Raw genomic sequence first — 55,868 nt, 5'->3', positions numbered from 1 at the left:
CGGGTGCAGCTGCAGTGGAAGGACGGATGCACCGGGTCGAAGACGCGGATGGTCTCTTCCCAGAACAGGCGCTGCAGCAGCACGTCGATGGTGGTGCCGAGGATCTCTTCCTGCTTCAGCGTCGAGCCCAGGATGACGGCGCGGTTCCAGGTCTCCAGCGCTTCTTCCTGCGACAGCTGCGCCGCTTCGGCCTTGCCGCCGTGGTGGGGCAGCTTCTGCAGCAGCATGCCGCGCGACACCTGGTCGTCGGCCGCCAGCCACAGCTTGGTATCCAGCTGTTCCGAGCGCTGCATATAGTTTTCGATGACGGTGGCCACGTCGTCGCCGTCCAGCGGCACGATGCCCTGGTAAGGCTGCTGGCCCGGCATCTTGTCGGCCGGGTCGAGCGTGATGATGAAGCGGCCCTTGCCGTGCGCGTTCAGCAGCCGCATCACGCCGGCGTCGTCAGGCACTTCCAGGTCCGGGTTCAGCTTGGCCGTGGCGCGCACGCGCAGGTCGGCGTCGCATTCCACCACCAGCAGGCGCACCGGGCCGTCGCCATGGATCTGCATGATGATGGAGCCGTTGAACTTCAGGTTGGCCGACAGCAGCGCCGCAGCGGCCACCATCTCGCCCAGCACGCGCTTGACCGGCGCCGGGTAGGTGTGGCGCGCCTGCACCTCGCGCCAGGTGGCGGAAATGTCGATCAGTTCGCCGCGCACGGAAGCGTTGTCGAAGATGAATTTCTGCAGCGTGTCCTGGCCAGCGGCCAGATCGGGGGGAGTGCTCATTATTTATCCTATTTTCTTGAGTTGCGTCTTGTACTGCAGGCCGCGTTTCACATAACCGTCGGCGGCGCCCAGCAGCTTGGCCGCGTCTTCTGCCGTCAGCGTGCGCACGGCCTTGGCCGGGGCGCCGATGATGAGCTGGTTGTCGGGGAATTCCTTGCCCTCGGTCACCAGCGCGCCGGCGCCCACCAGGCAGCCCTTGCCGATCTTGGCGCCGTTCAGTATCACCGCGCCTATGCCCACCAGCGAGCCGTCGCCCACGGTGCAGCCGTGCAGCATGGCCTGGTGGCCCACGGTGACGTTCTTGCCCAGGGTGAGCGGAAAGCCCATGTCGGTGTGCATCACGGTGTTTTCCTGCACATTGCTGTTCTCGCCGATGGTGATGCGCTCGTTGTCGCCGCGTATGGTGGTGCCGTACCATACCGAGGCGTTGGCGTGCAGCGTGACTTTGCCGATCAGGGTTGCCGTATCGGCAACGAAGGCGGATGCATCGATCTCGGGCGCGTGTTCGCCCAGCTGGTAGATGGTCATGGAAGGCCCAAAGTATATGTTTGTGGAAACGGTGGAATGGCGCTATTTTACGCCTGCCGGGGCCCGGCTCGCTGCCGGCTTTGCGAACGATCGTGCTATTATCAGGGCTTGCGCCCGTCCAAGGCACCCATATTGCGCTCGCCGCGCTACTTTCAAGGCTGCACTCACCATGAAATCTTCCCGATCCGAATTCATCAATGTACGCGGCAACCGCACCCATATCCGCCACTGGGGCAGGGAAGGGGCGCCCAAGATCTTCATGGTGCACGGCTGGATGGACGTTTCCGCCTCGTTCCAGTTCGTGGTGGACGCGCTGCAGGGCGACTGGCACGTGATCGCCCCCGACTGGCGCGGCTTCGGCCTGACCGAGCGCCCGCGCGTGGACACCTACTGGTTCGTGGACTACCTGGGAGACCTGGACGCCATCCTGCGCCACTACCAGCCGGACAGCCCGGTCAACCTGCTGGGCCACAGCATGGGCGGCAATGTGGTGGGCCTGTACGCGGGCGCGCGGCCCGAGCGCATCCGCCGTTTAATCAATCTGGAGGGCTTCGGCATGAAGACCACCACGCCGGACCAGGCGCCGGGCCGCTACGCCAAGTGGATGGACGAGCTGCTGGAGCCGCAGGAAATGCGCGGCTACGCCGACCTGGCGGAAGTGGCCAAGCGGCTGCAGAAGACCAATCCGCGCCTGTCCGACGCGCGCGCCACCTTCCTGGCCGGCCATTGGGCGGGGCAGAACGACAAGGGCGAGTGGGAAATCCTGGGCGACCCGGCGCACAAGCGCATCAACCCGCTGCTGTACCACGTGGAGGAGGTGATGGCCTGCTGGCGCGCGATCACGGCGCCGGTGCTGTGGGTGGAGGCCGAGCACACCAATATGTGGCTGTGGATGGGGCCGAAGGAAGAAGCGCGCGTGGAAATCGACCGCCGCCTGGGCCACCTGGCCAACGTCACCGCGAAGATGATGGACAACGCCGGCCACATGCTGCACCACGACCAGCCGGAACAGCTCGCAGCCATGCTGGAGGAGTTCCTGGCCTGATTGGCGGGTTACGCGTTCCACTCTGCGCCGACGTAGGGCGGGTTAGGCGGAGCCGTAACCCGCCAACGCAGCGTACAATGAGGTTTCCATTATCGTAAACAATACTGTCCGTATGAATGTAGATTTGCATTGCCATTCCAATGTTTCCGACGGCGTGCTGCCGCCGGCCAAGGTCGCCATGGTGGCGCGCCAGGCCGGGGTGGACGTGTGGGCGCTGACCGATCACGATGAGGTGGGCGGCATTCCGGCCGCCCGCGCCGCCGCCGCCGAGCAGGGCATGCGCTTTGTGACGGGCGTGGAAATCTCCATCACCTGGGCCAACGAGACGGTACACATCGTCGGCCTGCAGATCGACGAGAACAACGCCGCCCTGGTGCAGGGCCTGGAAGCGACCCGCTCGGGCCGCGACACCCGCGGCCGCGAAATCGCCGCCCAGCTGGCCAAGGCCGGCATTCCGGACGCCTACGAGGGCGCGCTGAAATACGTATCCAACCCGAACCTGATGTCGCGCACCCACTTCGCGCGCTACATCGTCGAGATCGGCGCCTGCCGCAATACCTCGGAAGTGTTCAAGAAATACCTGTGCGAAGGCAAGCCCGGCTACGTGGAACACCGCTGGGCCACCCTGGAGCAGTCGGTGCAGTGGATACGCGGCGCGGGCGGCATTGCCGTCATCGCCCATCCGGGCCGCTACAAGTTCAGCGACACCGCGCAGGGCGCGCTGTTCGACCAGTTCAAGCAGCTGGGCGGCGCCGCCATCGAGGTGGTGACCGGCAGCCACACGCCGGACCAGTACCCGGAATACGCGCGCCTGGCCAATGGCTACGGCTTCCTGGCCTCGCGCGGCACCGATTTCCATGCGCCCGGCGAAGCGCGGGTGGACTTCAAGCTGCTGCCGCCGCTGCCGGGCAGTGTGACCCCGGTCTGGCACGACTGGTTCTGATTCGAGTTGTAAGCGGACTTGTAATTCCGGCTATCCGGCCATATCTTATGCTCGGATAACTCTGCGGAGCAAAGCAATATGAAACGTATCGTCCTTTTTATCGCCACCAATCTGGCCGTGATGCTGGTGTTGTCGCTGGTGCTGTCGCTGCTGGGCATAGGCCGTCCCACAGCCGGCGGCCAGCTGCAGATGGGCAGCCTGCTGGCGTTTTCGCTGGTGGTGGGCTTCACCGGCTCCATTATTTCGCTGCTGATCAGCAAGCCCATGGCCAAGTGGAGCACCGGCGCGCGCGTGATCGACGCGCCGGCCAACTCCACCGAGCAGTGGCTGGTGGCCACCGTGCGCCAGCTGGCCGAGCGCGCCGGCATCGCCATGCCGGAAGTGGCCGTGTACGACGGCGAACCGAACGCCTTCGCCACCGGCGCCTTCAAGAACTCGGCCCTGGTGGCCGTGTCCACCGGCCTGCTGCAGTCGATGAACCGCGACGAGGTGGAAGCCGTGCTGGGCCATGAAGTGGCCCACATCGCCAACGGCGACATGGTCACGCTGACGCTGATCCAGGGCGTGGTGAATACCTTCGTGGTGTTCCTGGCGCGCGTAGTCGGCTTCTTTGTCGACAATATGCTGCGCGGCAAGGACGACCAGCGCAGCAGCGGCAACGGCATCGGCTATATGGTTACCGTGTTCGTGTGCGAAATCGTGTTCGGCCTGCTGGCCTCCATCATCGTGGCCTGGTTCTCGCGCCAGCGCGAATTCCGCGCCGACGCCGGCTCGGCCAGGCTGCTGGGCAGCAGCGTGCCGATGCAGCACGCGCTGGCCCGCCTGGGCGGCCTGGAGCCGGGTGCGCTGCCGCAGAACATGGCGGCCTCGGGCATTACCGGCGGCGGCGGCTGGTCGGCGCTGTTTTCCACCCACCCGCCGATGGAACAGCGCATCGCGGCCCTGCAGCAGCTGCCGCGCTGAGCCTAGCCCATGAGCCAATATTTCCAGATCCATCCGGTCAACCCGCAGCTGCGCCTGATCAAGCAGGCCGCGCAGATCATCCACGGCGGCGGCATTGTCGCGCTGCCGACGGATTCCTGCTACGCGCTGGTGTGCCATCTGGACGATAAAAGCGCGGTCGAGCGCCTGCGCCGTATCCGCGGCATCGACGAGAAGCACCACCTGACGCTGCTGTGCCGCGACCTGAGCGAGATCGGCGTCTACGCCCGCGTGGACAACAAGCAGTTCCGCCTGCTCAAGGGGGCCACGCCGGGGCCGTTCACCTTTATCCTGGAGGCGACCCGCTGCGTGCCGCGCCGCCTCAGCCATCCTTCGCGCAAGACCATAGGCCTGCGCGTGCCGGAGAACTGCATCGTCGAGATGCTGCTGGCCGAGCTGCAGCAGCCGCTGCTGGGCACCACGCTGATACTGCCGGGCGACGACCAGCCGCTGACCGACCCGGACACCGTGCGCGAGCGCCTGGAAAAGCAGGTCGACCTGATTATCGACGGCGGCGCGTGCAGCTTCGAGCCGACCACGGTGATCGACCTGAGCGGCCCGGAACCGGAGCTGGTGCGCCAGGGCCGGGGTGATCCCGCTGTGCTGGGCCTGTAGGCGCGCCATCCCCCAACCCCCTCACTCGCCAGGCCGGCCAACCCGCTCTGGTAGAATTTACCCATGACCGATTTCAACCAAGTAATACAGACCATTGCCGTCTACGCGATTCCTGTTCTGTTCGCCATCTCTCTGCATGAAGCCGCCCACGGCTACGTGGCGCGCTATTTCGGCGACACCACGGCAGAGCAACAGGGCCGGCTGAGCCTGAATCCCATCCACCATATCGACTGGTTCGGCACCGTGCTGCTGCCCATTATGCTGGCGCTGAGCCCGCTGCACATGGCGTTTGGCTACGCCAAGCCGGTGCCGGTGGACTACAGCCGCCTGCGCAATCCGAAAAAGCAGATGGGTTTCGTTGCCGCCGCCGGCCCGGCCGCCAACTTCGTCATGGGCCTGGGCTGGACCATCGCGCTGCTGCTGATGTACCGCCTGGATGTGAGCGAGCCCTTCCTGATTGAAATGGGCAAGGCCGGCATGCTGACGAATGCCGTCATGTGCGTGTTTAACCTGATCCCGGTGCCGCCTCTGGACGGCGGCCGCATCCTGACCGCACTGCTGCCCGACGCGCTGGCCTACAAATTCGCCCAAATCGAACGCTACGGCCCTTATGTGTTCATCGGCCTGCTGGTGCTGATGTACACCGGCATCCTCAGCCCCGTGCTGGCCGTCATGGTGCAAGCCTGCCACTCGCTGTTCATCACGCTGGTGCAGCCGCTGGCCTTTTTGCTGAATTAATACCATGTATCCCGACCGCGTCGTCTCCGGCATGCGCCCCACTGGGGCCATGCATCTGGGCCACTACCACGGCGCCCTGGCCAACTGGATCAAGATGCAGGCCCAGCAGCCTTGCCTGTTCTTCGTGGCCGACTGGCACGCGCTCACCACCCATTACGACGACCCGGACCTGATCGAGCGCAGCGCCTGGGACATGCTGGTGGACTGGCTGGCGGCCGGGGTGAATCCCTCGCAGGCCACGCTGTTTATCCAGTCGCGCGTGCCCGAGCACGCGGAGCTGCATCTGCTGCTGTCCATGGCCACGCCGCTGGGCTGGCTGGAACGGGTGCCCACGTATAAGGACCAGATCGAGAATCTGGCCACGAAAGACCTGGCAACGTACGGCTTCCTCGGCTATCCGCTGCTGCAGGCGGCCGACGTGCTGATCTATCGCGCGTCCGAGGTGCCGGTGGGCGAGGACCAGTTGCCGCACATTGAAATGATGCGCGAAATTGCGCGCCGTTTTAATCATTTGTACGGCAAAGAAAAGGGTTTCGAGCAGAAGGCGCAGGACGCGGTGAAGAAGCTGGGCAGCAAGCGCGCCAAGCTGTACAACGAGCTGCGCACGCAATTCCAGCAGGACGGCGACGGCGAGGCGCTGGAACAGGCCAAGGCCATGCTGGACGACGCCCACAGCCTGTCGATGATAGACCGCGAGCGCCTGTTCGGCTACCTGGAGGGCAGCCGCAAGCTGATCCTGGTCGAGCCGCAAGCCAGGCTGACCGCGTCGTCCCGCCTGCCGGGACTGGACGGGCGCAAGATGTCCAAGAGCTACGGCAATACCATCGCGCTGCGCGAGGACAAGGACGCCGTCACCAAGAAGGTGCGCACCATGCCGACCGATCCGGCCCGCGTGCGCCGCAGCGACGCGGGCGATCCGGCGCGCTGCCCGGTGTGGCAGTTCCACCAGGTCTATTCGGACAACGCCACCCAGGAATGGGTGGTGAAGGGCTGCCGCTCGGCCGGCATCGGCTGCATCGAGTGCAAGCAGCCGGTGATCGACGCCATCATCAAGGAACAGGAGCCTATGCACGAGCGCGCCCAGCCCTATCTGGACGACCCCACGCTGGTGCGCGCCATCGTGGCGGACGGCAACGACGTGGCCCGCAAGCTGGCTCAGGAAACGATGCGCGATGTGCGCGAAGCAATGGGACTGTCATATACATGAACGACGAAATTTCACCCTGGATCAAACGATTCGCCCCGCTGGTGCCGGGCGGCGAAGTGCTGGACCTGGCCTGCGGCACCGGCCGCCACGCGCGCCATATGGTGGCCCTGGGCCACTCGGTGGTGGCGGTGGACCAGAACGCCGATGCGCTGGCCGCCGTCACCGGCGACGGCATTGTCACCTCCCAGATCGACCTGGAAGCGGACGGCGCGGTCTGGCCATTCGGTCCGGGCCGTTTTGCCGGCATCGTGGTCACAAATTACTTGCATCGGCCGCTCATTGCGGACATGCTGGCCAGCCTGGCGCCGAACGGCGTGCTGCTGTACGAGACGTTTTCGGAGGGGAATGCGCAGTTCGGCAAGCCGTCCAACCCGGATTTCCTGCTGGCGCCGGGCGAATTGCTGGCCTGGGCTGCCAAGCACGCATTGCGCGTGATCGCCTTTGAAGACGGCCTGGTGGAGACGCCAAAACCGGCGCTGGTGCAGCGCATCTGCGCGGTGAAAGCGGAATTCCCGCGTGTTGCGGCACTCTTGCCGCCGTTTTAATCGTATTTTTAATATGCGATACTGCGCCGGGAAGCACCACAGACCCGGCCTATCGTCTACAATCGTTGTTTTAATATCTTACTGTTTTGGTTAACTATGATTAAGGGCAGCATAGTAGCAATTGTCACCCCGATGCACGCAGACGGCAGTCTGGACTATCCGGGTTTGAACAAGCTGATCGATTGGCACATTGCCGAAGGTACGGATGGCATAGTCATCGTGGGCACCACTGGCGAATCGGCCACCGTCAACGTTGATGAGCACTGCGCCCTGGTCAAGGCCACCGTGGAGCACGCCAAGGGCCGTATTCCCATCATCGCCGGCGCCGGCGGCAATTCGACCGCCGAGGCGATCGAACTGACCCGCTACGCCAAGGAAGCGGGCGCGGACGCCGTGCTGCAAGTTGTGCCGTACTACAACCGTCCTACCCAGGAAGGCATGTATCAGCACTTCAAGGCCATCGCCGAAGCAGTGGACATTCCTGTGATCCTGTACAACGTACCGGGCCGCACCGTGGCGGACATGTCGAACGAGACCATCGTGCGCCTGGCCGCCATCAAGAACATCATCGGCGTGAAAGACGCGACCGGCAATATCGGCCGCGGCCTGGACTTGCTGCGCCTGGCGCCGAAGGACTTCGCCGTTTTCTCCGGCGACGACCCCACCGCCGTGGCCCTGATGCTGGCCGGCGGCAAAGGCAATATCTCCGTGACCGCCAACGTGGCGCCGCGCGCCATGCATGAGATGTGCAAGGCCGCCATGGCCGGCGACATCGCCAAAGCCATCGAGATCAACAACAAGGTCTTCCCGCTGCACCAGAAATTGTTCGTCGAGCCCAATCCGGTGCCTGTGAAATGGGCGCTGGCCGAGATGGGCATGATGCCCGCCGGCATACGCCTGCCGCTGGTGCCGCTGGCAGCCGAGTACCATGAGACCGTGCGCGGCGCGCTGCGCGAAGCCGGCCTGATCAACTAAGCCCCGCTCCCGGCGGGACTTTCCTTTCCAGTAAAACATGACTATTCGCAAGACAGCATCCCTTACGGCCATCGCCGCCGTGGCCGTCAGCCTGACCGGCTGCGGCATGATCAGTTCGGTTATCGGCAACGACAAGGTTGATTACAAGTCCGCCAAGAAAGCCAGCACGCTGGACGTGCCGCCTGATTTGACGCAGTTGCAGACCGATAACCGCTATTCTCTGCCGGATAGCAACCGCGGCGTGGCCACGGCGTCCGGCTACCAGGCCCAGCGCGCCGCCGGCGGCACGGGCGTGGCCGCGCCGGTGGGCAGCAGCAACCAGGTGGCCTCGACCGGCACCGACAGCGTTAAAGTCATGCGCGCGGGCAATCAGCGCTGGCTGGTGGTCAAGCAGACGCCTGAGCAGCTGTGGCCGCAGCTGAAGAATTTCTGGGAAGAGTCGGGTTTCACGCTGTCCTTGAACGAGCCCAAGGCTGGCATCCTGGAAACGGAATGGAATGAAAACCGCGCCAAGATCCCGCAGGACTTCGTGCGCAACACCATCGGCAAGGTCTTCGATTCGCTGTATTCGAGCGGCGAGCGTGATAAATACCGCACCCGCCTGGAGCGCCTGCCGGACGGCAGCACCGAGATCTACATCAGCCATCGCGGCGCCGAAGAAGTCATTACCGGCGCCCAGAAGGAAACCACGATGTGGACCGCGCGTCCGAACGACCCCAACCTGGAAGCCCTGTTCGTTGCCAAGCTGATGACCAAGCTGGGCGGCGGCAAGGACGAAGCCGAGTCGCGCACCGCCGTGGACAACGCCATTGTCCAGCCGCAGCACGCCACGCTGAAAGGCGCCGGCGAAACCCGCATGGTGGAAGTGGACGAGGGCTTTGACCGCGCCTGGCGCCGCGTGGGCCTGGCGCTGGACCGCGCCGGCTTCACCGTGGAAGACCGCGACCGCGTGAACGGCATCTACTTCGTCCGCTATGTGGACCAGGATGCCGGCGCAAGCAAGGGCTTCTTCTCCAGGCTGTTCAGCTGGGGCTCGTCCGAGAAGGACAAGGAAGCGCAGCGCTACCGCGTGACCGTCAAAGCCGGCGCAGGCGCCACCAGCGACGTGGCCGTGCTGACCAACGACGGCAAGCCGGAAACCACCGCCACCGGCGAGAAGATCCTGGCGCTGCTGCACGAACAGCTGAAGTAAGCTGGCAGCCATGAAAAAAAACCGGCTTCGGCCGGTTTTTTTGCGTCCACGCATATCGCGGTGGAGGGCGCCGGCAAAAATGCAGGCGAAAAAAAACCGGCCGAGGCCGGTTTTTCTTTTCCAACTGACTGATTACTTCGCTGGAGCAGCAGCAGCGGAAGCAGCCGAAGCAGCAGCCGAAGCGGCAGCAGCAGCAGCGGAGGCAGCCGAAGCGGCAGCAGCAGCAGCGTCAGCGGCAGGAGCAACAGCGGCTGGAGCAGCAGCGTCAGCGGCTGGAGCAGCTGGAGCAGCAGCAGGAGCTGCTACTTCTGGGGTTGCTACTGGAGCAGCAGGAGCTTCTTCTTTTTTCGAGCAAGCAGCCAGAGCAACGGCCAGCAGGGAGGCGATCAGCAGGGATTTTTTCATGGGTTTTCCTTAATTAATTCAAAAAATAAACAACAATGTTGCGATGAATAATTACCGGTAATTATCGCTCATTAGGGCGTCTTCGTAGGCCTTTCGTACCAAATGGTGCCTGCCAGACAACGGAAACTTCCTAACCGAATATTATAGCGATTTTTGGTGCGTCGCAATAGCATAGAAGGCCGAAATCGCAACTATTTTGCGATAACGCAATAAATTGCTTCCTCAGCCATTTGCCTGCATCGCCAGCCATTACCGGCATACCTGTCGAACAGCAGCATTCTACATTGAACGAGGCTAGAGTCCAGTAGTGTCCGCATTCAAACCGGGCAAGGACTCGGCCCACATCTCCGCGTAACGTTCGCCGCAGACCTGGGTGTCAGTTGCTGAATCATACACGGCTTCGCCGCGGAAGTGGTCTGAATGATAACGGCGCACCACATGTAGCTGGTCGGCAATGCAGAAAGAGTCGGTCAGCAGGCGCAGCGCCGGGCTGGAGCGGCGGCATTCAATGGCATGGCTGTAGTCGCGCAGCAGGCGCTGGAAGCGGGGCGCGTTGCGCTCCAGTTCCGCGTTGCTGTGCGCCAGCAGCGTGAGTTTGCCGTGTTTGGACAGGAAATGGCGCAGCAAGGCGTCCATTTCGCTGCTGCCGAGCTGCCAGGAGGCAAAGTCCGGGTCGAACAGCTGCAGGCTCAGGTGGGCGCGGGAAATGCAGACCCGCAATTGCTCCTGGAAGCCCGCGCGGGTATCGAAGGGCTGGATCTGCTTTTCCATGCGCGCTCTCCTGTTTAAGCCAGCTCGAGCCAGCCGTCCGTGTACCACGCGTACAGCGCGTCCGTCACGTCGTCCGACGCGTCGGCCAGGGCTGCGGCGTCCAGCGCGCGGTTGTTGGCCAGGGCCACCAATGCGGCCTTGTCGGCGCGGCCGGCGGCGAAAGACTCGCCGTTGATGAAGACGTGGCTGCCACGGTACAGCATTTGCGACTTGGCCGACAGCACCACGCCGCCTTTCTTGGCGGCGGCCTGCAGGAAGCGCTCGAAGGTGAGCGGCTTGGCCGGGCCGGTGAAGAACACATTGTGCTTGGGTTCGGACAGATATTCGCCCAGGAAGATGGTGATGTCGTCCTCGGTGAAGCGCACTTTGTTCAGCTCCTCGATCACCGTATCGAGCATATGGCGCGGGATTTCGGCCGGCTTGCCGGTCGCTTCCAGGTCCGGATCGGCGTAGCGGCCGGGCAGGTCGATGGAATCCGCCATCCATTGCAGGAAGTTCTCGCCCAGTTCCTGGAAGGCCGGCGAACGGAAGCCGATGGAGTAGGTCTGGCAGTCGCCGATGGCGGTGCCGTCGTGCGCGTAGTGCGGCGGCAGGTAGAGCATGTCGCCCGGCTCCAGCACGAATTCTTCCTCCGACTGGAAGTTGGACAGGATTTTCAGCGGCATGCCTTCGACCAGGCTCAGGTCCTTCTGCGCGCTGATGCGCCAGCGGCGCTGGCCCTGCGCTTGCAGCAGGAACACGTCGTAGGAATCGAAGTGCGGGCCTACGCCGCCGCCGTCGGTGGCAAAGCTCACCATCAGGTCGTCCAGGCGGGCGTCGGGGATGAAGCGGAACTGGCGCAGCAGCGCGTCGGCGCGGGCGTCGAACAGGTTCACGCCTTGCACCAGCATGGTCCATTCCTTTTCGTCGCGCGCGGGAATCGCTTCGATCGGGCCGTGCTGCATGTCCCATTCGCCGTCACGCTTGGTGATCAGGCGGGATTCGACGAAATTCTTGGTGGCCAGTTCGGCCAGCGCGTCCACCGTCAGCAGCGGCTTGAAGCCGGGCACCGCTTGGCGGATCAGCAATGGTTTTTTGTGCCAGTAGTCGCGCAGGAATTGCGCGGGCGTGATGTCGCCCAGGAGAGGTAATTTTTTCATACGCCATTATAACAAGGGCGCAGATGGGGGAATTCGCGACGCGGTATAATTCGGGCAGCTTAAATATGAAAGGAAAGCCATAATGAAGATCGCCAAGAATACCGTCGTGACCGTGAACTACAAACTGTCCGACGCACAGAACAACCTGATCGAAGACGGTCGCCAGCCTATGGTCTACCTGCACGGCGGTTACGAGAACACGCTGCCGAAAATCGAAGAAGAGCTGGACGGCAAGGAAACCGGCTACGCCACCACCCTCCAGATCGAACCGGAAGACGCGTTCGGCGACTACGACGCCAGCCTGGTGAAAGTGGAGCCGCGCAACCGCCTGCCGGAGCCGCTGGAAGTGGGCATGCAGTTCGAAGGCATGCCGGATGGCGAAGATGGCGACGAAGAAGCGCTGATCTTCACCGTGACCGAAATCGCCGACGACAAAGTGGTCCTGGACGGCAACCATCCGCTGGCCGGCATGGCACTGCGCTTTGAACTGGAAGTGGTGGATGTCCGCGCCGCTACCGACGAAGAAATCGCTCACGAGCACGTGCACGGCGCCCATGGCCACCACCACGGCGACGAAGATGACGGCGACGAAGGCGACGAGTTCCGTTCGCACCCGATTCACTAAGCAGTACAAGGGCGGCCCACCGCCCGTATAAACGCGTAGGGCGGGTTAGGCGGAACGCCGTAACCCGCCGGTGTTACGGTGCCGCTTCCTCGCCCAGCGAGAACAGGTTGGCGCTGCCAGGCTGTACCCGCACCGTTTCCCATTCCACGCCCAGTCCCAGATGTCCCAGGTTGCCGCGCCACGTCATGGCCGGTGGCGTCTTCGCATCGCCCTGGTTATCGACCAGCAGCACCTTGCCTTTGAATTTTTCCGCCAGCGCGCGCAGCTGCTTGCGCACTTGCGTGTAGCCGTCCTGCTTTTCCGAGAAGCCGCCCAGCAGCGAGAAGCTTTCCTCCACGTGCGCGCCGGGATCGCCGTCCGAGAACAGCACGATGCCTTCCACGCCGCGCCGCTGGGCCAGCGCGAACAGGCGGTGCAGCCAGGCGCGGTTGGCCACCAGCCGGTCTTCGAATTCGCTGTTGCGGCCCGCTTCCTGCAGGAAGTGGTTGTTCTGCGCGGGCAGGTTCAGTGTGGCGAACAGCACCGGTCCATGTTCCCAGTAGGCGTTTTCAGCGTAGCTGCGGAACTTGGCCGTGGCCGACAGGCGCGTCAGCACCAGCGGCTGCAGGCCCAGCGATTCATTGCTCGGATAGAAAACTTCGCGGATGCGGTTCAGGCGTTCGATGGCGTTCGAGCGTCCGGCCGAATTGCGGCACGCGGTCCAGTCGGTGCCGGCCGGCGAGACGATGATGGGGCGCGGCGATTCGTCCAGCACCTCCTTGCGCTGCGCATACAGCTTGTCGCTGCAAGGCTCGCCGGCTGCCTTGATGCCGGTGGCGACGATGAAGACCGGCTTGTCCTGGCTGGCTTCCGTGATGGCGCGCTTGAGCAGCGCTTCGTCCGCGCCCGCCTTGAATGCATGGCCGATGGCGCTGAACACAAAGGCGCGCGGGGCCTTTGCCGTTGCTCCGGCTGCCGCGCTTTTGCCCGCAGCGGCGCTGCCCGTCCTGGCCGCCGCGCCGAAGGCGGGCGACGCGGCCAGGCAGGCCGTCAGCAGCAGGGCGGCGCGGCGCGTCATGCCAGCGCGGGCTCCGCCAGGCGCTTGAGCTGGTACAGGCGCTCCAGCGCTTCGCGCGGGGTCAGCGCGTCCGGGTCCAGGCCGTTCAGCGCGTCGAGCAGCTCGCGCATGGCGGGCGATTCGCTTGGCTGCGCGGCCTGCGCTGCATGTGCCGCCATTGCGTGCGGCTGCGGCGCTTCCTCGTCGTTGGCGTCCGTTGTCGGCGCGGCGAACAGGTCCAGCTGCGGCGTGGCGTCCAGCGCCTGCGCTTCCAGGCGCGCCAGGTGCTTGCGCGCGGCCTTGATCACAGGCTGCGGAACGCCGGCCAGCTGCGCCACCTGCAAGCCGTAGCTCTGCGAGGCCGGGCCGCTCTGCACCGCGTGCAGGAACACGATGGTGTCCTTGTGCTCCACGGCCGACAGGTGCACGTTGGCTGCGGTGGGATGGCTCTCCGGCAGCTGCGTCAGTTCGAAGTAGTGGGTGGCGAACAGCGTGAAGCTGCGGCTGGTGTCGATCAGGTGGCGCGCGATGGCCCAGGCCAGCGCCAGGCCGTCGAAGGTGGACGTGCCGCGGCCGATTTCATCCATCAGCACCAGCGAGTTGTCGGTGGCGCCGTTCAGGATGGCCGCAGCTTCCGTCATCTCCACCATGAAGGTCGAGCGGCCGCCGGCCAGGTCGTCGGTGGCGCCGATGCGGGTGAACACGCGGTCGATGGGGCCGATCACGGCGCTGGTGGCCGGCACGTAGCTGCCCACATAGGCCAGCAGCGTGATCAGCGCCACCTGGCGCATGAAGGTCGATTTACCGCCCATGTTGGGGCCGGTGATCAGCAGCAGGCGGCGGTCGTTGACGAAGCGGCAGTCGTTGGCGATGAAGCGCTCGATCTGGCCTTCCACGACCGGGTGGCGGCCTTCCACGATATTGATGCACGGCTCGGCCACCAGTTCCGGCGCGCACCAGTTGTGGCGCAGCGCATGGGTGGTGAGCGCGGTCAGCGTGTCGGCCTGGGCCAGCGCCTGCGCGATGGTCTGCAGGGAGCCGATGAAGGGCGCCAGGTCGGCCAGCAGCTGGTCGTACAGGATCTTTTCGCGCGCCAGCGCGCGGTCCTGCGCCGACAGCGCCTTGTCCTCGAAGGCTTTCAGTTCCGGCGTGATGTAGCGCTCGCAGTTCTTCAGCGTCTGGCGGCGGCGGTAGTCGTCCGGCACCTTGTTGGCCTGGCCGTTGGTCACTTCGATGTAGAAACCGTGCACCTTGTTGTATTCCACCCGCAGGTTGGCGATGCCGGTGCGCGCGCGTTCGCGCGTTTCCAGGTCCACCAGGTACTGGCCCGCGTTTTCGGACAGGCCGCGCAGCTCGTCCAGGTCCGCGTCGAAGCCGCGCGCGATCACGCCGCCGTCGCGCACCATGGTGGCCGGTTCTTCCATCACGGCGCGGGTCAGCAAGTCCAGGCAATTGTCCGGCGTGGCCAGCGCGTGGTGGATGGAGGCCAGCAGAGTGCCGGTGTCCTGGCCGATGCTGCGTTCCATCGCGTGGCGCAGCATGGGCAGCTGCTTCAGGCCGTCGCGCAGGCTGGCCAGGTCGCGCGGGCGCGCCGACAGCAGCGCGATGCGCGTGGTGATGCGTTCAATGTCCGGCACCTGCGCCAGCGTTTGCGACAGCACGCCGGTGGTGTCGCTTTGCGCCAGCGCCGCGATGGCCTGGTGGCGCGAGCGCGCCACGCCCTGGTCGCGCTTGGCGTGGTGCAGCCAGTAGCGCAGCAGGCGCGAGCCCATGGCGGTGCGGCAGTGGTCCAGCAGCGAGAACAGGGTGGGCGATTCCTGGCCGCGTATGGTTTCGGTCAGCTCCAGGTTGCGGCGCGTGGCCGCATCCAGGCCGATGAATTCGGATTCGGTCTCGGTCGACAGGCTGCGCACGTGCTGCAGGCCGCGTCCCTGCGTCGACTGGGCATAGCGCAGCAGCGCGCCGGCCGCGCCGAAGGCCGCGCCCAGGTTGTCCGCGCCGAAGCCGGTCAGCGTGGCCACGCTCAGCTGGTCCAGCAGCGCCTTGTGGCCGCTCACCACGTCGAAGTGCCACTCGGGCACGCGGTTCACGTGGCAGCTGAAGGCTTCCTCGAACAGCTCGGCGTCGTCGCCGCGCAGGATCTCGGCCGGCGAGATGCGCTCCAGTTCCTGCTGCATGCGGATCGCCACAGTGCGGCTGTCGCCCGAGAACTCCATCAGCTTCAGCGCGCCGCTGGCCAGCGACAGCCACGCCAGGCCGGCCGTTGCCACCTTGCGCTGGCTGATCATGCACAGCGCCAGCAGCGGACGCTCGGCCTTCTCCGGCAGCAGGTCCGAATCGGTCAGCGTGCCGGGCGTCACCACGCGCATCACCTTGCGCTCGACCGGGCCCTTGCTGGTGGCCGGATCGCCGATCTGCTCGCAGATCGCGCACGACTCGCCTATCTTGACCAGCTTGGCCAGGTAGCCTTCCAGCGAATGGAAGGGCACGCCCGCCATCTTGATCGGCACGCCGTTGGACGAGCCGCGCGCCGTCAGCGTAATGCCCAGCACGCGCGAGGCCTTCTCGGCATCTTCGTGGAACAGCTCGTAAAAGTCGCCCATGCGGTAGAACACCAGCATGGACGGGTATTCCGCCTTGATGCGCAGGTATTGCTGCATCATGGGCGTGACTTTTTCAGCAGGGCTGTTCTTGACGGCGGCGGCGTTGATTTCGCTAGGGATGGTGGTCATTGTTTCGTGGTTCGATGTGGCTGCGCGTAACGGCGCGATAAGGCCGACATTTTACCGCTTTCACAACAATGCGCTGAGTTTCCTTAGTCTTCAGGGCAGAAAATCGTCATCGAGCAGCTGTTCCAGTGTGTAAGGCAAGTGCTGGGGAAATGCCTTCGCCGGTAGAACGGTTTCGCGGGCCGCCAGCCGCAGGGCATGCTGGTAGCAACTTTCCAGCTTACTGGAAAGCACATTCCGCAAGCTGGGGCTATCCTCCAGTATCGATTTGACTTGCCTGCGCTGCTCGTCTACTGTGTTTTCCCAGCTGTGGGTCTTGTGGTCTGGCTGGAATTGGCATTTGAGCAGGTGGGCGATCAGTACTTCCACCCGATGGTTCAGTTCGCGGCGTTCTCGATTGGCCATAGATGTGAGCTCGTCGATGAGGTTTTCGCTGTCCAGCAGCTCCAGGCGGCCTGAGCGTAAAAAATCGGCTTGCGCTTTTAGCCAGATGACGAAGTCTTTTTCGTATACTGGCGAAGGGTTGGGTTCATCCTTGAAGTCCAGCATGGTGCACCTCCTTTACACTTCACGGCAGCAAAGTCCCGCTGAAAGTCCAGCCTACGCCTTTACGCGTGGACGCGGCGTGCGTTTGCTCAAAGGTTGCGGTGGTGCCGGCTTTTCAGCGGGCCGCGTCGTATTTCCTGAGCAGGACGTGCAGGCGCTTGCTGCCGTTGTCGCCCAGCCAGGTCCACATATTCTCCACCGCAGGCTTGTTCGCGTTGTAGTAGGTCCGGTTGACCATGAGCCAGAGGGCGCGGGTGCGGAAGGGGCGGTCCAGGCGGACCAGCTGGCCGCCGAATTCCCGGGCCAGCAGGTCGTCCATGTCGCCGGGCGTGTTCAGCGACACGGCGACCGCGTCTATCCGGCTCAGGCGCAGCTTGTCGAAATTGCGGCGGGCGTTGGCCGCGCCGTCGTCGATTTCCATGCCGGCTTCGCGCAGCTCGGCCGCGAACGATACGCCGTGCGTGACGCCCACGCGGCGGCCGCGCAGGTAGGCGGCCGTATCCCGGCTGGCGGCGGCGCGGTCGGCGGTGCGCACGTAGATCATGGTGAACTGCGGCAGGCCGCGGCTGGGGTCGGGCTTGCCCCGGCTGTCCAGGGGCAGGGCGATCTGCTGCAGGTCGGCCGGCGGGGTGGTCATGACGACGGCGTCGATCCGGCCGCCGCTCACGGCGCCCAGCAGGCGCGCGGTCGGCAGCCGCAGGGGCTCGATGGTGCAGCCGCTTTTGGCCGCCATCTCCTGCAGCAGCTCCACCATGGCGCCCGGCGCCTTGGGCACCGTCTCCGAGCCGAGGTAGTAGGGCGGCGCATGCTGCGTGGTATAGCCGAGCCGGATGCTGCAGGCATCGGCGCCTGCGGCCAGCATGAGCAGCAGCGGCAGGGCGGTGGTACGCAGCAGTTCCGGGATTGATGGGGGCATCCCGCATGATAACTGTACCTGTCCGGTTCGCAAGCGACTGTACCTCTGCCGCCACAGCCGCCGCGCTTACCATGGAGGCATGTATTGAGATCCAGGAGCTGGTGCCATGATAGTCCGTCCCCCCGTCAACTGGCTGCGCCTGCTGTTCGTGTGGCGCGGCTCGGTGCTGCCGGCCATCCTGCCGCAGCTGCTGCTGATGCTGTTCGTCAGCACGGTGGCGCTGGAGACGGGCGGCCGCATCGCCGGCGCCAAGCTGCCGCTCGACACGGCAGCCTTCCCGCTGCTGGGCGTGAGCCTGGCCATCTTCCTGGCTTTCCGCAACAACGCCAGCTACCAGCGCTTTACCGAGGCGCGGCTGTGCTGGGGCCAGCTGCTGATCGCCGCGCGCGCGCTGACCTCGCAGGCCATCAGCTGCTTTGCGGCGCAGCCGGCGGCGCTCAACCAGGCGCTGTTCCAGCGCCGGCTGATCGCGGTGGTGTACGCGCTCAAGCACCAGCTGCGCGGCACCGATCCCATGCCGGAACTGGCCGGCCTGCTCGATGCGCCCGAGCTGGCGCTGCTGCGCGGGCGCAGCTTCCTGCCGGTGGCGCTGCTGGACGCGGTGCGCCAGATGCTGGTGCAGGCCGCGCTGCGACCGCCGGCCCGTGGCGAGGTGCTGATGGTGCTGGACCGGCAGGTCAATGCGCTGGGTGCGGCGGTCGGCGCCTGCGAGCGCATCAGCTCCACGCCCATCCCTTACGGCTATGGCGTGCTGCTGCACCGCACGGTCTACCTGTACTGCTTCCTGCTGCCGTTCGGCCTGGTCGATGCGATCGGCGTGGCCACGCCGCTGATCACCGTATTCGTGGCCTACACTTTTTTTGCGCTGGAGGCGATTGCCGAGCAGGTGGCCGAGCCTTTCGGCACGGCGCCCAACTGCCTGGCGCTGAATGCGCTCACGCGCCAGATCGAGCGCTCCGTGTGCGAGCAGTACGGCGTGCCCATGCCGGCGGCGCTGCAACCGGATGCGGGCTTCCGCATCGATTGATATCAGGAGACGCACCATGTTGACAGAAACTTCCCCAGGCGCCGCAACAGCGACGGCGGCGGAAAGCGGCTGCGAGGCGCGGCCGGTGCTGCGCCGGCGGGCCGGCAGCAGCGGCCCCGGCACCGACAGCGTGGCGCAGGAGGCGCCGGTGGCGCTGGTGATCAACGGTATTTCCTACGCCGTGATGATGGCCACGCCCGCAAGCCTGGAGGAATTCGCCGCCGGCTTTGTGCTGACCGAGGGCGTGGTCGGCGCGCGTTCGGACATTTACGAGATCGAGGTGCAGCGGCATGGCGCGGGCTACGAAGTGGCGCTGGAGGTGGCGCAGCAGTGCTTTATGCAGATGAAGGAGAAGCGCCGCGCCATGGCGGGACGCAGCGGCTGCGGCGTGTGCGGCATCGAGAGCCTGGCCATGCTGGACCTGGCGCCCGAGCAGGTGGCGGCGCCCTGGCTTGGCCGCGATGTTGCGCCAGCAGTGGCGGCGGCCGCGCGTGAACTGGGCCGGCACCAGGCGCTGATGCGGGCCACGGGCGGCGTACATGCCGCTGCCTGGTGCGCGCCGGACGGCGGCATCGTGCACGTGTGCGAGGACGTGGGCCGGCACAACGCGCTGGACAAGCTGATCGGCCGGCTGGCCCTGCAGGGAGCGGACATGCGCGAGGGCTTTGTATTCATGTCCAGCCGCGCCAGCTACGAGCTGGCGCGCAAGGCGACGCGCATGGGCATTCCCATGCTGGCCACCATTTCCGCGCCCAGCTCGCTGGCCATCGACATCGCCGGGCAGGCCGGGCTCAAGCTGGTCAGCTTCTGCCGCCAGGACGGCTGCGTGGAGTACACGCTGCTGGACACCGTCTAGGGCAGCAAGTCCTCGTCCAGCATCTGCTCGGCGCTGTAAGGCGATTGCTGAGGAAAGTGATCGAGCGGCAGGCCGGTTTCCGTGGCCGCCATGCGCCGGGCGTACTGGTAGCAATAGTTCATTTTCTCCGTCACGACATGGCGCAGGCTGGGGCTGTGCGCGATGAGCCGTTAGATTTTGTGCCGCTGCTCCAGCAAGGTGGACTGCCAGCTGCGCGTCATGTGATCCGGCTGGAACTGGCACTTGAGCAGGTGGGCCAGCAGCACTTCCATCCGGCTCTGCACTTTGTCGCGGTGACGATTTGCCATGGCTGTGAGCTCATCGATCAGATTGTCCCTATCCAGAAGTTCAAGCCGGCCGTCCTGCAAGAACTCCGCCTGCGCATCAAGCCACACCACGAAGTCGTCCTCGTAGGCTGGCGCCGCCTGTGTTTCGTCATTGAAATCGAGCATGGTGCACCTCCTTTGCTGCAGGATTTCAGTCTACGCCTTGCCGCGCCGCGACGAGGTGCGCTTGCGCAAACAGATTTCGTTAAAATAATTTGCACGCTAATGAATTGTGCGCTATAGTTCGATCCATGGCAGCACCGGACACGGGCAAGCAGCCATAACAAACATAGCGCACTAACTATTAACGCACAATATAACTTGGAGCTTCATCATGAAAACCTCGATCAAACCTGTCCTGCTGGCTTCCGCTGTCCTGTCCGCCGCCATCCTGTCCACTTTCGCCGCTGCGCCGGCCCGCGCTGAAACCGCCGCAGGCGACACCACGGTGGTGCTGGTGCACGGCGCCTTCGCCGACGGTTCCAGCTGGGACAAGGTGATCCCGCTGCTGCAAGCCAAGGGCGTGAAGGTGGTGTCGGTGCAGAATCCGCTGTCTTCGCTGGCGGACGACGTGGAAGCCGCGCAGCGCGTGATCGACGCGCAGACCGGCAAAGTGGTGCTGGTGGGCCATTCGTGGGGCGGCGCCGTGATCACCCAGGCCGGCACCAGCGACAAGATCAAGGCGCTGGTGTATGTAGCAGCGTTTGCGCCGTCGGAAGGCGAGTCGCTGGGTTCGGTGGGCAAGAATTATCCGCTGCCGGCCGGCGTGCCGACGCTGCAGGAAGGCCCGGCCGGCTACCTGAGCCTGCCCGCCGCGTCCTTCGCTGCCAACTTCGCGCAGGACCTGCCCGCCGCCACCACCAAGGTGCTGGCCGCCACCCAGGGCCTGTTCCCGGCCAAAAACTTCGCCGAGCCGGTCACGGTTGCCGCCTGGAAGAACAAGGTCAACTACTACATCGTGGCCGGCAAGGACCGCATGATCGATCCGGGCCTGCAGCGCGACTTCGCCAAGAAGATCAACGCCGTCACCACCACCGTGCAGACCAGCCACGTGCCGATGGTGTCGCAGCCGAAACAGGTTGCCGACGTGATCCTGGCCGCCGTCCAGCGCTAAGCCGGCTTGGTTGACTTAGTTGTATTTGGCCGCGATGCGCTGCCACGCCGGATCATCCTTGAGCTTGCGGATGACCGGCGCCAGCTGGCGGTACACCGCCGCTTTCGCGTGCGGCACCAGGAAGCGGCGCTCGGTTTGCCGGGCCGGCAGTTCGGTCAGCAGGAAGGTGGTGCCGGCCGCGTGCGTCCGCATGTAGTAGCGCACCACCGACTCGGCCGCCGCCACGCAGTCCACGCGCCCCATGCGCAGCTTTTCCAGGTTGGCTTCCTCGCCGATGCCGTCGCTGCGCACCAGGCCCACGCGCTGTATCCAGTCATCCAGGTCCGGGTAGACGTAGCCCAGCACCAAACCCACCGAGCGGCCCGCCATGGAGGCGGACACCAGCGGCTTCAGGCCCGAGTCGGCCCGCGTCACCACCACAAAACGGTCCAGGGCGAAGGGCGTGGTCCACAGGTATTTTTGCTGGGCCGTGTCGTCGAACCAGTGCGGCATCATGCCGATCACAATGCCGTCCAGACGGTTTTCCTCCACCATCAGCTGCAGCCGCTTGCGCGGCAGATAATTCAGTTTGAAATTCAGTCCGGGCAGCTTTTGCCGGTTCAGATAGTCCACCATATCGTGGTAGACGCCGCTGTCCTCACCTACTACCAGCGGCGCAAAATTGGCGCTGGTGTAGACCGTGATAGTTTCGGCACGGCAATATCCGGACATGATGCTGGCGCCTAGCCATGTCAGGATGAGGAATAGCTTTCTCATAGGATCAAAATATAGCACGCACGCAATTCTACGGAGCGGCTCTGTGCGAAAGGCGGCTGTATAATTTTATGCATGGAAAAACTGAGAGACTATGCGCAGATTGTTGCCGAGGCACGGCGCGGCCAGCTGGTGTTCCCCACCAGCGTGAATGCGGCTTTGCAATTGCAGCAGGCGCTGGCCGATCCTGATTGCCATGTGGAGGACGCGATCCGCAAAGTGCTGGCCGAGCCGGTGCTGGCGGCGCGCGCAGTGGCGCTGGCCAATTCGGCGGTATTCAGCCGCCTGGGTGGGCCGGTGGTGACCAGCGCGCGCGGCGCGGTGCTGCGGGTGGGCTACCGCAATCTGTATTCGCTGGCGGCAGCCATGGTGGTGCGCCAGTTCGGCGCGCGCATCCGCCAGCCGCAGCTGCGCTACCAGGCCGAGCGGCTGTGGCAGCACAGCGCCCACGTGGCCGCGCTGTCCCATGTGCTGGCGCGCAAGCTGACGCGGGTGGACCCCGACACGGCGCTGTTCGCCGGCATCATGCACGAAGTAGGCGGTTTCTATCTACTGTCGCGCGCCGACGACATGCCGGGGCTGCTGGACGACCCGGACGCGCGCATGGGCGCGCTGCACGAGATCGTCACGCGCGAGCTGCTCGGCAAGCTCATGGTGCCGGAGCCGGTGGCGGTGGCGATCGCCTCGCTGCGCGGCGGCGCCGTGTCGATTCCGCCGGGCGGCCTGCGCGACACGCTGCTGCTGGCCAAGCGGCTGGCCCCCTTGCGCTCGCCGCTGGCGCTGGCCGACGACGCCGTGCTGGCGCGCGGCGCGGCGCTGGACGCCTACCTGGCCGGCAACGCCTTGATCGACGACATCCTGCTGGAATCGGCCGAGGAAGCGCGCTCGATGAGCGCGGCGCTGCTGGTCTAAGCCCAGGCCTCGCCGTGGAGGATCTGGTCCAGCGAGTAGGGGCAGGCGGGGGGGAACGCCGAGGCAGGCAGGCCGGTCTGCTTCGCCGCTTCGTAGACGGCGGCCTGGTATGCACCGTCCATGCTGGTTCGCAATTCATGCTGCAGGCTGGGGCTGTCTTCCAGGAGGAAGGCAATCTGGCGCCGCTGCTCCCGGATGCTGCTGCTCCAGCTGCGCGTTCGGCGTGCCGGCTGGAAATCGATTTTCAGCATGTGCATGACGATCTTTTCCAGCCGGCTGCGCAGGCTGCGGCGTTCGTGTCTGGTCATGGCGTTCAGCTCGTCGAGAAGGTTGTCCTTGTCGAGAAGTTCGTAGCGGCCTGCGCGCAGGAGCTCCACCTGGGCATCCAGCCACAGGACGAAATCATCGTCGTAGGCTGATGCGGTGGGCTGGTCTGGTTGGAAATTGAGCATGACGGCACCTCCACAAATCACGTTAGCAGCGTGGGCGTGGAAGTCCAGAGGAAGCAGGCGGGCGCATGCGCAGTATCAATCCGCATGCGTCCGGGAGAGCGCGGGCTTAGGCGGGCAGGGTGGCTTCGAGCAAGCGCACCAGGGACTGGATGCCTTCGGAATCGACTTCGTCGAAACGGTTCGGCAGCGGGCTGTCGAGGTCGAACACGCCGTGGATGGCGCCGCCGGCGAACACCGGCACCACCAGCTCGGAGCGCGAGTTGACGTCGCAGGCGATGTGGCCGGGGAAGGCGTGCACGTCCGGAACCAGGATGGGCTCGCCTTTTTCCACGGTGCTGCCGCAGACGCCGCGTCCTTTTTTGATGCGGATGCAGGCCGGCTTGCCCTGGAACGGTCCCAGCACCAGTTCGTCGCCCTTGAGGAAGTAGAAGCCGGCCCAGTTCAGGCCCGGCATGGTGTTGAACACCAGCGAACTGAAGTTGGCGGTATTGGCGATCACGTCGGTCTCGCCGGCCAGCAGGCCTTGCAGCTGGGAGCGCAGATCGGCGTACATGGCCTGTTTGGCTTCCGGGGTGTCGGTGCCGTAGGCGGCGTCGCTAAGGGTAAAAGTCATGATGGCAGGTAAAAAAATGGCTGAGGGCAGTATCTTACGCCGGTCTGGCCGGATTTGCCGGATTGTGATTCCCCGTGATCGCGCGCACGCGGCGCCGATATTGCGGTACAGTTTGACATAGCCACCGTGGCCACCGTCGCCACCATAGCCAACACAGGAACAGGAGCAGCAGTCCGAATGAATTCTCTCAGCCACCAGCTCCAGCCGCTGCCGCCGCAGTGCTATGCGCCGCAGGGCGGCGGCGACACGGGGCGCCTGGTGCGCGAGTTCGACTGGGCCGCCACCGCCCTGGGACCGATGGCGCAGTGGTCGCCGGCGCTGCGCACCACGGTCGACATCCTGCTCAACACCCCGGTCGCCATGGTGCTGATGTGGGGGCCGGCGCACGTGATGATCTACAACGACGCCTATGCCGGCATCGCCGGCGCGCGCCATCCGCGCATCCTGGGCGCCACGGTGGAAGGCGGCTGGCCCGAACTGTGGGACTGGAACCGCGAGATGCTGGAAACCGGCTTCCGTGGCGAGCTGCGCCGCGTGCGCGAAGCGCCGATGACGGTGCTGCGCAACGGCATGCCCGAGCAGGTCTGGTTCGACCTGGACTACACGCCGGTGCGCGACGGCGGGGCCGAGGTGGGCGGCGTGCTGTGCACCGTCAGCGCCGCCGCCTGGGGCCGGCCGCGCGAGCAGATGGAGCAGGCCCTGCGCGCCAGCCAGGACCGTCTGGCCGCCATCTTCGGCCAGGCCTCGGTGGGCCTGTCAGAGCTGGACCTGAGCGGGCGCTTCCGCCGCGTCAACGGCGCGCTGTGCCAGATGCTGGGGCGCGGCGAGGAGGAACTGCTGGGCCTGCACATGGACGACATCATCCACCCGCTGGACATGGACGAGAACCGCGCGCGGGTGGCGCGCCTGCTGGCAGACGGCGTGCCGTTCACGCTGGAAAAGCGCTACCTGAAGCCGGACGGCGACTGGGTCTGGATTTCCAGCAGCATGAGCCGGCTGGTGGACGAGGACGGCGAGCCGCAGGCGCTGATCGCGGTCAAGACCGACATCACCGAGCGGCGCCGCATCGAAGTGGCGCTGCGCGACCTGAACGACACCCTGGAGCAGCGCGTGGGCCGCGAGATCGCCGAGCGCGACAAGGCCGAGGACGCGCTGCGCCAGTCGCAGAAGATGGAAGCGGTGGGCCAGCTGACCGGCGGCGTGGCGCACGACTTCAACAATGTGCTGCAAATCATCTACGGCAATCTGCACCTGCTGCAGCAGGACGCGCCGGCCGACGGCGCCGCGCGCCAGCGCCTGGCCATGGCGATTGCGGCGGTCGAGCGCGGCGCCAAGCTGTCCTCGCAGCTGCTAGCGTTCGCGCGGCGCCAGCCGCTGCAGCCGGTGGTGGCCAACCTGGGCCGCCTGGTCGGCAATATGGGCGAGCTGCTGCGCCGCACGCTGGGCGAGCCGGTGGAGGTGGCCACCATCGTCGGCAGCGATTTGTGGAACACGCTGGTGGACCCGGGGCAGATTGAAAACGTGGTGCTGAACCTGGCCATCAACGCGCGCGACGCCATGCGCGGCGGCGGCAAGCTCACCATCGAGATCAGCAACGCCGTGCTGGACGAGTACTACGTGCACAACCTGCTCGACGTGCCGTCCGGCCAGTACGTGATGCTGTCCGTGAGCGACACCGGCTGCGGCATGCCGCCCGACGTGCTGCAGCGCGCCTTCGAGCCTTTCTTCACCACCAAGCCGGAAGGCGAGGGCACCGGCCTGGGCCTGTCGATGGCGTATGGCTTCGTCAAGCAGAGCCGGGGCCATATCAAGATCGCCAGCGAGCCGGGCGAGGGCACCAGCGTCAAGATCTACCTGCCGCGCTCCTGCGCGGAGGAGAGCCAGGAGCTGCCCGGCCTGGGCGGGCCGGCCAGCGGCGGCAGCGAGACCGTGCTGGTGGTGGAGGACGACCCCGGCGTGCGCGCGGTGGTGCTGGACATGCTGGGCGGCCTGGGCTACCGCGTGCTGCAGGCCGAAAACGGCGAGCAGGCGCTGGCGGTGATCGAGCGCGAGCCGGTCGACCTGCTGTTTACCGACGTGGTGATGCCGGGCGCCCTGCGCAGCCCGGACCTGGCGCGCGCCGCGCGCGCCATCCAGCCGGAACTGGCGGTGCTGTTCACGTCCGGCTATCCGCGCAGCGCCATCGTGCACGGCGGCCGGGTGGACGCCGGCCTGGAACTGCTGAGCAAACCCTACCGGCGCGACGACCTGGCGCGCAAGCTGCGCCACGTGTTCAACAACCGCAGCCAGGAAAAGCTGGCGCGCGGCCGCAAGCTGGAGCCGGGCGGCGGACCGGCGGCAGCCGCAAGCGGCACCATACCGGCATTCGTTCCCGGCAGCGGCGGCGCGCTGCGCATCCTGGTGGTGGAGGACAATCTCGATTCGCAGCAAATGGTGTGCGAGCTGATCGGCATGCTGGGCCACCATGTCAGCGGCGTGTGCGACGGCGAGCAGGCCTGGGCGCTGCTGGAGGCCGAGCGCTTCGACATCCTGTTTACCGACATCAGCCTGCCCGGCATGTCCGGCATCGACCTGGCGCGGCGCATGCTCGCGGCGGGCCAGCCCACCCGCATCATCTTTTCCACCGGCTACGGCAAGGAAGCGCTGTCCCAGCTGGAATTCCCGGCCGGCGTGCTGCGCAAGCCCTACGACCTGGCCGAACTCCAGGCCGCGCTGAACAATACCTAGCGGCCCTCCTACGGCTGCTGTAGGCGGCGTCCTATGGCGTCCTCCCCATCCGCCGCTTACATTAGCTCTAACTACAGTAGCGATGAAGCGAGGCGGACACCATGGCAAGCAGCGACAAGAGCGCGGCGGCACAGCGGCGCGTAGCGAAGGAGGCGACGGCGCGCACGCGCCTGATCGGCGGCTTGCTGCGCCGTGTATTCGGCGTGGAAAGCCTGCGTCCGGGCCAGCGCCAGGTGATCGACAGCGTGCTGGCGGGGCGCAACACGCTGGCCATCATGCCCACCGGCAGCGGCAAATCGCTGTGCTACCAGATTCCCGCCTCCATACTGCCGGGCGCCACGGTGGTGGTGTCGCCGCTGATTTCGCTGATGCAGGACCAGCTGGAAAAGCTGGAGGAGATCGGCATCCGCGCCGCGCAGCTCAACAGCAGCCTGCCGCGCGCGGAGGAGCTCGAAGCGCTTGAGAGCATCCGCGCGCGCAGCAGCGGCATTATCTTCTGCACGCCGGAGCGGCTGGCCATGCCGGAGTTCCTGGCGCTGCTGCAGGCCAGCCAGGTGGACCTGCTGGTGATCGACGAGGCGCACTGCATTTCCCAGTGGGGCCATGACTTCCGCCCCGCCTACCTGGGCATAGGCGCGGCGGTGGCGGCGCTGGGCCGCCCGCCGGTGCTGGCGCTGACCGCCACCGCCACCGGCGACGTGGTGGCGGACATCGGGCAGCAGCTGGGCGTGGCGGACCTGAACGTGATCAACACCGGCATCTACCGCCCCAATCTGCACTACCAGGTGGTGCAGAGCACCAACCCGGACGAGAAGCGCGCCCAGGCGCTGGAGCGGGTCCGCAGCGAAACCGGCGTGGGCATTGTGTACGCGGCCACGGTCAAGGCAGCCGAGGAGATGTACGCGCTGCTGGAGGCGGCGGGCGAAAGCGTGGCGCTGTACCACGGCAAGCTGCCCGCGCAGCAGCGCAGGGACAGCCAGGAGCTGTTCATGAACGGCGCGCGCCGCGTGATGGTGGCCACCAACGCTTTCGGCATGGGCATAGACAAGGCCGACGTGCGCTTCGTGCTGCATCTGCAGGTGCCGGCCAATCTGGAAGCCTACTACCAGGAGTCCGGCCGCGCGGGACGCGACGGGCAGATCGCCAACTGCACGCTGCTTTACCTGCAGGCCGACAAGCGCCTGCAGCAGTTTTTCCTGGTCAAGCACTACCCGGAGGCCAACGAACTGCGGACGGTGTACGACGCCGCCTGCAAGCTGGCGGCCGGCGGCCCCTTCGCCTTCGACGCGCTCAAGGCCGAACTGGGCGAGGCCGCGCCGGCCATGCTGCAGGTCTGCCTCAAGCTGCTCAAGGACGGCAAGCTGCTGAAACAGAACCGCCGCCTGGCGTGGCAGCCCGCGGCGGGCGAGCCCTCCGCCGCGCAGTTCGAGCGCCTGGCCGGAGTCTACGCCGACAAGCAAGAGCGCGACCGCGAGGCGCTGGAGCAAATGGTGGGCTATGCGCAAAGCGGCTACTGCCGCTGGAAGCTGCTGCTCGACTATTTCGGCGACGAGACGCCCGGCTTCGAGCGCTGCTGCCAGTGCGATAATTGCCTGGCGCCGCCGCAGGCGGCCTTTGATCCCGGCGAGACCTTCGCCATGCCGGCGCCGCCGGCGGCCGGCCCGCAGATCGAAGTGGGCAGCCAGGTCAAGGTGGCCAAGTTCGACATCGGCACCGTGCTGTCGGTGGCGGGAGACCAGGTCACGATAGCGTTTCCGGAGAATACAACCAAGACCTTCATGGCCGGTTTTGTCGAGCCGGTCTAGCCTGGGAGGAGACCCATGTCCGACATGGTGGTAGTGCGCAAGGAGGGCCTGTACTGCGTGCCCGGCGATTTCTACATCGACCCGTGGCGGCCGGTGGCCAGGGCCGTCATCACGCACGCGCATTCCGACCACGCACGCCAGGGCCACGGCCACTACCTGGCCGCCGCGCCCGGCGTGAACATTCTCAAGTCGCGCCTGGGCGAGATCAATGTGCAGGGCCTGGACTACGGCACGGAAGTGGAGCACAACGGCGTGCGCATCTCGCTGCATCCGGCCGGCCATGTGCTTGGCTCGGCGCAGGTGCGCATGGCGCACCGCGGCGAGGTGTGGGTGGCTTCCGGCGACTACAAGGTGGAGGCGGACGCCACCTGCGCGCCGTTCGAGCCGGTGCGCTGCGACACCTTCATCACCGAGTCCACCTTCGGCCTGCCCATCTACCGCTGGCAGCCGCAGGAGCAGGTCTACGCCGACATCAACGCCTGGTGGGCGCGCAACGCGGAGCAGGGCCGCGCCAGCGTGCTGCTGGGCTATTCCTTCGGCAAGGCGCAGCGCATGCTGAGCGGGCTCGATCCGTCCATCGGCCCCATCGTCTGCCACGGCGCGGTGGAGCCGCTGAACCGCGTGTACCGCGCGGCCGGCGTGGCGCTGCCGGAGACGCGCATGGTGACGGAAGTGGACAAGGCGGAGCTGCGCCGCGCCATTGTGCTGGCGCCGCCGTCGGCGGCGGGCTCGCCGTGGATCAAGCGCTTCGGCGACTACAGCGACGCCTTCGCCAGCGGCTGGATGCTGCTGCGCGGCGCGCGCCGCCGGCGCGGCGTGGACCGGGGCTTTGTGCTGTCGGACCACGCGGACTGGCCGGGACTGATGTCCGCCATCAAGGCCACCGGCGCGCAGCGCGTCATCGTCACGCATGGCTCCATACCGGTGATGGTGCGCTGGCTGTGCCAGAACGGCCTGGACGCCAGCGGCTTCGACACCGAATACGGCGACGACGAAGCGGAGGAGGGCGAGGTGCCGCATGCGTGAATTCGCCCGTCTCTACGCCGAACTGGACGAGACCACGTCCACCAGCCGCAAGCTCGATGCGCTGCAGGCTTTTTTCGCCAGCGCGGCGCCGGAGAACGCGGCGTGGGCGGTGTATTTCCTGGCGGGCGGCAAGCCGCGCCAGGCGGTGCCGGTCAAGCTGCTGCGCCAGTACGCCACCGAGTTCGCCGGCCTGGACGAGTGGCTGTTCGACGAGTGCTACCACGCGGTGGGCGACCTGGCCGAGACCATCGCGCACATTCTGCCCGCGCCCAGCCGGCGCAGCGACGCGGGCCTGGCGGAATGGGTGGAGCAGCGCATTGCGCCGCTGCGCGGGGCGGCGCCGGAAACCATACGCGAGGCCTTGTTCCGCTATTGGGACGAACTGGAAACGCGCGAACGCTTCCTGCTGTCCAAGCTGATAGGCGGCGGCTTCCGCGTCGGCGTGTCGCGCCTGCTGGTCACGCGCGCGCTGAGCGCCATCGCGGCGGTGGACGGCAAAGTGATCGCGCAGCGGCTGATGGGCTGGACCGACGGCCGCGTCAGCCCCACGGCGCAGGGCTTTCTGCAGCTGGTCAGCGCGCAGTCGGCGGACGAGCATGCGCAGCGCGGCGGCCAGCCCTATCCCTTCTTCCTGGCGCACCAGCTGCAGGCCGCGCCCGAGTCGCTGGGGGCGCTGGAAGACTGGCAGGCCGAGTGGAAGTACGACGGCATGCGCGCGCAGCTGGTGTGCCGGGAAGGGAAGAACTGGCTGTGGTCGCGCGGCGAGGAACTGATCACGGACCGCTTTCCCGAGCTGGCCGCGCTGGCCCTGCCGGAAGGCACGGTGATCGACGGCGAAATCCTGGTCTGGCGCGGCGCCGACGCGCCAGCTCCCTTCGCCGACCTGCAAAAGCGCATCGCGCGCAAGACCCTGTCGGCCCGCATGCTGGGCGAGCTGCCGGCCGTGCTGGTGGCTTACGATCTGCTGGAGCAGGACGGCGCCGACCTGCGCGCGCTGCCGCAGCGCGAGCGGCGCGCCATGCTGGAAGGGCTGGTGGCCGCGCTGGCGCTGCCGGCCTTGCGCCTGTCGCCGCTGGTGCAGGCGCAGAGCTGGGAACAGCTGGCCGGCATCCGCGCCGAGTCGCGCGCGCGCGGCGTGGAGGGATTGATGCTGAAGGCGGCGTCCGCGCAGTACGGCGTGGGCCGCACCAAGGATGTGGGCACGTGGTGGAAGTGGAAGATCGATCCCTATTCGGTGGACGCGGTGCTGATCTATGCGCAGGCCGGCCATGGGCGCCGCGCGTCGCTGTACACGGACTACACCTTCGCAGTGTGGGACGGCGAGGAAGATGGACGCCAGCTGGTGCCGTTCGCGAAAGCGTATTCGGGGCTGACGGACGCGGAGATCGCGCAGGTCGACAACGCCATCCGCCGCACCACGATAGAAAAATTCGGGCCGGTGCGCAGCGTGAAGCCCAGCATGGTGTTCGAGATCGGCTTCGAAGGCATTGCGCTGTCGCCGCGCCACAAGTCGGGCATTGCCGTGCGCTTCCCGCGCATCCTGCGCCGCCGCGACGACAAGACCGTGGAGGACGCCGATACGCTGGAAACGCTCAAGGGCCTGCTGGCCGGCGCCGCATGAGCGGCCCGGGCGCGGCGCAGGTGGACGCGTGGTTCGCCGCCCGGGGCTGGGCTGTGTTTCCCTTTCAGCGCGAGGTCTGGCGCGCCGCACTGGCCGGCGCATCGGGCCTGCTGCATGCAACGACAGGCTCGGGCAAGACTTACGCGGTCTGGTTCGCGGCCTTGCTGCGCGCGGGCGCACAGGCGCCGCGCCGCAAGGCCGGCCTGCGCGTGCTGTGGATCACGCCCATGCGCGCCCTGGCCGCCGACACGCTGCGCACGCTGGAATCCTCCGCCGCCGAGCTGGCCCCCGGCTGGACCGTCGCCGCCCGCACCGGCGATACCGCGTCCGCCGAGCGCGCCCGCCAGGCCAGGCGCCTGCCGGACGCCCTGGTCACCACGCCCGAATCCCTGACCCTGATGCTCAGCAAGCCGGACGCCGAGCAGCACTTCGCCCTGCTGGACATGGTGGTGATCGACGAATGGCACGAACTGATGGGCAACAAGCGCGGCGTGCAAACCCAGCTTGCGCTGGCGCGGCTGCGCAAGTTGAATCCGGACCTGCCGGTGTGGGGCCTGTCGGCCACGCTGGGCCAGCTGGAGCGGGCCAGGGACGTGCTGCTCGGCGAGGGGCAGGGCGTGCTGGTGGAAGGCCATGTGCGCAAGGAGCTGCTGATCGACACCCTGATTCCGGACCACCCGTCGCGCTTTCCCTGGGCCGGCCACCTCGGCATGCAGATGCTGCAGCCGGTGATCGCCGAGATCGAGCGGCACGCCACCACGCTGGTGTTCACCAACACGCGTTCTCAGTCCGAGCTGTGGTACCAGAACCTGCTGGACGCCCGCCCCGACTGGGCCGGTTTGCTCGCGCTGCACCACGGCTCGCTGGACAGGGAGGTGCGCGCGTGGGTGGAGCAGGGCCTGAAAAGCGGCGCGCTGAAAGCCGTGGTGTGCACCTCCAGCCTGGATCTCGGCGTGGACTTCCTGCCGGTCGAACGCGTGCTGCAGATCGGCAGCGCCAAGGGCGTGGCGCGGCTGCTGCAGCGCGCCGGGCGTTCCGGCCATGCGCCCGGCCGCGCCTCGCGCGTCACCCTGGTGCCTACGCACAGCCTGGAGCTGCTGGAGGCGGCCGGCGCGCGCCAGGCCGTGGCGTTGCGGCGCATCGAATCGCGCGCCGCGCCGGACAAGCCGCTGGACGTTCTGGTGCAGCACCTCGTCACCATCGCGGCCGGCGGCGGCTTCCGTTCGGACGAGCTGCTGGCGGAGGTGCGCGGCGCATGGTCCTACCGCAGCCTGACGGAGCAGGAGTGGCAATGGGCGCTGGACTTCGTTGCGCGCGGCGGTCAAAGCCTGACCGTCTATCCCGAATACCGCCGCGTGCTGCCGGACGGGGACGGCGTGTACCGCGTGCCGGACGCCGCCATCGCGCGCCGCCACCGCATGGGCATAGGCACCATCGTTTCCGAGGCCAGCATCCAGGTCAAGTTCATGAACGGCGGGCGCATCGGCACCGTGGAGGAATCCTTTATTTCGCGGCTGCGCAAGGGCGACCATTTCCTGTTCGGCGGGCGCATACTGGAATTCGTGCGGGTCCACGAGATGACGGCCTACGTGCGGCGCGCCACCGGCGGCAAGGGCGCCGTGCCGCGCTGGCAGGGCGGCAAGATGCCGCTGTCGTCCGAGCTGGCGCATGCGGTGCTGGAACAGCTGCGGGAGGCCGCGCAAGGCCGCTATGCGGGGCCGGAGATGGCCGCCGTGCGTCCGCTGCTGGAGGTGCAGCAGCGTTGGTCCGCCTTGCCGGCGCCGGACGCCACGCTGGCCGAGTGCATGCAAAGCCGCGAGGGGCGGCACTTGTTCCTGTATCCCTTTGCGGGCCGCGCGGTGCACCTGGGACTGGCCTCGCTGCTGGCCTGGCGCGTGGCGCGCACGCAGCCGGCCACTTTCTCGATTGCGGTCAACGATTACGGCCTTGAGCTGCTGGCGGCGGACGGGGAGGGGGCGCCCGACTGGCGCGCGCTGCTCGATGCAGGCCAGGACGGTTGCACGCCGCTGTTCAGCACCAGTGATCTGCTGGAGGACGTGCTGGCCAGCCTGAACGCCACCGAGCTGTCGCAGCGCCGCTTCCGGGAAATTGCGCGCATCGCGGGGCTGGTGTTCCAGGGCTATCCGGGCCAGCCGAAAAGCGCGCGCCAATTGCAGGCTTCGTCCTCGCTGTTTTTCGAGGTCTTCCGCAAGCACGACGCGGCCAATCTGCTGCTGACGCAGGCGCAGCGCGAAGTGCTGGAGCAGGAGCTCGAACTGGAGCGCCTGCGCGCGGCCTTGCTGGAGCTGCAGCGGCGCAGCCTGTCCCTGCACGAGGTGAAGCGCGCCACGCCGTTCGGCTTTGGGCTGATGGTGGAGCGCTTCCGCGAAAAACTCAGCACGGAGAAGCTGTCGGACCGCGTGGCGCGCATGCTGCGCGAGCTGGAAAAGGCGGCCGGGCCATGAGCGCGCCCATCACGCCCATCGCAGACGGCGCCTGCGCCATCGAGCTGGCCGGCGAGACGGTTTTGCTGCTGCCGGAGAAGGCCTTGTTCTGGCCGCGCCTGCGGTTGCTGGCGGTGGCCGATATTCATTTCGGCAAGGCGGCGGCTTTCCGCGCGCTGGGCGTGCCTGTGCCGGGCGGCACCACGGCGGACAACCTGGAGAGGCTGGACCGGCTGCTGGCAGCGCACGGCGTGGCGCAGCTGGTTTTCCTCGGCGACTTCCTGCACGCCAAGGCGGCGCGCGCGCCGGCCACGCTGGCGGAGCTGGCGCGCTGGCGCGGGCGGCATCCGGCGCTGCGCCTGACGCTGGTGCGCGGCAACCACGACCTGCACGCGGGCGATCCGCCGGAGGCCCTGGGCATAGCGGTGGCCGACGAACCGTTTGCGCTGGCGCCGTTTTCGTTTTGCCACCATCCGGAACTGGATGCGCCGGGCTATGTGCTGGCCGGCCATGTGCATCCGGTGTTCCATCTCGCGGCGGGGCGCGATGCGCTGCGCCTGCCTTGCTTCGTGGCTGGCGGGCGGCGCGCCATCCTGCCCTCGTTCGGCGCCTTCACCGGAGGCCATGCGCTGCGGCTTGCCGGCGACGACAAGCTGTACCTGGTGGCTGGCGACAAGGTGCTGCCGCACGCAATGTTGAACGCTGGAAGGTAAGCAAAACTCGGTCACGAAATGCGGGACTGTTCCTACGCCTTGTCTTGCAAGTGTCCTATGGGCGCTGCGAAATCGATGCACTACCATGAGTTTCTCTATCCACGACAGGAGACTCACCATGGCTAGCAATCAAGGCAAAGGGCAGGACAACAAAGGCAGCAGCGCAAGCAGCAGTGCAAGCAGCGGCAGCAAGCAGGGCGGTACGCAGTCCAGCAGCAAGCAGAGCGGCGACACCAGCAGCCGTGGCTTCGCGTCCATGGATCCGCAGCGCCAGCGTGAAATCGCCGCCGAAGGCGGGCGCGCAGCCCACGAAAAAGGCACGGCGCACGAGTTCACTTCCGAAGAAGCGCGCCGCGCCGGCAGCATGAGCCACAAGAACGACCAGAACAGCCAGAGCAGCTCGGCCAGCTCCGGCTCGCGCAGTGGCGGCCAGGGCGGCAATGAAGGCAGCAGCCGGGGCGGCAACCAGGGCGGTAGCCAAGGCAGCAACCAAGGCAGCAGCCAGGGCGGCAGCAAGGGCGGTCGTTAAGTCTGCACGGCAATAACACCAACCATCCTTACAGAGTGCCCGGCGCCAAGTCATTGGCGCCGGGCATTTTTGTATGTGTGCTGCAAAGAAAAATATCGTAATGTAACAATTGCCCTAGCCGATTGACTTCGCAAATGATAATCATTATCATTCTCAACTCGATGACCTACCCTATCAAGAAAGTATTCTCGTGAGCGCTTCCCCGAATGCCGGCCGAGCCTTGTGGCTGAAGACGCTGCACCAGTGGCACTGGATCAGCTCCGCGCTGTGCCTGCTGGGCATGTTTTTGTTCAGTATCACCGGCATCACGCTGAATCACGCAGCGCAGATCGAAGCCAAGCCCAGCGTGGTGCGCAAGCAGGCCGAGGCGCCTGCCGCGCTGGCCGCCGAACTGAAGAAGTTCGCCGCCGCGCACGACGGCGACAAGGCGCCGCTGCCGGAGAGCGCCGAGCGCTGGCTGCGCGACACCTGGTCGCTGAAGGCGGGCGGGCGCAGCGCCGAATGGTCGCTGGACGAGGTCTACCTGCCGCTGCCCAAGGCCGGCGGCGACGCCTGGGTGCGCATCGGCCTGGAGGACGGCGCCGCCGAATTCGAGCATACCGACCGTGGCTGGGTGTCCTGGCTGAACGACGTGCACAAGGGGCGCAACACCGGCGCCGCCTGGAACTGGTTTATCGACATCTTTGCCGCCGCCTGCCTGGTGTTCTGCATCACCGGCCTGCTGATACTGAAATTCCACGCCGCCAACCGGCCGTTCACCTGGCCCATGGTCGGGCTGGGCATCCTGATTCCCTTTGTCATTGCATTGCTGTTCATCCATTAAAAAGGCAACTCATGAAATTACGCTACTCCATCGCTGCCGCCATCCCCCTGCTCAGCGCCCAGGCCATGGCGGCCGACCTGGCCCTCAAGCTGGAAATCCCGCAACTGAACGTGGCGGAGTACCACCGCCCATATATCGCGGCCTGGCTGGAGAATGCGGACCAGAAAGTGGTGGCCAACCTGGCGGTGCTGTACGACACCAAGAAGAAGGACAACGCCGGCACCAAGTGGCTCAAGGATATGCGCCAGTGGTGGCGCAAGAGCGGCCGCGACCTGGCCATGCCGATGGACGGCGTAAGCGGCGCCACCAAGTCGCCGGGCGAGCACACGCTGAGCTTCCCGCTGTCCAGGGACGGCCTGGACAAGCTGCCGGCCGGCCAGTACAACCTGCTGGTGGAAGTGGCGCGCGAAGCGGGCGGACGGGAAGTGGTGAAGGTGCCGCTGACCTGGCCGCTGAAAGCCGCCCAGGTGGCCAGCGCCAAAGGCAAGGAAGAAGTCGGCGCCGTCGCCGTTCAACTCAAATAAAGGCAGCCCAAGATGAAAACCACAAAATTGCTGCTGGCCGCCGCGCTGGCCGGCCTGGCCCTGAACGCCTATGCCCACAAGCCCTGGCTGCTGCCTTCGTCCTCGCTGGTCGACGCCAAGGACGCCTGGGTGACGGTGGACGCCGCCATCTCCGAAGGCCTGTTCGATATCGACCACCAGCCGCTGAAGCTGGACGCCGTCGTGGTGACCGGCCCGGACGGCGCCAAGGTGGACCTGCAGAACGCCAGCACCGGCCGCCTGCGCAGCACCTTCGACGTCAAGATGAGCAAGCCGGGCACCTACAAGATCGCGCTGGTGCAGCAGAGCGTGATGGGCAGCTACAAGCTGAACGGCGAGATGAAGCGCTTCCGTGGCAGCGAGGAAAGCCTGGCCAAGGACGTGCCGGCCGACGCGCAGGAAGTCAAGCTGACGCGCACCGCCAGCCGCCTGGAAACCTTTGTGTCCGCCACTGAGACGGACACGGCGGTCTTCAAGCCGACCGGCGTGGGCCTGGAACTGGTGCCGGTGACGCATCCGAACGATCTGCGCGCGGGCGAGAAGGCCACCTGGCGCTTCCTGCTGGACGGCAAGCCGGCCGCCAACCAGGCCTTCAGCCTGATACCGGGCGGCGTGAAATACCGCGGCACCCTGGGTGAGGTGCGCCACACCACCGACGCCAAGGGCGAGATCACCTTCACGCTGCCGGCGGCGAATATGTACCTGGTCAGCGCCAGCTGGCCGGCCGCCGCCGCGCCCGTGCCTGGCCAGCCGCCGCAAATGCCGCCGCGCCGCGCCACCTACGGCGCCACCGTGGAAGTGCTGCCGCAATAAGGCAGGATTGCCCTCATCCGCGCGCGCCGGCCGAGCTTGCCGGCGCGCCGCTATCGCAGGCGGGCCGCAGACCCGCCGTTTTCCTATGCGCCTGACACTGATACCGCACCAGATTTCCGAGCTTGCCCCGCCCGACGGCGCCGCCATCCATAGTTTTGGCGGCCTGAGCATGGGCACCAGCTGGTCGGTGCTGGTGGCGGACAAGGGCGTGCCGCAGGCGCTCCAGCAGCAGCTCCAGCAGCAGCTCGACCGCGTGGTGGCCGAAATGAGCCACTGGGAAGCCGGTTCCGACCTGGGCCGCTTCAACCGCGCCGCGCCGGGCAGCTGGCAGGCGCTGCCGCCAGCCTTTTTCGACGTGCTGTCCTTTGCCATGCAGGTGGCGCGCGAGTCCGGCGGCGCCTACGACCCTTGTGCCGGCGCCATCGTCAACGCCTGGGGCTTCGGCCCCGCCGGCCGGCACGACCAGCCGGGTTTCGTGGCGCCGGACGCCGCACGCATCGCCGCGCTGCGCGCCGAACGCGCTGCGCAAGTGCTGCGTCTGGAGCCGGGGCCGGTGCCGCATGGCGGCGGGCGGGCGCTGCAGCCGGGCGGACTACAGCTGGACCTGTCGGCCGTAGCCAAGGGCTACAGCGTGGACCGGCTGGCCCACAGCCTGCTGGCGCAAGGCTGGCGCCACTTCCTGGTGGAGGTGGGCGGCGAGCTGCGCGGCGCGGGCATGAAGCCGGACGGCCAGCCGTGGTGGGTGGCGCTGGAACAGCCGCCTGCCGCGCAGCCGCCCGCATCAACGGCCGAGCCGCAGCCCGAGCCGTTGCCCCAGATCGCGCTGGCGCTGCATGGCTTGTCGGTGGCTACCTCGGGCGACTACCGGCGCTATTTCCTGCAGGACGGCACGCGCTTTGCGCACACCATCGATCCGCGCAGCGCCGCCCCCATCGCCAACCAGCTGGCCGCCGTCACGGTGGTGCATCCGCACTGCATGGCGGCGGACGCCTGGTCCACCGCGCTCACCGTGCTGGGCCTGGAACAAGGCATGGCCCTGGCGGACCGGTTGGGCCTGGCGGCGCGCTTTGTGGTGCGCCAGGATGGCGGCGCAGTTGGCTATACCGAACACCTCAGCGGCCCCATGCGCGGCATGCTGGACGAAGAACAAGACTGACAGCAATGATACTGACCAACGATCCCTTGCGCCTGGCCCTGACGGCGGGCTGTTTCATGGTCTACGGCCTGGTGTGCATGGCGCCCTGGCTGCGCCTGCGCCGCAAGCGCCGGGCCGGCGCGGCCGGACAGGCCGCCGCAGCGCTGGCGCCGGGCTGGATCGTGGCCTACGCCAGCCAGACCGGCTGCGCCGAGGAACTGGCCGGGCAGACGCTGGAAACGCTGCGCCTGGCCGGCATTCCGGCGCGGCTGTGCGAGTTGTCCGCACTGAAACAGCGCGACCTGGCCGAGGCCGAGCGCATCCTGTTCCTGGTCAGCACCTACGGCGAGGGCGATGCGCCCGATGCGGCGGCGGCCTTCGCCAGCCGCATCATGACGCTGAGCCTGCCGCTGCCGCGCCTGCATTACGCGGTGCTGGCGCTGGGTGACATGTCCTACATCAATTATTGCGGCTTTGGCCGCGCGCTTGACCAGTGGCTGCGGGAGCAGGGCGCCAGCAGCCTGTTCGAGCGCATCGAGGTCAACTGCAACGCCGAACCGGCGATCGCGGCGTGGCGCCTGCAATTGAGCCACCTGGCCGGCACCAGCGACGCGCCGGACTGGAGCGCGCCGGCCTTCGGCGGCTGGCGCCTGGCCGAGCGCCGCCAGCTCAACGAGGGCAGCGCCGGGGCGCCCATTTTCCATCTCGAGCTTGAGCCGCTGGACGGCGCGCTGCCCGAGTGGCAGGCGGGCGACCTGGTGCAGGTGGCGCCGCCGTCCGACCCGTCCCGGGCGCGCGAGTATTCGATCGCCTCGGTGCCGGCCGACGGCCGGGTGCATTTGCTGGTGCGCCTGCATGTGCATGGGGACGGCAGCCATGGCCACGCCTCGGGCTGGCTGTGCAGGCAGGCCGAGCCGGGCGAGACGGTGCAGCTGCGGCTGCGCGCCCACCGCCGTTTCCGGCTGGAAGACAACGCCGGCAGGCCGCTGATTCTGATCGGCAACGGTAGCGGCATCGCCGGCTTGCGCGGGCATTTGCGCGCCCGCGCCGGCGCCGGCCAGGTGCGCAACTGGCTGCTGTTCGGCGAGCGCCAGCAGGCCCACGACTACCATTACCGAGACGAAATCGCCGCCTGGCGGCAGTCCGGGCAGCTGCCTGGACTGGACCTGGCCTGGTCGCGCGACGGCGCGGCGCAGCGCTATGTGCAGGATTTGCTGCCGGCCCGCGCCGCGCAATTGCGGGACTGGGTGGCGGACGGCGCGGCGATTTATGTGTGCGGCAGCCTGGACGGCATGGCGGCGGGCGTGGACCAGGCGCTGGCTACGCTGCTGGGCCGGACGGCGCTGGATGAGCTGGCTGCGCAAGGCCGCTACCGGCGTGACGTGTATTGATACAGTTACAGGCTATGTTGCGGAAATCATACAAATTAGCGTGATTTCCGTCGAATTGGCGAAACTTAATTTGTTTCTGGGGTGCTGAACCAGAATTATCTCCAATTATCACGCATTTTGTAACTTTTTGACAATCAGGATGGCGATTTGCTCATAGTAAATGTGTCAGTTGCGTGACATCATCGAGCCTTCCAAGGGCAAGGATGTTAACTTTTTGTGAAGAAAAGATACAAGCACATCACGTGCTTGCCTTGCATTTGATCCACGATGACAGGAGTTGTGCATGGTTTTGAAAGAGAAGATTGGCGCGCGTTCGGTGCGCTTGGCATTTGCAGTCCTGGCCGGTACGGCCGCGCTGACTGGCAACTCCGTTGCTCAGGAACAAATCCAAAAGGTTGAGATTACCGGTTCGGCCATTCGCCGCATCGCCGTTGAAGGCGCACTGCCAGTGCAGCGCCTGTCGCAAGAGCAGATCGCCAAGTCCGGCGCCACCAACGTTGCCGAGCTGATCCAGGCCCTGCCGGCAATGCAAGGTTTCACCATCGATGCCATCGCGGCCGGCACCAACTCGGGCGGCCGCGTGTCGGCATCGATCCATGATATCGGCGAGGACTACACCCTGGTGCTGCTGAACGGCCGCCGCATCGCGCCGCAGGGTTCGGGCAGCACCATCAACCTGAACGCCATCCCACTGGGCGCGGTTGAGCGCGTCGAGATCCTGACCGACGGCGCTTCGGCCCTGTACGGCTCGGACGCCATCGCCGGCGTGATCAACTTCATCCTGAAGAAAAACCTGCAAGGCGGCTCGATTGAAGCTTCCTACAGCCAGCCGGGCGACAGCAGCCCAGGCTCGCAGTCCAACATCAACGCCACCTATGGCTTCGGCGACCTGAACAAGGACCGCTTCAACGTGATGGCGTCGTTCCGCCATGACGAGCGCAAACAGATCAAAGCAATCGACCGCGACTTCGCATCGACCGCTTATGTTCCGTTCAGCAACAAGGGCACCAACTACATCTACGACCGCACCAGCCCGGCAGCCATCCCTGCCAACGTGTCGGCCACCTTCAACAAAGTGGGTAGCGACCCGATCGGCTTCAATCCTTACTTGAAGAAAAACGGCAGCTGCGCACCGATGAACCAGGTTGCCCTGAGCAACACCGCCCTGGTGCAGAACTGCGGCTTCGACTTCGTGCAGACCATCGAGATCGTGCCTGAGAGCAAGCGCGACAGCTTCTTCGGTAAAGCCAGTTTCAAGGCCACTGAAGACATCACCGTGTTCGCCGAGGCAGCCTACTCGCGCCTGGACCTGACCGCGCGCATCGCACCGAACACCGCGTCGGTATCGATCGCCAAGGGCTCGCCGCTGTACAACACCTATGTCAAGCCATATCTGACGGCAGCGCAGGACGCCGATATCAAGGCCGTCACCGCCAGCTATCGCACCTACGACTGGGGCACCCGCGACAGCCAGACCATCACCGATTCCAAAAACTTCGTGCTGGGCGCGGAAGCTGAACTGAGCACCTGGAACCTGAGCGGTGGCCTGACCTGGTCGCAAAACGCGATCGACGAGCGCTATGTGGGCGGCTACGTGAAGAACACGGAATTCCGCGACATGCTGGCCAAGAACCAGTTCGACCCCTTCCTCAGTATCGGCGCGCAATCCGACGCCACCAAGCAGCTGATCGCCAACTCGGTGTACAAGGGTTCGATCCGCGACGCTTCGACCACCCTGAAAGGCATCGACGGCCGCGCTTCGCGTGAACTGTTCGCGCTGCCGGGCGGTCCTGCAGCCATCGCGCTGGGCGGCGACTACCGCAATTACCACTACGTGCAGACCCCGCACGCCACCGGCTCGGACATTTTCGGCTTCAGCGCTTCGCCGGCCTACGATCTGGAACGTGCCAACTATGGCGTGTTCACCGAGCTGAGCGCACCGGTGCACAAGACTGTTGAACTGAGCCTGGCTGCCCGTTACGACACCTTCGACGCGGTCAAGAACGCCATCGCCAACCGCGACATGGGCAGCAAAGAGTCCTCCAGCACCTACAAGCTGTCGGCACGCTGGCAGCCTAGCCAGTCCTTCCTGGCCCGCGGTTCCTACGGCACCGGCTTCAAGGCGCCTTCCATGCTGGACATCGGCCAGCCGCTGGTGGCCGCAGGCTTCACCGCATCGTCGTGGGATTGCCCTGCCAACCTGAAGGCTGAAAAAGCGGACTACTGCCAGGTTGGCAAGCGCCAGTACAACGTCCTGTCGGGTGGCAACGAGAGCCTGAAGCCGGAAAAATCCAAGCAGTTCACGATTGGCTTCCGCTACGAACCGACCTCGACCTTCTCGGTGCAGGCCGACCTGTGGGATGTGAAGCTGAAAGATGCGGTGTCGAGCGTGAGCGAAGCGCTGATCTTCGGCGATCCGGTCAAGTACCGCGACCTGTTCACCACCTTCGTGGATCCAGGCAACAACCAGACCTACTGGGCCAAGAAAACCCTGTCGATCAACATCGGCCAGACCCACAACCAAGGTGTTGACTGGGAAACCACCTACCGTCACCGCTTTGCATTCGGTAACCTGACCAGCACGCTGAATGGCACCTACCTGATCAAGTCGGACTACACCACGCCGGGTACGGATAACGTGTGGGTGAACAGCATGAACTTCTTCGGCGTCAACGATAAGGTGTCTTTCCGCCATGTCGTCCGTCTGACCACCACGCTGGATACCGGTGCGTTCTCGAACCAGCTGACCGCCAACTACCGCAACGGCTACACCGATGCGGAAGCGGAAAGCCGCAACCTGAGCACCAACAAGCTGGAGAAGTTCCGCATGGAAGTGCCATCGCACCTGACCTTCGACTGGCAGGGTAAATGGTCGGTCAACAAGCAGATCGCCCTGCGCGCTGGTGTGAAAAACATCGCCGACCGCAACCCGCCGTTCTCGCTGCGCGCTTCGTCCGGCCACCAGGTTGGTTTCGACCCACGCTATGCTGACCCTATGGGCCGCACCTTCTACATGACCGGTACCTATACCTTCTAATGTAGATTGAAAACAAAAAACCCGCCGGTCCCGAAAGGAACCGGCGGGTTTTTTTTATGCGCGGAAGAATCAGGCCAGGTCGGCTTCTTCCAGGCCGCGCGCCAGGCTGGAGATGCTGGGGTTGTCGATGAATACGCAGCGCTTGCCGGTGCGCTTGCAGAAGTCCTTCACGCGCCAGTAGGCGCTGTGGCTGATGCAGCCGGTCTGGCAGATCACCAGGTCGGCGGCGGCCAGGCTGGCTTCGAGGCGGTTGGCGTTGTCCTCCAGGCCGCCGTCATGGTGGGCGAACTGGGCGCCCACGCGCTCGATCAGCGCGCGGTAGGTCGCCACGTTGCCGGTGCGCCCGCCCACGCACAGGATGCTGCGGTCGGCCAGCCGCTCCGGCATGCGGATCACGTGTTCGGTGAGCGGCTGCGCGGCGCCGCGCTCGGCCTGGGGAAGGGCGTGGACGGCGGCGCCGGCCGGGACCTGCGCGGCGGCCAGCGCCGCCTGCGCTTGCGCCAGCTCCTGCTTCAGGTCCGCCAGCTGGTTGCGCAGCGCGCGCTCGCGCTCGTCCACCTGGCTCAGGCGCTGGGACAGGCGGTCGCGCGTGTCCAGGCCGGGAATCGAGGCGCGCAGCTGCTCCAGTTCATGGCGCAGCGAGTCGGCCAGGCTGTCGCGGCCCACCAGCTGGGCGCGCAGCTGCATCAGCTGGCTGGCGTGCTGGTCCAGTTCGGCGTTGCGCTCCAGCTGCATGGCGGCGCTGCGCTGCTGCAGGCGCGCCAGCTCGCGCGTCATGCGCGAGTTTTCCTCCAGCACCGCATGGAAGCGCGTAATGTCGGCGCGCGCGCAGGCGCCGGCCTGGTGCTGCACCATATGCAGGTCGCGGCACATCTGTTCCTCCAGCTCCGGCGTGCAGCGCGCATGCGTGAGGCCGGCCCAGAAGGCGCCGGCCACGTCGCCGTTGGCCACGGCGGCGCGCCACAGCGCGGCGACGGCGGCGCTGTCCTTGGCGCTCTTGAAGCGCAGCAGCACGCCGGCGTAGCGCCGCTCCAGTTCCTTCTGCAAGGCTTCGGACAGGCGGTTGCGGGCGCCGCATTCGGTCACCACGCCCACGTGGACTTCGTAGTCGTCCGCCACCACGGCGCCGCCGGTGATTTTGCCCACCAGCTTGCGCAGCGCCGCCAGCGGCATGCCGACGCCGACCAGCGGGCAATGGCAGGCGTGGCCCAGTTCCCACAGGCGCCGGCGGCGCGAGGTCTGCGCGCCGCCGGCGCCGGTCTTGGCTTGATGTTTATCGCACATGCCGCCGCCTCACGCCGCCTGCTCGCCGCTGCGCGAGCGGGCCATCAGCCGTTCCAGGAAGGTGTGCTTTTCCTGCACCGGCATGGCGCGCTCGACCACGCCGGCCCATTGCTCGGACAGCTGCTGGCAGGTGGCGCTGAGCACCGGCGCCAGTTCCGGCAGGCTGGCCAGGGCTTTCAAATGGCGCTCGATGACCGAGGCCAGCTTCAGGCAGGCGCCGCTTTCGCCGGCGCTGGCCGTGTAATGCGACATCAGGTGCAGCACGGCGGACAGCATGAGTTCCGGGCGCTGGCCGTGCTGGTTATTAGTCAGGAAGATAGGATCGGTACGGTCGATGATAGCCATCAGGCACTCCTCGCAAGGTCGGGAAGGCTGGCTACCGCAATGCGGATGGCTGGCTGGGGTGGAAAGCTTAGGAAGTTCGGGCGCTCAGGCGGTCAGGATCAGCTTGCCGAGCTGGGTGATGCGCAGGCGGTAGACTTTGTTGCCGTGTTCAATTTCCACTTCCCGCTGGTCCTGCATCAGTCCGGCGCTGGTCAGGCGGCGGACTGCGGACGCGGCTGGAGCGGCGCTGCGCGCTGCGGCGGGGAGGGCGGCGCCGGGCGCCAGGGTGGATTTCTCTGCATGCATAGGTGACACTCCATTAAATGAGAACGATTCGCATTTGCATTATTGTTCAAGCCTGCTTTATTTGCAAGAACAATTTGCGGGGAGCGCGGCCATAAAAAAAGGCCCGCGGTGCGCGGGCCAAACTGGGGTGAACCCTGAAGAAAATCAGACGGCGGCGGCGTACAGCGGCTGGGCGCCGGGAGCCGCTGCCGATGCGGCGGCGGCCGCCTTGGCGCGGGCGGCGGGCTGGCGTCCGCGCGCGCGCGAAGGCGGCAGGCGGCGCAGGTTTTTCAGCGCTTCCGGATCCTTGATGCCGATGGTGCGCTGGTCCACGCTGATCAGGCCCACTTCATTGAAGGCGGACAGCGTGCGGCTGACCGTTTCCAGCGTCAGCCCCAGGTAGCTGCCGATTTCGTGGCGCGTCATGCGCAGGTTGAACAGCTTGCTGGAATAGCCCATTTGCGCAAAGCGGTCCGACAGCGCCACCAGGAAGCGTGCCACGCGGGCCTCCGCGCTGAGCGCGCCCAGCATGCCTATCATGGCTTGCTCGCGCACCAGTTCGCGGCTCATCACGCCGTACATCATGTTTTCCAGCTCGATATGCACGCGGCCCAGCGCGGCCAGCTTGCGGAAGGGCAGCAGGATCAGGTCGCAGTCGGACAGCGCCACCGCTTCCGACGAGTAGTGGCGGGTGTGGATGCCGTCCACGCCCATCATGTCGCCCTTCATCGGGAAGCTGAGCACCTGCTCGTTGCCGAATTCGTCGATCAGCACGGTTTTCAGGAAGCCGGAGTTGACGATGTACAGCATGTCGAAGGGCTGGCCTATGGTGTGGATGCGCTGGCCGGTCTTGAACTGCACGTGCTGGAACAGCAGCTCCTCCGAGTGGGCGATGTTGACGGGAGGGATATGCAGCAGTTCGCAGACTTCCGTCAGGTTCGACCACAGCCGGCCCTGGCGCTGGCGCCCGGCCTCCAGGCCGGACAGTGGCGCCGCCGGCGCGCCGGGGCGGAATTCGTTGATGTGCGTAGACTGCATGCTTTTCTCCTTGTAGCAGTTATGACCTTCTGGCAACTTCCATCGTGTGATTTCAGTATGCCAACATGGTCTTGCCATAGATATCAGCCGAGGCTGATTGTGGGCGTAGGAGTAAGCGCCCGTTTGTAGGAGTAGTCCTATGTCTTGAAGGGGGAGAGCAGGCGGTGCGCCACGGCGTACTGCACCATTTCAGAGAGCGAGTTCATGCCCATCTTCTGCATGATGCGGGTCTTGTGGGTGCTGACCGTCTTTACACTAAGATGCAAGCCATTGGCGATTTCAGTGATGGATTTGCCGGCCACCAGTAGCGAAAACACCTCGAACTCGCGGTCCGACAGCTGTTTGTGCAGCAGGCTCTCATTGGGCAGCATGATGTTGAGCGCCAGCTGCTCGGCCACTTCGGTGCTGATATAGGGCCGGCCGGCGGCCACGCGCCGGATGGCGCCCAGCAGCTGGGTGCCGGCGCTTTCCTTGGTCAGATAGCCCTGCGCGCCGGCGCGGATGGCGCGCACCGCGTATTGCTCCTCCTCGTGCATGGTGAGTATCAGGATGGCCAGCTTGGGCGCCTCGCTGCGGATCTGGCGTATCAGCTCGATGCCGCTGCGCCCCGGCATGGACAGGTCCAGCAGCAGCAAGTCGAAGCCGCCCTGGCGGATGTGGTTCAGTACTTCAAAACCGTCGATGGCTTCGCCGACGATATCGATGTCGGGCGCGCCGTCGAGGATGCGCTTGAGGCCCTCGCGCATAATGGTGTGGTCGTCGGCAATGACTATTTTGATCATGGATTGCTAAGTAGTGTGACAGGGGAGGGGCGGCGGGCAACGCTCAGTCCGGCAGGGGTTCTTTCAGCAGGCGGTGCACCAGCACCGGCAGCCTGGAGTGGGACAGCACCTTGTTGGTGACGCTGCCCAGCAGCAGCTGGCCCCAGCCGCTGCGGCCGTGCGAGCCCATGAAGATCAGGTCGCAGCCCTGCTGCGCCGCCACATCGACGATCTTCAGCGCCGTGCTTTCGGCGAACGCGGTCAGGCCCTGGCATTCCAGGCCCTTCTTGCGGCAGGAGTCCAGGATGGGCTGCACATGCTCGGCGCCGGCGCGCTGCATGGCGGCGCGGTATTCCTCCTCGCTGGGATAGCTGGGCGGAATGATTTCAACGTAGATGGGGTATTGGTATTCCGGCGCCACGAACAGGGCCAGCACTTCGGCCCCCATTTGCTGGGCGAACGATACGCCGGCGCAGGCGGTCATCTTGGAGACGGCCGAGCCATCGGTGGTGATCAGGATTTTGCGGTACATATGCAGCTCCTTGTCTATGAAAATCCGCTACGCTATCGGGGGCCATACTTTATTGTAGCCGCGATTTCGTCCATTATTAGGATGGAAAGACTTGATATTTATCAAGAAACACCGGAAACGCCGTGTCCAATACCAGCCATGTCCTGGACGATTTTTTTGCCGCATCGCGGTATTTGTTCCTCTGAGGCACCCCGAGGTGCCCCTGGCGATGTTAGTATCTCCAAATACAACAGAAAACTCCGTTTACGCCATGCCACAGGGTGGGGCAAGCGCCTTTCCAGCGCCGGTGATTGAACAACCGGCCAGCGCCCTGCTACACTCGCGTAAGCGGTATGAATATTGCCGGGCGTCATCACGCGAAGCGCCGGGGCGAGCAGCATAGCATTTTGACAAATTAGGAGAAGCAGGGATATGACCAACGCCGCTGATGATTTCGACGCACTATTTGATGAAGTGTCCGCGCAACGCGCTACAGAACCGGCACCCGCACCTGCACCCGCTGCGCCTGCCCCATCCGCCGAGGATGATCTGGAAAGCCTGTTCGACGAAGTCTCCGCCTCCCGTCCGGCCGCTGCCGCTCCCGCAGCTCCGGCAGCAGCCCCGGCCGCTCCGGCCGCCGACGCTGCCGCCGGCGAGCACCATGGCGACGGCAATCCGATGTTTGAACGCCTGGGCGGCATCGTGCGCCTGCTGCACGATTCGCTGCGCGAACTGGGCTACGACAAGGCGCTGACGGAAGCGTCGGCCCAGATCGGCGACGCCCAGGACCGCCTGGAATACGTGGCCACGCTGACCGAACAGGCAGCCAACAAGGTGCTCAACACCCTGGACGACGGCATGCCGGCCCAGGACGTGCTGTCCAAGCAGTCCAAGGCCATGGAAGACCGCTGGGCCGCCCTGTTCGCGGGCAAGCTCAGCCTGGACGAATTCAAGACCCTGGCCGGCGACTCGCGCGCCTTCGCGCAGGCGGTGTCGGCCGCGACCGAGGCGGAAAAAGCCCGCCTGCTGGAAATCATGATGGCCCAGGACTTCCAGGACATCACCGGCCAGCTGATCAAGAAAGTGGTCGGCATCACCAAGACGGTGGAATCGGAACTGGCGCAGCTGTTGAAAGACAACGCGCCGACCGAGGTGCGCGAGAAGATTGCGCAGAAAGAGGTGTCGCTGATGTCCGGCCCATCCGCACCGACGGTGGCGCTGAACCAGGACAGTGTCGATGACCTGCTTGCCGATCTGGGATTCTAATGGACGATATGCTCAAGGAGTTCGTCGTCGAGGCGATGGACCTGGCTGTAAATGTTGAAGAAAACCTGTTGCGCCTCGAACGCGACCCGGAAAACAAGGAAACGCTGAACGCGGTGTTCCGCGCCTTCCACACCATCAAGGGCGGCGCCGGCTTCATGAGCCTGGGCGCCCTGGTGTCGGCCTGCCACCTGACGGAAAACCTGTTCGACGCGCTGCGCACCGGCGCCGCGCCGGTCACGCCGATCGCCATCGAGGCGGCGCTGATGGCGTCCGGCTTCGTGGCCGACCAGTTGACCGAACTGAACAACGGCGGCGCGCCGGAAGACCTGCCGGCCATGCCGGGCGAGCTGGAAGCCATCCTGAAGGACGCCATCGAAGGCAAGGGCAACGCACCGGCCAAGGCCGCGCCCGCCCCAGCGCCCGCCGCTGCCGCCCCGGTTGCCGCCGTAGCGGCCGCGCCGGTTGCCGTTGCCGCCGCCGCGCCTGCTGCGGCCTCGGCTGACGGCCTGGACTGGGAAGGCATGTATATCTCCGTGGTGCCGGAAGGCACGTACACGCGCAGCGCCGCCGCGCCGGCCGCTGTTGCGCCGGCCGTGTCCGAAGGCGTGGCTGCCGCCATCGCCGCCGCCGACGTCGCGCCCGCCGCCCCGGCTGCGGCCCGCGCCCGTCCGGAGCGCGACGACGCCAAGGTGCACGCCGCGCCGGCCAAGGAAGAAAGCATCCGTATCGACGCCGTCAAGCTCGACGCGCTGCTGGAAGTGGCTGGCGAATCGGTGCAGGCCGCCAACCAGGCCGCCGTGCTGCTGGAGCGTCTGCAGCAATTCAAATTCGAAGGCCAGGCCGCCAGCCTGATGTCGGCGCTGACCGAGACGCTGGAACGCGCCTCGCGCTACTCGACCGAGCTGCAGCGCGCCACGCTGGCCACCCGCATGCAGCCGGTGGGCCGCTTGTTCCAGAAATTCCCGCGCCTGGTGCGCGAGCTGGCCAAAGACCTGGGCAAGGAAGTCGAGCTGACCATCGAAGGCGCGGAGACCGAAGTCGACCGCGTGGTGGTGGACAGCCTGTACGATCCGCTGGTGCACATGCTGCGCAACGCGCTGGACCACGGCGTGGAATCGCCGGACGTGCGCGTGGCCGCCGGCAAGCCGTCCAAGGCCTATATCTCGCTCAAGGCATGGCAGGAAGCCAACAGCGTCATGATCGTTCTGCAGGACGACGGCAAGGGCATGGACCCGATCGCGCTGCGCAAGAAAGCGGCGGAAAAGGGCTTGATCTCGCCATCTGCTAACATGACGGACGACGAATCGTACCAGCTGGTGTTCCTGCCGGGCTTTTCGACCAAGGAAGTCGCTTCCAGCGTGTCCGGCCGCGGCGTGGGCATGGACGTGGTGAAGACAGCCGTGGAGAAGAACCGCGGCGCCATCCACATCGAATCGGCGCTGGGCAAGGGCACCAAGTTCGCCATCCGCCTGCCGATCGAGCTGTCCATCGTGCCGACCATGCTGGTCTCGACCTCGGGCGCGCTGCTGGCGCTGCCGATGGCCGTGGTGCAGCGCGTGGTCGAACTGCCGGAAGAGTTCATGGAAGTGGGCGGCGCGCCGGTGCTGAAGGACCAGGGCCGTCCGCTGCCGGTACGCACGCTGGCCGGCGCGCTGGGCTACGCGCCCGCGTCGGAACGCGTGGGCATCGTGGTCAACGCGCCGCAGCCCTACATCCTGGCCGTGGAAGCGGTCGATGGCACGGCCGACCTGGTGATCAAACCGATGACTGCGATTTCCGTCGAAGGCATTACCGGCACCGCGCGTTCCGCCGAGGGCGCGCTAGTGCTAGTGGTGGGCCTATCGTTCCTGATGGACGGATGCAGGGGTAGTGTGCGCATGGCGGCTTAAAACCCGCCGGCAGCAAGAAAACACAAAAGCCTGCGAGATCCGCAGGCTTTTTTTTCAAAGGGCGTCATACAAGGTGGATCGGAACCTGAAGCCGCATCGGCTCACGAGGCGGACAGACGGGCTTGGTTTTGCATTGCACAAATATGGCATAATCAAAGTGAAATTCTCACACGGGCAGTAGCAGCAATCATGAAGACGCTTTACGACAAACTCTGGGAATCCCATGTGGTGCGCACCGAAGAAGACGGTACGTCCATCCTGTATATCGACCGCCACCTGGTGCACGAAGTCACCAGCCCGCAGGCATTCGACGGCCTGCGCGCCGCCAACCGCCAGCCGTGGCGCATTTCCGCCAACCTGGCGGTGGCCGACCACAACGTGCCGACCACCGACCGTTCGCACGGCATCGCCGACCCCACCTCGCGCCTGCAGGTGGAAACGCTGGACGCCAACACGAAATCGGTCGGCATGACCTATTTCAACATGAACGACAAGCGCCAGGGCATCGTGCACGTGATCGGGCCGGAGCAGGGCGCCACCCTGCCGGGCATGACGGTGGTCTGCGGCGACTCGCACACCTCCACCCACGGCGCTTTCGGCGCGCTGGCGCACGGCATCGGCACCTCGGAAGTGGAGCATGTGCTGGCCACCCAGACCCTGCTGCAGAAGAAATCCAAGGCCATGCTGGTGCAGGTCGACGGCGCGCTGCCGGCCGGCGTGACCTCCAAGGACATCGTGCTGGCCATTATCGGCAAGATCGGCACCGCCGGCGGCAACGGCTACGCGATTGAGTTCGGCGGCTCCACCATCCGCGCCCTGTCCATGGAAGGCCGCATGACGGTCTGCAATATGGCGATCGAAGCGGGCGCGCGCGCCGGTATGGTCGCCGTGGACGACACCACCATCAACTACGTCAAGGGCCGCCCGTTCTCGCCCGTCGGCCCGCACTGGGACCGCGCGGTGGAATACTGGCGCACCCTGCATTCGGACGCCGGCGCGAAATTCGACCTGGTGGTCACGCTGGACGCCGCGCAGATCAAGCCGCAAGTGACCTGGGGCACCTCGCCCGAGCAAGTCGTTTCCATCGACGGCCGCGTGCCGGACCCGGACCTGGAAAAAGACGCCGTCAAGCGCGACGCCATGGAAAAAGCCCTGGTGTACATGAACCTCAAGCCCAACACGGCCATCGAGGACATCCGCATCGACAAGGTCTTCATCGGCTCCTGCACCAATTCCCGCATCGAGGACTTGCGCGCCGCCGCCGCCGTGGTGCGCGGCAAGCAGCGCGCCTCCAACGTCAAGCTGGCGCTGGTGGTGCCGGGTTCCGGCCTGGTGAAAGAGCAAGCCGAGCGCGAAGGCCTGGACACCATCTTCCGCGACGCCGGCTTCGAATGGCGCGAGCCTGGCTGCTCCATGTGCCTGGCCATGAACGCCGACCGCCTGGAACCGGGCGAGCGCTGCGCGTCGACCTCCAACCGCAATTTCGAAGGCCGCCAGGGCCAGGGCGGACGCACCCACCTGGTGTCGCCCGCGATGGCTGCGGCAGCCGGTATCGCCGGCCATTTTGTCGATGTGCGCAAAGTCCACTGAGCCACTGATTTAACCTTTTTTTAAAATACGAGAGTCCCACCATGAAAACGCTGACCACCCTGATCCTTGCCACCCTCGTCCTGACCGGCTGCAACACCATTTCCGGCATCGGCAGGGACGTACAAAAGGCCGGCCAGGTCGTGACGAGCGCCGGCGGGAAATAACAGCAATGCACCCGGCCCCGGGCCGGACTGCACATCGCAGAAAACATCATGGAAAAATTTACGATCTACGAAGGACTGGTGGCCCCGCTTGACCGCGCCAATGTCGACACCGACGCCATCATCCCGAAGCAATTCCTGAAGTCCATCCACCGCACCGGCTTCGGCCCCAACCTGTTCGACGAGTGGCGCTACCTGGACCACGGCGAACCCGGCATGGACAACAGCAAGCGTCCGCTGAACCCGGACTTCGTGCTCAACCAGCCGCGCTACCAGGGCGCCTCCATCCTGCTGGCGCGCAAGAACTTCGGCTGCGGCTCTTCGCGCGAGCACGCGCCGTGGGCGCTGGACCAGTACGGCTTCCGCGCCATCATCGCGCCCAGCTTCGCCGACATCTTTTTCAACAATAGCTACAAAAGCGGCTTGCTGCCCATCGTATTGAGCGAGCAACAGATCGATCATCTGTTCAATGAAGTCAAGGCCTTCCCCGGTTATCGCCTGGTGGTGGATCTTGAACAGCAGCGTATCTCCACCAGCAACGGCAGCGTCTCCTACCCCTTCGAGATCGACGCCTTCCGCAAATACTGCCTGATGAACGGACTCGACGATATCGGCCTGACGCTGCGCCACGCAGACAGCATCCGCGCCTTCGAAGAGCGTCATCTGGCGACCCAGCCCTGGCTGGCCAACGTCATTTAAGAACCCACCATGAAAATTGCAATCCTCCCGGGCGACGGCATCGGCCCGGAAATCGTGGCGCAGGCAGTCAAGGTACTGAATGTGCTGGACGAGAAATTCGAACTGGAAACCGCGCCCGTGGGCGGCGCCGGCTACGCCGCGCACGGCCACCCGCTGCCGGAAGGCACGCTGGCGCTGGCCAAGGCGGCCGACGCGGTGCTGTTCGGCGCCGTCGGCGACTACCAGTACGACGGCCTGGAACGCGCACTGCGCCCGGAGCAGGCCATCCTCGGCCTGCGCAAGACCCTGGGCCTGTTCGCCAACCTGCGCCCGGCCATCCTGTACCCTGAACTGGCCGGCGCTTCGACGCTGAAGCCGGAAGTGGTGTCCGGCCTGGACATCCTCATCATCCGCGAACTGACCGGCGACATCTACTTCGGCCAGCCGCGCGGCGTGCGCGAGTGCCCGGACGGCCCCTTCAAGGGCCAGCGCGAAGGCTTTGACACCATGCGCTACGCCGAAGGCGAAATCCGCCGCATCGCCCACGTGGCCTTCCAGGCAGCGCAGAAGCGCGACAAGCGCCTGACCAGCGTGGACAAGGCCAATGTGCTGGAGACCTTCCAGTTCTGGAAAGACGTCGTCATCGACGTCCACAAGGAATACCCGGACGTGACGCTGGAACATATGTACGTCGACAACGCCGCCATGCAGCTGGTGCGCGCGCCGAAGAAGTTCGACGTCATCGTCACCGGCAATATGTTCGGCGACATCCTGTCGGACGCGGCCGCCATGCTGACCGGTTCGATCGGCATGCTGCCGTCGGCCTCGCTGGACGCCAACAACAAGGGCCTGTATGAGCCGTCGCATGGTTCCGCGCCGGACATCGCAGGCAAGGGCATCGCCAATCCGCTGGCGACCATCCTGTCCGCAGCCATGATGCTGCGCTTCTCGCTGAACCGCCCCGAGCAGGCGGACCGCATCGAGAACGCCGTCAAGAAGGTGTTGTCGCAAGGCTTGCGCACCGTGGACATCTATGAAGCCGGCACCACGAAGGTCGGCACGGAACAAATGGGCGATGCCGTCGTGGCAGCGCTGGCACAATAAGCAAAGGGCTGGGGTCAGACCCCTAGGGGTCTGACCCCGGGGTCTGCTGCTGGTTTAAACAATCAAGGGATAGCAAAATGAAACTCGTAGGTCTGGTAGGTTGGCGCGGCATGGTCGGTTCGGTCCTGATGCAGCGCATGCAGGAAGAGGGCGACTTCGCCCACATCGAGCCGGTGTTCTTCACCACCTCGAACACCGGCGGCAAAGCGCCGGCCATGGCGAAGAATGAAACCGTGCTGAAGGACGCCACCAATATCGACGAACTGAAGCGCTGCGAGATCATCATCTCCTGCCAGGGCGGCGACTACACCTCGGAAGTGTTCCCGAAACTGCGCGCCGCAGGCTGGAACGGCTACTGGATCGACGCGGCCTCCACGCTGCGCATGGAAAAAGACGCCGTCATCGTGCTGGACCCGGTCAACCTGAACGTCATCAAGGACGCCATGGCCAAGGGCGTGAAGAACTTCGTCGGCGGCAACTGCACCGTGTCCTGCATGCTGATGGGCCTGGGCGGCCTGTTCAAGCACGACCTGGTGGAATGGATGACCTCCATGACCTACCAGGCGGCCTCGGGCGGCGGCGCGCAGCACATGCGCGAACTGCTGACCCAGTTCGGCACCATCAACGCCGCCGTGCGTCCGCTGCTGGACAATCCGGCCTCGGCCATCCTGGAAATCGACCGCCAGGTGCTGGCCACCCAGCACGGCTACTCGCCGGACGAGATCAAGCAGTTCGGCGCCCCGCTGGCCGGCAACCTGATCCCGTGGATCGACAAGGACCTGGGCAACGGCCAGTCGAAAGAAGAGTGGAAGGGCGGCGCCGAGACCAACAAGATCCTGGGCCGCGGCCTGGACTTCGGCACGGCGGCGATTCCGGTGGACGGCCTGTGCGTGCGCATCGGCGCCATGCGCTGCCACTCGCAGGCGCTGACCATCAAGCTGAAGAAGGACGTGCCGCTGGACGAAGTGAACGACATCATCGCCAGCGACAACCAGTGGGTGAAGTTCGTGCCGAACACGCGCGAAGCGTCGGTGCGCGACCTGTCGCCGGCCGCCGTCACCGGCAGCCTGACCATCCCGGTGGGCCGCGTGCGCAAGATGAGCATGGGCGGCGAATACCTGTCCGCGTTCACCGTGGGCGACCAGCTGCTGTGGGGCGCGGCCGAACCGCTGCGCCGCATGCTGCGCATCGTGCTCGACAAATAAGAGCAAAGGCAAAATCAGGGGTCAGACCGAATGGGTCTGACCCCAGCCTTCAAAAGGCCGATTTCATAGGGAAATCGGCCTTTTTTTTAAGCATCAAACTTTGAATTCAGCACAGAGGTGACAGAAGGCGCGGCAAAGCTTGCATGCTCCTTTGCATGGTGATATGTTGGTATATCTCGGAAAGCAACTTTTCCGCTCAATCACACACGCCATCGACACTATGCATGTAAATCGCCCCCCCAAGACCGTTACGTTCGCGTTGAAAACACTCGCCAGTGCTGTCGCCTGTGCGGTGCTGCTGTCCCCGGCAGCCAACGCAGCCGGCTTGGGCAAGCTCACTGTGCTGTCGTCGCTGGGCCAGCCGCTGCGCGCGGAAATCGAGCTGACCGCCGTCAGCGCCGACGAAGCGTCCGGCCTGTCGGCCAAGCTGGCCCCGGCGGATGCCTTCCGCCTGGCCAATATCGATTTCAATCCGGCCCTGCTGTCGCTGCGTTTCGACGTGGACCAGCGCAATGGCCGCCAGTTCATCCGCGTCAGCTCCACGCAGCCGGTGAACGAGCCCTTCGTGGACATGCTGCTGGAGCTGAGCTGGACCGGCGGCCGCCTGGTGCGCGAATACACTTTCCTGCTCGATCCGGCCGAACTGCGCAGCACCCAGTCGGCGCAGGTCGCCGCGCCGGTGGACGTGCCGTCGCGCACCGCCGTCCCCGCTGCAGCCCCGGCCGCATCCACGCCGTCGCCGGCCGCCCTGGCTGCGGCAGCGCGTGCGCAGGCCCAGGCCCAGCCGCAGGCGTCCGCCGCGCCCCGCGCCGCTCCTGCACCGGCCCCGCGCGCAGCCGCCGGCGACGACGCCAAGGAATACCATGTCAAGCCGGGCGACACGCTGGGCCGCATCGCCTCGCGCCTGAAACCGGCCGACGTATCGCTGGACATGATGCTGGTGGCGCTGTACCGCGCCAACCCGGAAGCCTTCGTGGGCAACAATATGAACCGCCTGAAATCGGGTCAGATCCTGGCGGTGCCCGATTCGGACGCCATCAAGGGCGGCGCCGCCGAGGGTGAAGCGCACGGCGTGGTGATTGCCCATGCGGCCGACTTCAACGCCTACCGCAGCAAGCTGGCCGGACAGGTGTCGTCCAGCACGCCGGCCAAGGCGCCGGAAAGCAGCCAGAGCGCGGCCGGCAAGATCACCGCCAAGGTCGAGGAACGCCCGACCGCCGTCACGGAATCGAAAGACCAGCTCAAGCTGTCCAAAGCGGCCGGCACGGCGGCGGCGGGCAAGACTGCGGTGGCCGGAGAGGAAGACAAGATTGCCCGCGAAAAGCAGGTGGGCGAGGCCAATGCCCGCGTGAAGGAACTGGAAAAGAACGTCGCCGACCTGGAAAAGCTGATGGCGGTGAAGAACAA

At 65.8% G+C, this 55,868-nt stretch carries 53 protein-coding genes and 1 pseudogene (2 of these 54 cut by a window edge); 35 read left to right on the top strand and 19 right to left on the bottom strand.

The features are described 5' to 3' along the window. On the bottom strand, window positions 1-770 hold the 5' portion of the coding sequence (gene hslO / locus GTP77_RS13725) for an Hsp33 family molecular chaperone HslO (protein WP_161072716.1). 196 nt of this gene lie to the left of the window's left edge; 770 of the gene's 966 nt are visible here — the first part of the coding sequence; its start codon is at window positions 768-770; its stop codon lies beyond the left edge, outside the window. Between the two features lie 3 nt (window positions 771-773). Next, complete coding sequence (locus GTP77_RS13720; RefSeq protein ID WP_161072715.1) at window positions 774-1,298, bottom strand: gamma carbonic anhydrase family protein; 525 nt, start codon at window positions 1,296-1,298, stop codon at window positions 774-776. Between the two features lie 169 nt (window positions 1,299-1,467). Between GTP77_RS13720 and GTP77_RS13715 the strand changes: the two genes are divergently transcribed. The 9 genes from GTP77_RS13715 to bamC all read left to right on the top strand — a co-directional run bounded on the left by GTP77_RS13715 (window position 1,468) and on the right by bamC (window position 9,539). After that, window positions 1,468-2,343 (top strand): alpha/beta fold hydrolase, encoded by an 876-nt coding sequence (locus GTP77_RS13715; protein WP_161072714.1) that lies wholly within the window; start codon window positions 1,468-1,470, stop codon window positions 2,341-2,343. Window positions 2,344-2,455: 112 nt separating this feature from the next. Further along, window positions 2,456-3,286, top strand: coding sequence for a 3',5'-nucleoside bisphosphate phosphatase (locus GTP77_RS13710; protein WP_161072713.1), 831 nt, complete (start codon window positions 2,456-2,458; stop codon window positions 3,284-3,286). A 78-nt stretch (window positions 3,287-3,364) separates the two neighbouring features. Continuing rightward, window positions 3,365-4,249, top strand: a complete 885-nt coding sequence (htpX, locus tag GTP77_RS13705; protein WP_161072712.1) for a protease HtpX — start codon at window positions 3,365-3,367, stop codon at window positions 4,247-4,249. A gap of 9 nt (window positions 4,250-4,258) precedes the next feature. Continuing rightward, entirely contained in the window at window positions 4,259-4,882 is a 624-nt protein-coding gene (locus GTP77_RS13700; RefSeq protein ID WP_161072711.1) for an L-threonylcarbamoyladenylate synthase, read from the top strand. Between the two features lie 63 nt (window positions 4,883-4,945). Next, window positions 4,946-5,620, top strand: coding sequence for a site-2 protease family protein (locus tag GTP77_RS13695; RefSeq protein WP_161072710.1), 675 nt, complete (start codon window positions 4,946-4,948; stop codon window positions 5,618-5,620). A gap of 4 nt (window positions 5,621-5,624) precedes the next feature. After that, on the top strand, window positions 5,625-6,827 hold the full coding sequence (locus GTP77_RS13690; protein ID WP_161072709.1) for a tryptophan--tRNA ligase: 1,203 nt from the start codon (window positions 5,625-5,627) through the stop codon (window positions 6,825-6,827). After that, window positions 6,824-7,372: a class I SAM-dependent methyltransferase gene (locus tag GTP77_RS13685; protein WP_161072708.1), complete on the top strand. Its 549-nt coding sequence runs from the start codon at window positions 6,824-6,826 to the stop codon at window positions 7,370-7,372. Before GTP77_RS13690 ends, GTP77_RS13685 begins: the two co-directional genes overlap by 4 nt. 96 nt (window positions 7,373-7,468) lie before the next feature. Beyond that, window positions 7,469-8,347 (top strand): 4-hydroxy-tetrahydrodipicolinate synthase, encoded by an 879-nt coding sequence (dapA, locus tag GTP77_RS13680; protein WP_161072707.1) that lies wholly within the window; start codon window positions 7,469-7,471, stop codon window positions 8,345-8,347. Between the two features lie 37 nt (window positions 8,348-8,384). Beyond that, window positions 8,385-9,539 (top strand): NlpB/DapX family lipoprotein, encoded by a 1,155-nt coding sequence (gene bamC / locus GTP77_RS13675; protein WP_161072706.1) that lies wholly within the window; start codon window positions 8,385-8,387, stop codon window positions 9,537-9,539. Window positions 9,540-9,671: 132 nt separating this feature from the next. On the opposite strand, the gene GTP77_RS13670 is transcribed toward bamC, so the two are convergent. From GTP77_RS13670 to GTP77_RS13660, 3 genes are all read right to left on the bottom strand, one after another. Next, on the bottom strand, window positions 9,672-9,944 hold the full coding sequence (locus GTP77_RS13670; RefSeq protein ID WP_161072705.1) for a hypothetical protein: 273 nt from the start codon (window positions 9,942-9,944) through the stop codon (window positions 9,672-9,674). A gap of 294 nt (window positions 9,945-10,238) precedes the next feature. After that, window positions 10,239-10,715: a DUF7931 domain-containing protein gene (locus GTP77_RS13665; RefSeq protein WP_187358717.1), complete on the bottom strand. Its 477-nt coding sequence runs from the start codon at window positions 10,713-10,715 to the stop codon at window positions 10,239-10,241. Between the two features lie 14 nt (window positions 10,716-10,729). Next, on the bottom strand, window positions 10,730-11,854 hold the full coding sequence (locus tag GTP77_RS13660; RefSeq protein WP_161072704.1) for a cupin domain-containing protein: 1,125 nt from the start codon (window positions 11,852-11,854) through the stop codon (window positions 10,730-10,732). Window positions 11,855-11,936: 82 nt separating this feature from the next. Between GTP77_RS13660 and GTP77_RS13655 the strand changes: the two genes are divergently transcribed. Further along, entirely contained in the window at window positions 11,937-12,479 is a 543-nt protein-coding gene (locus tag GTP77_RS13655) for an FKBP-type peptidyl-prolyl cis-trans isomerase (protein WP_161072703.1), read from the top strand. Window positions 12,480-12,552: 73 nt separating this feature from the next. On the opposite strand, the gene GTP77_RS13650 is transcribed toward GTP77_RS13655, so the two are convergent. The 4 genes from GTP77_RS13650 to GTP77_RS13635 form a co-directional block, all read right to left on the bottom strand. Beyond that, window positions 12,553-13,536 (bottom strand): hypothetical protein, encoded by a 984-nt coding sequence (locus tag GTP77_RS13650; RefSeq protein ID WP_187358716.1) that lies wholly within the window; start codon window positions 13,534-13,536, stop codon window positions 12,553-12,555. Then, a complete protein-coding gene (gene mutS, locus GTP77_RS13645; protein ID WP_161072702.1) occupies window positions 13,533-16,247 on the bottom strand; it encodes a DNA mismatch repair protein MutS in 2,715 nt (904 codons plus the stop codon). The genes GTP77_RS13650 and mutS overlap by 4 nt, the downstream gene beginning before the upstream one ends. Before the next feature lie 90 nt (window positions 16,248-16,337). Beyond that, window positions 16,338-16,793 (bottom strand): DUF29 domain-containing protein, encoded by a 456-nt coding sequence (locus GTP77_RS13640; RefSeq protein ID WP_161072701.1) that lies wholly within the window; start codon window positions 16,791-16,793, stop codon window positions 16,338-16,340. A 112-nt stretch (window positions 16,794-16,905) separates the two neighbouring features. Continuing rightward, on the bottom strand, window positions 16,906-17,706 hold the full coding sequence (locus tag GTP77_RS13635) for a substrate-binding periplasmic protein (protein ID WP_161072700.1): 801 nt from the start codon (window positions 17,704-17,706) through the stop codon (window positions 16,906-16,908). A gap of 106 nt (window positions 17,707-17,812) precedes the next feature. Here GTP77_RS13635 and GTP77_RS13630 point away from each other — a divergent pair, with 106 nt between their 5' ends. Then, window positions 17,813-18,733 carry a bestrophin family protein gene (locus tag GTP77_RS13630; protein WP_161072699.1) on the top strand — a complete coding sequence of 307 codons (921 nt, stop codon included), beginning with the start codon at window positions 17,813-17,815 and terminating at the stop codon, window positions 18,731-18,733. Between the two features lie 16 nt (window positions 18,734-18,749). Beyond that, window positions 18,750-19,589: a formate dehydrogenase accessory sulfurtransferase FdhD gene (gene fdhD / locus GTP77_RS13625; RefSeq protein ID WP_161072698.1), complete on the top strand. Its 840-nt coding sequence runs from the start codon at window positions 18,750-18,752 to the stop codon at window positions 19,587-19,589. On the opposite strand, the pseudogene GTP77_RS30625 reads toward fdhD, so the two are convergent. Further along, window positions 19,586-20,041: pseudogene (locus GTP77_RS30625) on the bottom strand (DUF29 domain-containing protein). The gene fdhD and the pseudogene GTP77_RS30625 overlap by 4 nt on opposite strands. Before the next feature lie 208 nt (window positions 20,042-20,249). On the opposite strand from GTP77_RS30625, the gene GTP77_RS13610 reads away from it, so the two are divergent. Continuing rightward, the gene (locus GTP77_RS13610; RefSeq protein ID WP_187358715.1) at window positions 20,250-21,029 is read left to right on the top strand and encodes an alpha/beta fold hydrolase; all 780 of its coding nucleotides are present in this window, start codon (window positions 20,250-20,252) and stop codon (window positions 21,027-21,029) included. A 15-nt stretch (window positions 21,030-21,044) separates the two neighbouring features. On the opposite strand, the gene GTP77_RS13605 is transcribed toward GTP77_RS13610, so the two are convergent. Next, window positions 21,045-21,740: a substrate-binding periplasmic protein gene (locus GTP77_RS13605; RefSeq protein ID WP_228893521.1), complete on the bottom strand. Its 696-nt coding sequence runs from the start codon at window positions 21,738-21,740 to the stop codon at window positions 21,045-21,047. A 117-nt stretch (window positions 21,741-21,857) separates the two neighbouring features. Between GTP77_RS13605 and GTP77_RS13600 the strand changes: the two genes are divergently transcribed. After that, on the top strand, window positions 21,858-22,694 hold the full coding sequence (locus tag GTP77_RS13600) for an HDOD domain-containing protein (RefSeq protein WP_161072694.1): 837 nt from the start codon (window positions 21,858-21,860) through the stop codon (window positions 22,692-22,694). Here GTP77_RS13600 and GTP77_RS13595 read toward each other — a convergent pair. Continuing rightward, entirely contained in the window at window positions 22,691-23,146 is a 456-nt protein-coding gene (locus tag GTP77_RS13595; protein WP_161072693.1) for a DUF29 domain-containing protein, read from the bottom strand. The genes GTP77_RS13600 and GTP77_RS13595 overlap by 4 nt on opposite strands. A gap of 106 nt (window positions 23,147-23,252) precedes the next feature. Beyond that, the gene (gene msrC / locus GTP77_RS13590) at window positions 23,253-23,759 is read right to left on the bottom strand and encodes a free L-methionine (R)-S-oxide reductase MsrC (protein ID WP_161072692.1); all 507 of its coding nucleotides are present in this window, start codon (window positions 23,757-23,759) and stop codon (window positions 23,253-23,255) included. A gap of 177 nt (window positions 23,760-23,936) precedes the next feature. On the opposite strand from msrC, the gene GTP77_RS13585 reads away from it, so the two are divergent. From GTP77_RS13585 to GTP77_RS13525, 13 genes are all read left to right on the top strand, one after another. Next, a complete protein-coding gene (locus GTP77_RS13585; protein ID WP_161072691.1) occupies window positions 23,937-26,486 on the top strand; it encodes a hybrid sensor histidine kinase/response regulator in 2,550 nt (849 codons plus the stop codon). A gap of 101 nt (window positions 26,487-26,587) precedes the next feature. Then, window positions 26,588-28,291, top strand: a complete 1,704-nt coding sequence (locus tag GTP77_RS13580; RefSeq protein WP_161072690.1) for a RecQ family ATP-dependent DNA helicase — start codon at window positions 26,588-26,590, stop codon at window positions 28,289-28,291. A 15-nt stretch (window positions 28,292-28,306) separates the two neighbouring features. Next, on the top strand, window positions 28,307-29,317 hold the full coding sequence (locus tag GTP77_RS13575; RefSeq protein WP_161072689.1) for a ligase-associated DNA damage response exonuclease: 1,011 nt from the start codon (window positions 28,307-28,309) through the stop codon (window positions 29,315-29,317). Beyond that, window positions 29,310-30,938, top strand: coding sequence for an ATP-dependent DNA ligase (locus tag GTP77_RS13570; RefSeq protein WP_161072688.1), 1,629 nt, complete (start codon window positions 29,310-29,312; stop codon window positions 30,936-30,938). Before GTP77_RS13575 ends, GTP77_RS13570 begins: the two co-directional genes overlap by 8 nt. Next, the gene (locus GTP77_RS13565; RefSeq protein WP_161072687.1) at window positions 30,935-33,403 is read left to right on the top strand and encodes a ligase-associated DNA damage response DEXH box helicase; all 2,469 of its coding nucleotides are present in this window, start codon (window positions 30,935-30,937) and stop codon (window positions 33,401-33,403) included. Before GTP77_RS13570 ends, GTP77_RS13565 begins: the two co-directional genes overlap by 4 nt. Beyond that, window positions 33,400-34,095 (top strand): ligase-associated DNA damage response endonuclease PdeM, encoded by a 696-nt coding sequence (gene pdeM / locus GTP77_RS13560; RefSeq protein ID WP_161072686.1) that lies wholly within the window; start codon window positions 33,400-33,402, stop codon window positions 34,093-34,095. The genes GTP77_RS13565 and pdeM overlap by 4 nt, the downstream gene beginning before the upstream one ends. A gap of 118 nt (window positions 34,096-34,213) precedes the next feature. Continuing rightward, window positions 34,214-34,624, top strand: coding sequence for a KGG domain-containing protein (locus GTP77_RS13555; RefSeq protein ID WP_161072685.1), 411 nt, complete (start codon window positions 34,214-34,216; stop codon window positions 34,622-34,624). Between the two features lie 190 nt (window positions 34,625-34,814). Next, window positions 34,815-35,447: a PepSY-associated TM helix domain-containing protein gene (locus GTP77_RS13550; protein WP_371869358.1), complete on the top strand. Its 633-nt coding sequence runs from the start codon at window positions 34,815-34,817 to the stop codon at window positions 35,445-35,447. An 11-nt stretch (window positions 35,448-35,458) separates the two neighbouring features. Continuing rightward, the gene (locus GTP77_RS13545; protein ID WP_161072684.1) at window positions 35,459-35,971 is read left to right on the top strand and encodes a DUF2271 domain-containing protein; all 513 of its coding nucleotides are present in this window, start codon (window positions 35,459-35,461) and stop codon (window positions 35,969-35,971) included. 12 nt (window positions 35,972-35,983) lie between these two features. Further along, window positions 35,984-36,802, top strand: coding sequence for a DUF4198 domain-containing protein (locus tag GTP77_RS13540; RefSeq protein ID WP_161072683.1), 819 nt, complete (start codon window positions 35,984-35,986; stop codon window positions 36,800-36,802). Between the two features lie 85 nt (window positions 36,803-36,887). Then, the gene (locus GTP77_RS13535; RefSeq protein ID WP_161072682.1) at window positions 36,888-37,958 is read left to right on the top strand and encodes an FAD:protein FMN transferase; all 1,071 of its coding nucleotides are present in this window, start codon (window positions 36,888-36,890) and stop codon (window positions 37,956-37,958) included. 5 nt (window positions 37,959-37,963) lie between these two features. Continuing rightward, complete coding sequence (locus GTP77_RS13530) at window positions 37,964-39,328, top strand: sulfite reductase subunit alpha (protein ID WP_161072681.1); 1,365 nt, start codon at window positions 37,964-37,966, stop codon at window positions 39,326-39,328. A 283-nt stretch (window positions 39,329-39,611) separates the two neighbouring features. Continuing rightward, the gene (locus GTP77_RS13525; RefSeq protein WP_161072680.1) at window positions 39,612-42,365 is read left to right on the top strand and encodes a TonB-dependent receptor; all 2,754 of its coding nucleotides are present in this window, start codon (window positions 39,612-39,614) and stop codon (window positions 42,363-42,365) included. Between the two features lie 69 nt (window positions 42,366-42,434). Here GTP77_RS13525 and GTP77_RS13520 read toward each other — a convergent pair whose 3' ends face one another. The 6 genes from GTP77_RS13520 to GTP77_RS13495 form a co-directional block, all read right to left on the bottom strand. Next, window positions 42,435-43,649 carry a DUF2325 domain-containing protein gene (locus GTP77_RS13520; protein WP_161072679.1) on the bottom strand — a complete coding sequence of 405 codons (1,215 nt, stop codon included), beginning with the start codon at window positions 43,647-43,649 and terminating at the stop codon, window positions 42,435-42,437. Window positions 43,650-43,658: 9 nt separating this feature from the next. After that, a complete protein-coding gene (locus GTP77_RS13515; RefSeq protein WP_161072678.1) occupies window positions 43,659-43,994 on the bottom strand; it encodes a hypothetical protein in 336 nt (111 codons plus the stop codon). An 84-nt stretch (window positions 43,995-44,078) separates the two neighbouring features. Then, window positions 44,079-44,279, bottom strand: a complete 201-nt coding sequence (gene hemP / locus GTP77_RS13510; protein WP_161072677.1) for a hemin uptake protein HemP — start codon at window positions 44,277-44,279, stop codon at window positions 44,079-44,081. A 144-nt stretch (window positions 44,280-44,423) separates the two neighbouring features. Next, complete coding sequence (locus tag GTP77_RS13505) at window positions 44,424-45,296, bottom strand: Crp/Fnr family transcriptional regulator (protein WP_229202184.1); 873 nt, start codon at window positions 45,294-45,296, stop codon at window positions 44,424-44,426. A gap of 137 nt (window positions 45,297-45,433) precedes the next feature. Next, window positions 45,434-46,078 (bottom strand): response regulator, encoded by a 645-nt coding sequence (locus tag GTP77_RS13500; RefSeq protein WP_161072676.1) that lies wholly within the window; start codon window positions 46,076-46,078, stop codon window positions 45,434-45,436. A gap of 43 nt (window positions 46,079-46,121) precedes the next feature. Then, a complete protein-coding gene (locus GTP77_RS13495) occupies window positions 46,122-46,589 on the bottom strand; it encodes a universal stress protein (RefSeq protein WP_161072675.1) in 468 nt (155 codons plus the stop codon). A gap of 411 nt (window positions 46,590-47,000) precedes the next feature. On the opposite strand from GTP77_RS13495, the gene GTP77_RS13490 reads away from it, so the two are divergent. From GTP77_RS13490 to GTP77_RS13455, 8 genes are all read left to right on the top strand, one after another. Beyond that, window positions 47,001-47,834 (top strand): protein phosphatase CheZ, encoded by an 834-nt coding sequence (locus GTP77_RS13490; RefSeq protein ID WP_161072674.1) that lies wholly within the window; start codon window positions 47,001-47,003, stop codon window positions 47,832-47,834. After that, entirely contained in the window at window positions 47,834-49,723 is a 1,890-nt protein-coding gene (locus tag GTP77_RS13485; protein WP_161072673.1) for a chemotaxis protein CheA, read from the top strand. The genes GTP77_RS13490 and GTP77_RS13485 overlap by 1 nt, the downstream gene beginning before the upstream one ends. Window positions 49,724-49,909: 186 nt before the next feature. After that, the gene (gene leuC / locus GTP77_RS13480) at window positions 49,910-51,313 is read left to right on the top strand and encodes a 3-isopropylmalate dehydratase large subunit (protein ID WP_161072744.1); all 1,404 of its coding nucleotides are present in this window, start codon (window positions 49,910-49,912) and stop codon (window positions 51,311-51,313) included. 41 nt (window positions 51,314-51,354) lie between these two features. After that, the gene (locus tag GTP77_RS13475; protein ID WP_132138349.1) at window positions 51,355-51,477 is read left to right on the top strand and encodes an entericidin A/B family lipoprotein; all 123 of its coding nucleotides are present in this window, start codon (window positions 51,355-51,357) and stop codon (window positions 51,475-51,477) included. Window positions 51,478-51,525: 48 nt separating this feature from the next. Further along, a complete protein-coding gene (leuD, locus tag GTP77_RS13470; protein WP_161072672.1) occupies window positions 51,526-52,173 on the top strand; it encodes a 3-isopropylmalate dehydratase small subunit in 648 nt (215 codons plus the stop codon). A 9-nt stretch (window positions 52,174-52,182) separates the two neighbouring features. Next, a complete protein-coding gene (gene leuB, locus GTP77_RS13465; protein ID WP_161072671.1) occupies window positions 52,183-53,256 on the top strand; it encodes a 3-isopropylmalate dehydrogenase in 1,074 nt (357 codons plus the stop codon). Window positions 53,257-53,333: 77 nt separating this feature from the next. Beyond that, complete coding sequence (gene asd, locus GTP77_RS13460; protein ID WP_161072670.1) at window positions 53,334-54,461, top strand: aspartate-semialdehyde dehydrogenase; 1,128 nt, start codon at window positions 53,334-53,336, stop codon at window positions 54,459-54,461. Window positions 54,462-54,786: 325 nt separating this feature from the next. Further along, window positions 54,787-55,868 carry the 5' portion of a motility hub landmark protein FimV gene (locus GTP77_RS13455; RefSeq protein WP_229202183.1) on the top strand. 1,765 nt of this gene lie beyond the right edge of the window, so the window shows 1,082 of its 2,847 coding nt (coding positions 1-1,082); it begins with the start codon at window positions 54,787-54,789; its stop codon lies off the right edge, out of view.

The organism is Pseudoduganella aquatica, from assembly GCF_009857595.1.
Classification (GTDB): domain Bacteria; phylum Pseudomonadota; class Gammaproteobacteria; order Burkholderiales; family Burkholderiaceae_D; genus Rugamonas; species Rugamonas aquatica_A.
The sequence above is the reverse complement of the archived record's forward strand: the minus strand, read 5'-3'. Positions and strand labels throughout refer to the sequence as shown.

Coding starts and splice junctions, on each gene's coding strand:
- GTP77_RS13720 (WP_161072715.1), bottom strand. CDS start 1,298: ATGACCATCTACCAGCTGGGCGAACACGCGCCCGAGATCGATGCATCC.
- GTP77_RS13715 (WP_161072714.1), top strand. CDS start 1,468: ATGAAATCTTCCCGATCCGAATTCATCAATGTACGCGGCAACCGCACC.
- GTP77_RS13710 (WP_161072713.1), top strand. CDS start 2,456: ATGAATGTAGATTTGCATTGCCATTCCAATGTTTCCGACGGCGTGCTG.
- htpX (WP_161072712.1), top strand. CDS start 3,365: ATGAAACGTATCGTCCTTTTTATCGCCACCAATCTGGCCGTGATGCTG.
- GTP77_RS13700 (WP_161072711.1), top strand. CDS start 4,259: ATGAGCCAATATTTCCAGATCCATCCGGTCAACCCGCAGCTGCGCCTG.
- GTP77_RS13695 (WP_161072710.1), top strand. CDS start 4,946: ATGACCGATTTCAACCAAGTAATACAGACCATTGCCGTCTACGCGATT.
- GTP77_RS13690 (WP_161072709.1), top strand. CDS start 5,625: ATGTATCCCGACCGCGTCGTCTCCGGCATGCGCCCCACTGGGGCCATG.
- GTP77_RS13685 (WP_161072708.1), top strand. CDS start 6,824: ATGAACGACGAAATTTCACCCTGGATCAAACGATTCGCCCCGCTGGTG.
- dapA (WP_161072707.1), top strand. CDS start 7,469: ATGATTAAGGGCAGCATAGTAGCAATTGTCACCCCGATGCACGCAGAC.
- bamC (WP_161072706.1), top strand. CDS start 8,385: ATGACTATTCGCAAGACAGCATCCCTTACGGCCATCGCCGCCGTGGCC.
- GTP77_RS13670 (WP_161072705.1), bottom strand. CDS start 9,944: ATGAAAAAATCCCTGCTGATCGCCTCCCTGCTGGCCGTTGCTCTGGCT.
- GTP77_RS13665 (WP_187358717.1), bottom strand. CDS start 10,715: ATGGAAAAGCAGATCCAGCCCTTCGATACCCGCGCGGGCTTCCAGGAG.
- GTP77_RS13660 (WP_161072704.1), bottom strand. CDS start 11,854: ATGAAAAAATTACCTCTCCTGGGCGACATCACGCCCGCGCAATTCCTG.
- GTP77_RS13655 (WP_161072703.1), top strand. CDS start 11,937: ATGAAGATCGCCAAGAATACCGTCGTGACCGTGAACTACAAACTGTCC.
- GTP77_RS13650 (WP_187358716.1), bottom strand. CDS start 13,536: ATGACGCGCCGCGCCGCCCTGCTGCTGACGGCCTGCCTGGCCGCGTCG.
- mutS (WP_161072702.1), bottom strand. CDS start 16,247: ATGACCACCATCCCTAGCGAAATCAACGCCGCCGCCGTCAAGAACAGC.
- GTP77_RS13640 (WP_161072701.1), bottom strand. CDS start 16,793: ATGCTGGACTTCAAGGATGAACCCAACCCTTCGCCAGTATACGAAAAA.
- GTP77_RS13635 (WP_161072700.1), bottom strand. CDS start 17,706: ATGCCCCCATCAATCCCGGAACTGCTGCGTACCACCGCCCTGCCGCTG.
- GTP77_RS13630 (WP_161072699.1), top strand. CDS start 17,813: ATGATAGTCCGTCCCCCCGTCAACTGGCTGCGCCTGCTGTTCGTGTGG.
- fdhD (WP_161072698.1), top strand. CDS start 18,750: ATGTTGACAGAAACTTCCCCAGGCGCCGCAACAGCGACGGCGGCGGAA.
- GTP77_RS13610 (WP_187358715.1), top strand. CDS start 20,250: ATGAAAACCTCGATCAAACCTGTCCTGCTGGCTTCCGCTGTCCTGTCC.
- GTP77_RS13605 (WP_228893521.1), bottom strand. CDS start 21,740: ATGTCCGGATATTGCCGTGCCGAAACTATCACGGTCTACACCAGCGCC.
- GTP77_RS13600 (WP_161072694.1), top strand. CDS start 21,858: ATGGAAAAACTGAGAGACTATGCGCAGATTGTTGCCGAGGCACGGCGC.
- GTP77_RS13595 (WP_161072693.1), bottom strand. CDS start 23,146: ATGCTCAATTTCCAACCAGACCAGCCCACCGCATCAGCCTACGACGAT.
- msrC (WP_161072692.1), bottom strand. CDS start 23,759: ATGACTTTTACCCTTAGCGACGCCGCCTACGGCACCGACACCCCGGAA.
- GTP77_RS13585 (WP_161072691.1), top strand. CDS start 23,937: ATGAATTCTCTCAGCCACCAGCTCCAGCCGCTGCCGCCGCAGTGCTAT.
- GTP77_RS13580 (WP_161072690.1), top strand. CDS start 26,588: ATGGCAAGCAGCGACAAGAGCGCGGCGGCACAGCGGCGCGTAGCGAAG.
- GTP77_RS13575 (WP_161072689.1), top strand. CDS start 28,307: ATGTCCGACATGGTGGTAGTGCGCAAGGAGGGCCTGTACTGCGTGCCC.
- GTP77_RS13570 (WP_161072688.1), top strand. CDS start 29,310: ATGCGTGAATTCGCCCGTCTCTACGCCGAACTGGACGAGACCACGTCC.
- GTP77_RS13565 (WP_161072687.1), top strand. CDS start 30,935: ATGAGCGGCCCGGGCGCGGCGCAGGTGGACGCGTGGTTCGCCGCCCGG.
- pdeM (WP_161072686.1), top strand. CDS start 33,400: ATGAGCGCGCCCATCACGCCCATCGCAGACGGCGCCTGCGCCATCGAG.
- GTP77_RS13555 (WP_161072685.1), top strand. CDS start 34,214: ATGGCTAGCAATCAAGGCAAAGGGCAGGACAACAAAGGCAGCAGCGCA.
- GTP77_RS13545 (WP_161072684.1), top strand. CDS start 35,459: ATGAAATTACGCTACTCCATCGCTGCCGCCATCCCCCTGCTCAGCGCC.
- GTP77_RS13540 (WP_161072683.1), top strand. CDS start 35,984: ATGAAAACCACAAAATTGCTGCTGGCCGCCGCGCTGGCCGGCCTGGCC.
- GTP77_RS13535 (WP_161072682.1), top strand. CDS start 36,888: ATGCGCCTGACACTGATACCGCACCAGATTTCCGAGCTTGCCCCGCCC.
- GTP77_RS13530 (WP_161072681.1), top strand. CDS start 37,964: ATGATACTGACCAACGATCCCTTGCGCCTGGCCCTGACGGCGGGCTGT.
- GTP77_RS13525 (WP_161072680.1), top strand. CDS start 39,612: ATGGTTTTGAAAGAGAAGATTGGCGCGCGTTCGGTGCGCTTGGCATTT.
- GTP77_RS13520 (WP_161072679.1), bottom strand. CDS start 43,649: ATGTGCGATAAACATCAAGCCAAGACCGGCGCCGGCGGCGCGCAGACC.
- GTP77_RS13515 (WP_161072678.1), bottom strand. CDS start 43,994: ATGGCTATCATCGACCGTACCGATCCTATCTTCCTGACTAATAACCAG.
- hemP (WP_161072677.1), bottom strand. CDS start 44,279: ATGCATGCAGAGAAATCCACCCTGGCGCCCGGCGCCGCCCTCCCCGCC.
- GTP77_RS13505 (WP_229202184.1), bottom strand. CDS start 45,296: ATGCAGTCTACGCACATCAACGAATTCCGCCCCGGCGCGCCGGCGGCG.
- GTP77_RS13500 (WP_161072676.1), bottom strand. CDS start 46,078: ATGATCAAAATAGTCATTGCCGACGACCACACCATTATGCGCGAGGGC.
- GTP77_RS13495 (WP_161072675.1), bottom strand. CDS start 46,589: ATGTACCGCAAAATCCTGATCACCACCGATGGCTCGGCCGTCTCCAAG.
- GTP77_RS13490 (WP_161072674.1), top strand. CDS start 47,001: ATGACCAACGCCGCTGATGATTTCGACGCACTATTTGATGAAGTGTCC.
- GTP77_RS13485 (WP_161072673.1), top strand. CDS start 47,834: ATGGACGATATGCTCAAGGAGTTCGTCGTCGAGGCGATGGACCTGGCT.
- GTP77_RS13475 (WP_132138349.1), top strand. CDS start 51,355: ATGAAAACGCTGACCACCCTGATCCTTGCCACCCTCGTCCTGACCGGC.
- leuD (WP_161072672.1), top strand. CDS start 51,526: ATGGAAAAATTTACGATCTACGAAGGACTGGTGGCCCCGCTTGACCGC.
- leuB (WP_161072671.1), top strand. CDS start 52,183: ATGAAAATTGCAATCCTCCCGGGCGACGGCATCGGCCCGGAAATCGTG.
- asd (WP_161072670.1), top strand. CDS start 53,334: ATGAAACTCGTAGGTCTGGTAGGTTGGCGCGGCATGGTCGGTTCGGTC.